Annotated in this window: 45 protein-coding genes (2 of these 45 only partly in view); 22 read left to right on the top strand and 23 right to left on the bottom strand. The window is 72.4% G+C overall.

All coding sequences use genetic code 11. The features are described from left to right. The 6 genes from MTO91_RS16705 to MTO91_RS16680 form a co-directional block, all read right to left on the bottom strand. On the bottom strand, nt 1-347 hold the 5' portion of the coding sequence (locus MTO91_RS16705; RefSeq protein ID WP_476651807.1) for a hypothetical protein. It extends 2,512 nt beyond the left edge of the window; 347 of the gene's 2,859 nt are visible here — the first part of the coding sequence; it begins with the start codon at nt 345-347; its stop codon lies off the left edge, out of view. A gap of 262 nt (nt 348-609) precedes the next feature. Further along, nucleotides 610-1,371, bottom strand: coding sequence for a hypothetical protein (locus tag MTO91_RS16700; protein ID WP_476651805.1), 762 nt, complete (start codon nt 1,369-1,371; stop codon nt 610-612). Between the two features lie 320 nt (nt 1,372-1,691). Continuing rightward, entirely contained in the window at nt 1,692-3,884 is a 2,193-nt protein-coding gene (locus MTO91_RS16695; RefSeq protein ID WP_476651804.1) for a UvrD-helicase domain-containing protein, read from the bottom strand. Next, entirely contained in the window at nt 3,885-10,250 is a 6,366-nt protein-coding gene (locus tag MTO91_RS16690; protein WP_476651802.1) for a DEAD/DEAH box helicase, read from the bottom strand. Further along, nucleotides 10,247-15,004 (bottom strand): class I SAM-dependent DNA methyltransferase, encoded by a 4,758-nt coding sequence (locus MTO91_RS16685; protein ID WP_476651800.1) that lies wholly within the window; start codon nt 15,002-15,004, stop codon nt 10,247-10,249. The genes MTO91_RS16690 and MTO91_RS16685 overlap by 4 nt, the downstream gene beginning before the upstream one ends. Continuing rightward, nucleotides 15,001-17,796, bottom strand: a complete 2,796-nt coding sequence (locus tag MTO91_RS16680; RefSeq protein ID WP_476651799.1) for a helicase-related protein — start codon at nt 17,794-17,796, stop codon at nt 15,001-15,003. The genes MTO91_RS16685 and MTO91_RS16680 overlap by 4 nt, the downstream gene beginning before the upstream one ends. 488 nt (nt 17,797-18,284) lie before the next feature. Here MTO91_RS16680 and MTO91_RS16675 point away from each other — a divergent pair, with 488 nt between their 5' ends. The 3 genes from MTO91_RS16675 to MTO91_RS16665 all read left to right on the top strand — a co-directional run bounded on the left by MTO91_RS16675 (nt 18,285) and on the right by MTO91_RS16665 (nt 22,081). Further along, nucleotides 18,285-18,752: a hypothetical protein gene (locus MTO91_RS16675; RefSeq protein WP_476651797.1), complete on the top strand. Its 468-nt coding sequence runs from the start codon at nt 18,285-18,287 to the stop codon at nt 18,750-18,752. Nucleotides 18,753-18,802: 50 nt separating this feature from the next. Continuing rightward, nucleotides 18,803-20,914 carry a DEAD/DEAH box helicase gene (locus MTO91_RS16670; RefSeq protein WP_476651796.1) on the top strand — a complete coding sequence of 704 codons (2,112 nt, stop codon included), beginning with the start codon at nt 18,803-18,805 and terminating at the stop codon, nt 20,912-20,914. Nucleotides 20,915-21,343: 429 nt separating this feature from the next. Continuing rightward, a complete protein-coding gene (locus MTO91_RS16665) occupies nt 21,344-22,081 on the top strand; it encodes a dienelactone hydrolase family protein (protein ID WP_476651795.1) in 738 nt (245 codons plus the stop codon). A gap of 8 nt (nt 22,082-22,089) precedes the next feature. On the opposite strand, the gene MTO91_RS16660 is transcribed toward MTO91_RS16665, so the two are convergent. After that, the gene (locus MTO91_RS16660) at nt 22,090-23,013 is read right to left on the bottom strand and encodes an alpha/beta fold hydrolase (RefSeq protein ID WP_476651794.1); all 924 of its coding nucleotides are present in this window, start codon (nt 23,011-23,013) and stop codon (nt 22,090-22,092) included. Nucleotides 23,014-23,111: 98 nt separating this feature from the next. After that, nucleotides 23,112-24,062, bottom strand: coding sequence for an SDR family oxidoreductase (locus MTO91_RS16655; RefSeq protein ID WP_476651792.1), 951 nt, complete (start codon nt 24,060-24,062; stop codon nt 23,112-23,114). 334 nt (nt 24,063-24,396) lie between these two features. Here MTO91_RS16655 and MTO91_RS16650 point away from each other — a divergent pair, with 334 nt between their 5' ends. The 6 genes from MTO91_RS16650 to MTO91_RS16625 all read left to right on the top strand — a co-directional run bounded on the left by MTO91_RS16650 (nt 24,397) and on the right by MTO91_RS16625 (nt 32,022). Continuing rightward, nucleotides 24,397-25,707: a dienelactone hydrolase family protein gene (locus MTO91_RS16650; RefSeq protein WP_405416586.1), complete on the top strand. Its 1,311-nt coding sequence runs from the start codon at nt 24,397-24,399 to the stop codon at nt 25,705-25,707. A gap of 775 nt (nt 25,708-26,482) precedes the next feature. Beyond that, entirely contained in the window at nt 26,483-28,093 is a 1,611-nt protein-coding gene (locus MTO91_RS16645) for a peptide ABC transporter substrate-binding protein (protein WP_476651791.1), read from the top strand. Nucleotides 28,094-28,192: 99 nt separating this feature from the next. After that, on the top strand, nt 28,193-29,119 hold the full coding sequence (locus MTO91_RS16640) for an ABC transporter permease (RefSeq protein WP_405416588.1): 927 nt from the start codon (nt 28,193-28,195) through the stop codon (nt 29,117-29,119). Then, nucleotides 29,112-30,050, top strand: a complete 939-nt coding sequence (locus MTO91_RS16635) for an ABC transporter permease (RefSeq protein ID WP_476651789.1) — start codon at nt 29,112-29,114, stop codon at nt 30,048-30,050. The genes MTO91_RS16640 and MTO91_RS16635 overlap by 8 nt, the downstream gene beginning before the upstream one ends. Continuing rightward, on the top strand, nt 30,047-31,021 hold the full coding sequence (locus MTO91_RS16630; protein WP_476651788.1) for an ABC transporter ATP-binding protein: 975 nt from the start codon (nt 30,047-30,049) through the stop codon (nt 31,019-31,021). The genes MTO91_RS16635 and MTO91_RS16630 overlap by 4 nt, the downstream gene beginning before the upstream one ends. Then, the gene (locus tag MTO91_RS16625) at nt 31,018-32,022 is read left to right on the top strand and encodes an ABC transporter ATP-binding protein (protein ID WP_476651787.1); all 1,005 of its coding nucleotides are present in this window, start codon (nt 31,018-31,020) and stop codon (nt 32,020-32,022) included. The genes MTO91_RS16630 and MTO91_RS16625 overlap by 4 nt, the downstream gene beginning before the upstream one ends. Before the next feature lie 57 nt (nt 32,023-32,079). On the opposite strand, the gene MTO91_RS16620 is transcribed toward MTO91_RS16625, so the two are convergent. The 3 genes from MTO91_RS16620 to MTO91_RS16610 form a co-directional block, all read right to left on the bottom strand. Further along, nucleotides 32,080-33,348 carry an HNH endonuclease gene (locus tag MTO91_RS16620; RefSeq protein WP_405416592.1) on the bottom strand — a complete coding sequence of 423 codons (1,269 nt, stop codon included), beginning with the start codon at nt 33,346-33,348 and terminating at the stop codon, nt 32,080-32,082. 353 nt (nt 33,349-33,701) lie between these two features. Then, on the bottom strand, nt 33,702-33,938 hold the full coding sequence (locus MTO91_RS16615; RefSeq protein ID WP_178373496.1) for a zinc ribbon domain-containing protein: 237 nt from the start codon (nt 33,936-33,938) through the stop codon (nt 33,702-33,704). A 9-nt stretch (nt 33,939-33,947) separates the two neighbouring features. Then, nucleotides 33,948-34,892, bottom strand: coding sequence for an NAD(P)/FAD-dependent oxidoreductase (locus MTO91_RS16610; RefSeq protein ID WP_476651786.1), 945 nt, complete (start codon nt 34,890-34,892; stop codon nt 33,948-33,950). A 74-nt stretch (nt 34,893-34,966) separates the two neighbouring features. Between MTO91_RS16610 and MTO91_RS16605 the strand changes: the two genes are divergently transcribed. From MTO91_RS16605 to MTO91_RS16590, 4 genes are read left to right on the top strand one after another with little or no spacing between them, the layout of a single operon-like run. Then, a complete protein-coding gene (locus MTO91_RS16605; RefSeq protein WP_405416596.1) occupies nt 34,967-35,728 on the top strand; it encodes an alpha/beta fold hydrolase in 762 nt (253 codons plus the stop codon). Beyond that, nucleotides 35,725-36,168, top strand: coding sequence for a helix-turn-helix transcriptional regulator (locus tag MTO91_RS16600; protein WP_073574476.1), 444 nt, complete (start codon nt 35,725-35,727; stop codon nt 36,166-36,168). The genes MTO91_RS16605 and MTO91_RS16600 overlap by 4 nt, the downstream gene beginning before the upstream one ends. A gap of 5 nt (nt 36,169-36,173) precedes the next feature. Further along, nucleotides 36,174-36,593, top strand: coding sequence for a VOC family protein (locus MTO91_RS16595; protein WP_208820032.1), 420 nt, complete (start codon nt 36,174-36,176; stop codon nt 36,591-36,593). A gap of 24 nt (nt 36,594-36,617) precedes the next feature. After that, entirely contained in the window at nt 36,618-38,969 is a 2,352-nt protein-coding gene (locus MTO91_RS16590) for an ATP-binding cassette domain-containing protein (protein WP_476651783.1), read from the top strand. Nucleotides 38,970-39,116: 147 nt separating this feature from the next. On the opposite strand, the gene MTO91_RS16585 is transcribed toward MTO91_RS16590, so the two are convergent. Further along, nucleotides 39,117-39,386, bottom strand: a complete 270-nt coding sequence (locus MTO91_RS16585) for a hypothetical protein (protein WP_073574478.1) — start codon at nt 39,384-39,386, stop codon at nt 39,117-39,119. A gap of 203 nt (nt 39,387-39,589) precedes the next feature. On the opposite strand from MTO91_RS16585, the gene MTO91_RS16580 reads away from it, so the two are divergent. The 4 genes from MTO91_RS16580 to acs are packed head-to-tail and all read left to right on the top strand — an operon-like array spanning nt 39,590 to nt 44,476. Then, nucleotides 39,590-40,717 carry a sensor histidine kinase gene (locus MTO91_RS16580; protein ID WP_405416598.1) on the top strand — a complete coding sequence of 376 codons (1,128 nt, stop codon included), beginning with the start codon at nt 39,590-39,592 and terminating at the stop codon, nt 40,715-40,717. Continuing rightward, nucleotides 40,714-41,409 carry a response regulator gene (locus tag MTO91_RS16575; protein ID WP_405416600.1) on the top strand — a complete coding sequence of 232 codons (696 nt, stop codon included), beginning with the start codon at nt 40,714-40,716 and terminating at the stop codon, nt 41,407-41,409. Before MTO91_RS16580 ends, MTO91_RS16575 begins: the two co-directional genes overlap by 4 nt. Nucleotides 41,410-41,436: 27 nt before the next feature. Further along, the gene (locus MTO91_RS16570) at nt 41,437-42,525 is read left to right on the top strand and encodes a DUF3500 domain-containing protein (protein WP_405416601.1); all 1,089 of its coding nucleotides are present in this window, start codon (nt 41,437-41,439) and stop codon (nt 42,523-42,525) included. Between the two features lie 52 nt (nt 42,526-42,577). Next, a complete protein-coding gene (acs, locus tag MTO91_RS16565; protein WP_208820044.1) occupies nt 42,578-44,476 on the top strand; it encodes an acetate--CoA ligase in 1,899 nt (632 codons plus the stop codon). A gap of 2 nt (nt 44,477-44,478) precedes the next feature. Here the strand turns inward: acs and MTO91_RS16560 are convergent, their stop codons facing one another. Further along, nucleotides 44,479-44,796 (bottom strand): putative quinol monooxygenase, encoded by a 318-nt coding sequence (locus tag MTO91_RS16560; RefSeq protein ID WP_224402185.1) that lies wholly within the window; start codon nt 44,794-44,796, stop codon nt 44,479-44,481. An 87-nt stretch (nt 44,797-44,883) separates the two neighbouring features. Here MTO91_RS16560 and MTO91_RS16555 point away from each other — a divergent pair, with 87 nt between their 5' ends. Continuing rightward, a complete protein-coding gene (locus MTO91_RS16555; protein ID WP_405416603.1) occupies nt 44,884-46,038 on the top strand; it encodes a DUF3500 domain-containing protein in 1,155 nt (384 codons plus the stop codon). Between the two features lie 44 nt (nt 46,039-46,082). Here the strand turns inward: MTO91_RS16555 and MTO91_RS16550 are convergent, their stop codons facing one another. From MTO91_RS16550 to MTO91_RS16535, 4 genes are all read right to left on the bottom strand, one after another. Further along, nucleotides 46,083-46,583 carry an Lrp/AsnC family transcriptional regulator gene (locus MTO91_RS16550; protein WP_179762481.1) on the bottom strand — a complete coding sequence of 167 codons (501 nt, stop codon included), beginning with the start codon at nt 46,581-46,583 and terminating at the stop codon, nt 46,083-46,085. 20 nt (nt 46,584-46,603) lie between these two features. Beyond that, nucleotides 46,604-47,866, bottom strand: a complete 1,263-nt coding sequence (locus tag MTO91_RS16545; RefSeq protein ID WP_476651780.1) for an FAD-dependent oxidoreductase — start codon at nt 47,864-47,866, stop codon at nt 46,604-46,606. A gap of 148 nt (nt 47,867-48,014) precedes the next feature. After that, entirely contained in the window at nt 48,015-49,142 is a 1,128-nt protein-coding gene (locus MTO91_RS16540) for a serine hydrolase domain-containing protein (protein WP_405416606.1), read from the bottom strand. A gap of 57 nt (nt 49,143-49,199) precedes the next feature. After that, a complete protein-coding gene (locus MTO91_RS16535) occupies nt 49,200-50,024 on the bottom strand; it encodes an SAM-dependent methyltransferase (protein ID WP_405416608.1) in 825 nt (274 codons plus the stop codon). 238 nt (nt 50,025-50,262) lie between these two features. Here MTO91_RS16535 and MTO91_RS16530 point away from each other — a divergent pair, with 238 nt between their 5' ends. From MTO91_RS16530 to MTO91_RS16520, 3 genes are all read left to right on the top strand, one after another. Further along, entirely contained in the window at nt 50,263-51,156 is an 894-nt protein-coding gene (locus MTO91_RS16530; RefSeq protein WP_346109167.1) for a helix-turn-helix domain-containing protein, read from the top strand. 215 nt (nt 51,157-51,371) lie between these two features. Next, nucleotides 51,372-51,602 (top strand): DUF397 domain-containing protein, encoded by a 231-nt coding sequence (locus MTO91_RS16525; protein ID WP_179762484.1) that lies wholly within the window; start codon nt 51,372-51,374, stop codon nt 51,600-51,602. 90 nt (nt 51,603-51,692) lie between these two features. Then, the gene (locus MTO91_RS16520; protein ID WP_476651777.1) at nt 51,693-52,739 is read left to right on the top strand and encodes a class I SAM-dependent methyltransferase; all 1,047 of its coding nucleotides are present in this window, start codon (nt 51,693-51,695) and stop codon (nt 52,737-52,739) included. Nucleotides 52,740-52,755: 16 nt separating this feature from the next. Here MTO91_RS16520 and ppk2 read toward each other — a convergent pair whose 3' ends face one another. From ppk2 to MTO91_RS16500, 4 genes are all read right to left on the bottom strand, one after another. After that, a complete protein-coding gene (ppk2, locus tag MTO91_RS16515; RefSeq protein WP_346109170.1) occupies nt 52,756-53,724 on the bottom strand; it encodes a polyphosphate kinase 2 in 969 nt (322 codons plus the stop codon). Between the two features lie 61 nt (nt 53,725-53,785). Beyond that, complete coding sequence (locus MTO91_RS16510; RefSeq protein ID WP_476651776.1) at nt 53,786-54,619, bottom strand: siderophore-interacting protein; 834 nt, start codon at nt 54,617-54,619, stop codon at nt 53,786-53,788. Further along, the gene (locus MTO91_RS16505) at nt 54,616-54,996 is read right to left on the bottom strand and encodes an ABC transporter substrate-binding protein (RefSeq protein ID WP_476651774.1); all 381 of its coding nucleotides are present in this window, start codon (nt 54,994-54,996) and stop codon (nt 54,616-54,618) included. The genes MTO91_RS16510 and MTO91_RS16505 overlap by 4 nt, the downstream gene beginning before the upstream one ends. 90 nt (nt 54,997-55,086) lie before the next feature. Continuing rightward, a complete protein-coding gene (locus MTO91_RS16500) occupies nt 55,087-55,524 on the bottom strand; it encodes an ABC transporter substrate-binding protein (RefSeq protein WP_476651772.1) in 438 nt (145 codons plus the stop codon). A 118-nt stretch (nt 55,525-55,642) separates the two neighbouring features. Here MTO91_RS16500 and MTO91_RS16495 point away from each other — a divergent pair, with 118 nt between their 5' ends. Next, nucleotides 55,643-56,179, top strand: coding sequence for a 2OG-Fe(II) oxygenase family protein (locus tag MTO91_RS16495; protein WP_405416614.1), 537 nt, complete (start codon nt 55,643-55,645; stop codon nt 56,177-56,179). A gap of 4 nt (nt 56,180-56,183) precedes the next feature. Here MTO91_RS16495 and MTO91_RS16490 read toward each other — a convergent pair whose 3' ends face one another. Both MTO91_RS16490 and MTO91_RS16485 read right to left on the bottom strand, forming a co-directional pair. Further along, nucleotides 56,184-56,921 carry an SDR family NAD(P)-dependent oxidoreductase gene (locus tag MTO91_RS16490; protein WP_301548849.1) on the bottom strand — a complete coding sequence of 246 codons (738 nt, stop codon included), beginning with the start codon at nt 56,919-56,921 and terminating at the stop codon, nt 56,184-56,186. A gap of 40 nt (nt 56,922-56,961) precedes the next feature. Beyond that, nucleotides 56,962-57,671, bottom strand: partial view of an acetamidase/formamidase family protein gene (locus MTO91_RS16485; RefSeq protein WP_062395873.1) — the 3' portion only. 292 nt of this gene lie beyond the right edge of the window; 710 of the gene's 1,002 nt are visible here — the last part of the coding sequence; the start codon falls outside the window, past its right edge — the gene reads right to left on this strand; the stop codon is at nt 56,962-56,964.

Here is a 57,671-nt window from a genome sequence, read left to right as displayed (position 1 = left end):
AGCCAACCGGTCACCGGACCGCCGAGCAGCGTCGCCAGGGAGGCCGCGAGATCCTCAGCGCGCCGGGCTAGCCATGCCGTCGCGACAAGGGTGCAGGCGGGCCACTTGGCGAAGACCGTGCCTGGATCGGAATCGGGCGCCTCGCGGAGGCGGAGCCTCTCGTACGCTGCGAGCGCTCGGAGGAGGAGCTCACGGCGGTGGGCTTCGCCCTGGTCGGGGTCCGCGCCGATCGCGCCGACGAGATCCCCGTTGTACAGGCGCTCGGAGTCGTCGAGCAGGTCACGAGGCCGAACCGACGGGGACGTGGGCGAGGGGGCTTCGTGATCGCGAAGCGTCGGTAGCTCCATGCCCGTCCCCCTTGCCCTTACCCCTACCGCGCCACGCATGATCGACTCAGCGCGGATGCGGCAGAGTGCGATCGTTTCACCCTTGTGGGTTACGGTAGTGCGCAGGGGTCACACGGGAGCGGCGAGCATTCATCGAAGGACCGCGTCCCACTGTTTCGCGCTGAGCCGAACTGGCACCCGTCCGCGGGCATCGAGACGATCCGCGGCCGCCTTCCGCACTGGTAGCCGGGGTCGCGAGCGATCCCGAGCAGGTGGGTGGTCATCAGTCGACCTGCACGATGGTGCCGGGACGGCTGAACGAGGTCGGATCGGCTGCGTCGGCGAAGGACCACGAGGTGATCGTGGCCGACGACGGAACGCGGTAGACGTAGGTCATGTCGGCCTCGAATCCGGGCTGCACGGCGTCGTTGCAGTAGGGGTTGCCCTGGATCTTGTAGAGGCCATCGAGCGCGTCGAACTTCCTTCCACGGTCGTCGATGAGCACGTTCGTGATCGGCGAGCTGCAGGTGAGGTCGATGCTCTTCTGTCCGTCATTGACGACGTGAGTCCGGACGGCGAAGTAGCGGGCGTCGTCACCCGGTCCCTGAGGTGCGTAGGTCGCCGAGGCCGACCCTGCATTGTCGGACACCATGACGTTCGGCACGAACTCCGCGGAGGTCACGGTCAACGTGATGCCCACATCGGTCAGCTGGTCACCCACCTCACCCTGCGCCGCGGGGGCGGACGCGACCGGAGTTCCTCCTCCGCCGGTCGGGGACGAGGCCGACACCGTCGGGTCGGACGCCGTGGGACCTGCTGCTGGTGTGCCGGTTGGCGCCAGAGCCAGCGCGACGATCACCGCCGGCACGGTAGCGATCACCCCGCCGAGCGCCATGCCGCCGAACAGCAGGGGCCATCGACGCGGCCGAACAGGTGCGGCGGGCGCCACCGGCTCGTCGGGCCATGAGTTCTGCGGCGGGATCGTCGGCGCGACGTACCCCGTGACGAACGACTCGGTGGAAGGCGGCTGGGTGGTCTCGGACATCCCGTGCTCCTTGGGTCTGACGGCCGGACGTGTTGCGGCCGAACGGCCGATCCACCCTCGTGTCGCGCGATACCGTTTGCCCGTTTCTGACTTCATCACTTTCGATGACTGTCGCGCTCCTCTTCGGGCGAAGCCACCGCAGCGCCGCGTCCGGTGTGAGGGTGATCCGCTCTGAACATGCGCGTCGCCGGTCGCGATGTAGTCGACCAGGTCGACGACGATCTCCGCACCGGCGGGCGGCAGAGGCTCGCCTCCTGTCAGCGGCATGAACGTCCGCCACGAGACGGCGTGGCGGGGCCGCTCGTGGCAGAGCGGTGCTGCTAGACCCCGCGCTGGATCACCGATAGCTCGTCGCGGGCTCGGGTGGCGGCGACGTAGGTCAGGGAGCGGGTGCGGAGTTCTGCATCGTGGCGGCCGGACTCGTCGAGGACGGCGAGGCGGGCGGTCTCGGCAGTGGAGCGTTGCCCGACGTCCGCGAGGACGACCTTGGTGAATTCCATGCCCTTGGCTCGGTGCATGGTCATCACCAGTGGCTTTCCCGCGGTGGGCTGCTCGCGATCCACGGCGCGGACCGGGACGCCGCGTTCGGTCAGGCCGGTGACCACGCGTTCGCGCTGGAAGCGGTCCTGGACCAGGACCGCGATGGTCTCGGGGGCCTCACCGGCCTCGAGCCAGCCTGTCAACCGGGCGGCGATCGTGTCGAGCTCGCCGGTCAGTGAGTTTACCGGCTCGATCCGCGGGTTCGGGCCGGAGCGGGCCGACCGGTAGCCCGTCGCCTCAGGTTCCTCCTCTAGGTCCACATAGGAACCGCCGTCGAGGATCGAGAGCGCGTAGTACAGGTTCTGGGCGGTCGTGCGGTAGTTGAGTGTGAGCCGCCGGGAGCGGCCGACGATCTTGATGCCGTAGCGGCTCAGTACCGTCCGAGGACCGTAGATGCGCTGGTGGGAGTCCTCGGCGATGAACAGGTCGTCCGCTCCGTCGGCTGCCAGCGCGCGGAGCAGCTGCCAGTGGGCGGGGGAGAGGTCCTGGCCCTCGTCGACCAGGACGTGGTCGGCGAGCGGGCCGGTCTCTCGCAGCCGCGCGGCGGCGACGGCGGCGGCCTCGCCGAAGTCCAGCGTCCCGTCGATGCGGTTCTGGGTCCGGTAGGCAGAGATCAGCGACCAGACTGCGGACCGTTTGGCCCGGTCGAGCGCGACGCCGCGCCCGGGGCGCCGCACGCGGAGGTACTCGGCCTCGGTACCTACGGCGTGGGGCAGGACGATCAGCGAGTACTCGGTGGCCAGGAACGTCTCGTTGGCGATCTCGGGCGGCAGGTCGGTGCCCGCCGTGTCGAGGACGGCCCGCCAGCGGGTGCCGGGGACGCGGCCGTTCGGGCTCGACCGCTCCTCACCCAGCACTGCCTGCACGGCCTTCGCCACGTCGCCGCCGCGGATCACCGCGGCGGCGAGAGCATCGACGCCAGCGATGAACACACCGGGATCGCCGAGCTTCGCGGCCTGTGGCACCCGCGGGTCGAGCTGCGCGAGGCTCTCGCGGAGAGCGTCGGCAAGGTTCGTGGTGAACGTCGTCAGAACGATGCGGGCCTGTGGGTTCTGCCGGGCCAGCCGCCGCGCGCGGTGGACGAGCACGACCGTCTTGCCGGTCCCCGCGCCGCCGGACAGCCGGAACGGCCCGTTGTAGTCCTTCGTGACGTAGGTGCGCTGCTCGGGATGCAGGAACACCCGCCACGCGCCGAAGTCCCCGTACTCGATGACCCGACGCAGCTCGTCCTGGTCGTCGATGAAGGCGAATTGCGCGGCGGCGGCCGGCTTGCGGAGCGAGACGAGGAGCTGGTCGTCCTCGGTGCCGGTCGTCGGCGCCGGGTCGTCCAACTGGAGCTTGTCGTGGATCTCGTCGATCGAGTCCGTGCTGGTCAGGTCGACGAGCAGGAGCCCGATCCAGCCCTCGTGCCGCTGTGCGAGGGCGAGGACGGCGTCCTCGTCCGTCGCGGCGAGGGCGGCGTCGGCGATCTCCTCGGGCAGGCCGAGCCGGTCGACGAGCGCGGTCCGCGTCCGTCCGCGCCGAACCAGCAGAGGCTTGTCGACGACCGGTTCGTCCGCCTGCACGACGGCCTCCGGTTCGGCGACCACAGTGGCGGCCGGTTCCGGCACCGTCGGTTCGGGCACGGCGGGTGCCTCCGTCCCCGCGGGCGTCTCCTCGATCTGCGGTAGCCCGTTGACCGGGTTGACTTTCAGCCGGACGCGTTCGGCGACCTTGTTCGCCTCGTCGTGTGGCCAGACGCCGTGGATGACGTAGTGCCGCTCCCCGTCGCCGTCGAGGCGGAACATGACCGCGCGCCAGAAGTCGTCCACCCGGCCGGTGCGCACCCGCGGGTCCGCGGACCCCTGGATCGGCTCGACGTGCAGCCCCGGGACGGTGTCGTCCGCCGACAGCTTCTGCAGGAAGGCCATCGCCTTCGACCGCACCGAGCCGTCGAGCTTCTTCGGCCACTTGGTCATGATGAGCGTGGGCACTTACGCCTCCCCGGCCTTGCTGAGCTGCGCGATGATCGCCGCCGGATCGGGCGGGACGACGACCCAACCGGCCGCCGCCAGGTCCGTGCGGTCCTCGGCGGGCATGTCCTCGGTCTCGACGACGACGTTCAGGCTCGGCCAGGCGACGTCGATCATGATCCCCTCGGGGCTCTCCCCGCCGATCGCGGGCGCCAGCGGGGCGCCCGCCGCGGCGAGGGCGAGCACGAGCTCACGCTCCGAGCCGGCCCGCGCCTGGTCGGCCGCCCTCGCCCAGTCCTCGGGGAGCTCGGGAAGATCGGCCGAGGCTGCGGGCGCCGTCACCGGGACGGCGGCGGGCGTGGCGCCCAGCGTCGTCGTCGAGACAGCCGTGGGCCAGTCCCGCAGCGCGAGCGCGTTCGAGAGCCGCAGCCACTCCCGCCACGAGTCGCCGTGCGCGGCGTCCAGCACCTCGGCGCGGTCGTCGAGGACGAGCGCGGTGGCGACGAGCGGGCCGTCCAGCTCGATGGCGACCGCGCAGGACCCGGAACGCCAGACCATCGCCTTGCGCGGACCCGAGGACGCCGCGTCCGTGCCGAGCAGCACCCTCCGGGCCGCCTCGGGGAGCTCGGCCTCCGCCGGGAGCAGGACGACCGAGGTCTGGGCCAGCAGGAACATCGGCACCGCCCGCGCCACCGACCGGACGTGCGCGGGCTCGGGGGAGGACACCCAGCCGAGGAGCCAGTCGACCGGGCCCGAGCGCAGCGCCTGGTAGGCGGCGGGCGAGGCCATGAACTGAGCATTCGCCATGAGCTGTCCGACGGTGGCGTCCGAGTACCAGGCCGGTGCGGTCACGGAGCCCTCTTCCGCCGCGACCACGTCCCGCGCCGACACCGAGACCACCACCCGCCCGGTGTCCCGCAGGATCTGCCGCTTGGCGGCGTCGTCGGCGAGCCGGTTGTGCGTCACCGTCGCGTGGAACGTGAGCCCGTCGGTGAAGATTGCGACCGCGGGCACCGAGGCGTCATTGGTCTCCAGCACGAAGTCCGGGCGCGAGTTCTCGACGTTCACCTGCGGCGTCAGCGTCCACTGCCGCGGCTGCCCCGGGATCGTGAACCGTACGGAGTTGCCGAACGGGCCGGGGACTTCTTGGGTCGCTGCGCCGATCTTCTTGAGCCGCTCCACGAACACCTTCCGGAAGCGCTGTTCGAGGTGGGACTCGGGGTCCTCGGTCGGCGGGACCTCCGTGATCGTCCAAGCCGGCACGTCGTCAAGGCTGGAATCGTCAGGCCGGAACCCGAGCAGCGTGCGCAGGTGCCGTTCCGCCGACGCCCGGGATGCCCGTCGGACCGGGCCGGGCGCGACGAACGGGAGCAGGCAGCGGTGGCAGGCCAGACGAGGCTCGGTGCGGCACCCGCAGTCCCGCACCCGCTCCCACGCCGTCGCCAGCAGCGATCGCAGCACGTCAGACTGGACGAGCTCCGCCAGATAACCGGTCCCACCGGGGACTGCGTCGTGCAGCAGGATCGCCTCGTGGTTGTCCGAGCCGTCGCTGAGCGTCGGGTCGACGACGTGCTCCACCCGGATGTGGTCCGGGTGCCCGCCGAGCTGCTCCCGCAGCCCGAGCAGCAGCGCGGCGGCCAGACTGGGGGCGGCGAAGTCGTCTCCGATGGTCACCGCGCTGGGCAGCCGGAGCAGCAGGCCCTGCGTCCGTAGCGTCCGGGACAGCGCGACGGTGGTGGTGTGCTCGTCCGTCGACGTCCGGTACCGACACCACGGCCGGTGTTCGTGCGCCTTGTTCTGGCCCGCGTCCGTGTCCAGCTTCCCACAGCCCTCGCACACCCGGAACAGCGCGCCGGAGATGTCCTCACCGGCGATCGTGCGGGTGGCGCCGTGCCCGGCGGTTCCGAGGTTGACCCACCGGATCGTGAGCGCCTTCAGGTACGTGCAGCCGAGCCCGATGTCCTCAGCGAACCACCGGTCCCCGAAGTCCGCCGGGTCCACGTCCGCCGCCGTGACGACCTGGAAGTAGCGGTTGTCCCGCTGGTCGCGCCGGTCGGTGATCGTCGCCTCGTCGCGGCGGATCTCCGCGGTGACGTGCGACAGCTCGACGACCCCGAGCCGCTGCCCCATGTCGCCGACACCGCTGCTCCCGCACCGCGGGCACGTCGGCACAGACTTGGTCTTGCCCTCCGCGTCGACGTCTACGGCGTAGCCGCAGGCCGGGCAGAACACCCACGGTCGGATCGCCACCCCGTCCACCCCGAGGTCGACGGCGTCGATGGTGATCTCCAGCCCCCGTGCGTAGAAGCGGGCGCCGGGCGCGAACTCCCGGATGGCCTGCGCGGAGCCGCGCTGGATCCGGGCGTGGTCGGTCTGGAACTCCTTCGAGTCCGGGTTCATCCAGCTCAGCCCGACGTCGAGAGTGACGTTGTCGTCGAGCAACGTGTAGTTGGGCAGCAGCCCGTACTCCTCGAGCACCCCGATCCAGTACTCGCCCTGCAGGTGCGCGAGCTGCCCGGAGGTGAGCCTCCGCGCCGTCTCGGCGGAGCGTTGGGCACGGCGGTCGTCCTCGGTGGCGGCGGTGGACTGGGCCTGTGCGATGAGGGCGGGCAGGGCGTCGTCGATCGCCTGCTGCCGGTGCTTCAGCTCCTCGACGGTGCCCTGCCATCGGCCGCTCGCCGCGTGCACCTGGGCGGCGAACGCGCTGGTCCCGGGCCCGTTCGGCGTGGCCAGCCACGTCCGCAGCCCCCCGACGACGTCGTCCGGCAGCGCGCTGAACGCGCCGAGGAAGCGGTCGAGATGGTCCGACGCGTGCGTCTCGGCGTGGGTGATCAGGTCGCCGAGGAACGTGCCGGGCTGGCTGGACCCGATGGCGCTGCGGGCCCGACGCGGATGGGGCCGGGTCTCGTCGCGGGCGAACTCGTCCGCCAGGTGTGCGGTGTACTGGCGGCGCAGGATCTCCTCGGCGCGCAGGTAGGTCGCGGGCGGCCGGACCTCGCCGTTGATCACCGAGAGCGGATCGCCGAGCTTGGGCAGCTGCTCGCCGCGCCCGGTGATGAACGCGAGGTTGAGAGCGTTGCCGGTGAGCCGGCCCGCGCGGCCGACGCGCTGCAGGTAGGAGGCGACGGTGCGGGGGAGCGAGGCCAGGACGACGGCGGAGAGGTCGCCGATGTCGATGCCCATCTCCAGGGTCGGGGTGGCGACGAGGACGTTCGGCGCCGCCGGGCTGTCCTGTGCGCCCTTGAACCCGTTCTCGTAGGCCAGCCGGACCTCGTCCTCCAGCAGGCTCGTGTGTTCCCGCGCGACGACCCGCCGCATGTCCGGGGAGGCGTAGAGCCGCTGGTAGAAGTTCTCCGCGAGCGGGCTCGCCTGCAGCCGTCCGGTGCAGGTCACGAGCATGCACGGGGCGCCGGTGAGCTGCTCCACCGTGGTCGTCAAGCCGGTGACCGGGGCCCGGCAGGTGCCGCAGACCAGCAGGTTCCGGCCCGCCGCGAGGTCGTCGGCGGAGGTCGGGCTGACGACCACGCCGCCCGCCGGGATGGCGAAGACCGCCGCCCCGGAGGTGCTGGTGATCGAATTGAGGACCTGGTCGCGGACGAGCTGTTCGAGCAGCAGCCGGGCCAGCCGGCCGCCGTCGGTGGGGCTCACGTCGAGCACCCGGGAGGTCCATTGCGCGTACCAGGATTTGGGCGGGGTGACCGGCTCCAGGCCCTCGCCCGCGGGGTCCCCGCTCCCCCCGATCCGGGGATAGCCGGGCGCCGGGCGGCCCTTGGGGAAGGCGGGCATCCCGTCGCCGCGCGGGCGGCCGCCGGAGACCCACCAGCGGTTGCCGTCCTCCTGGCGGTAGCGCTCGAACCACGGGTGCTCGATGGCGCCGAGCGACCGCATCCGGTCCAGCAGCCCCCGCACCCACTGCAGCAGCACGCGGTCCGGCTGCTCGCCGTCCGCGGTGTCCGATCGCGTCTGCACCGCGACGCCGGAGAGCACCTTCCGCGCCGCCGCGATCATCTTCGGCGGCTGACCGGCCTCGACGCCGACGGCCGCGGAGCCGGTGAGTTCCAGGGTGCGGCCGGTGCGGGAGTTGAGCCCGAACTCCAGCATCGCGTCCAGCGCGAGCCGCTTCTTCACGCGGCTCTGGACGGCGATCGGGATCTGGCGGTACTTCTCAGCCGTCCAGAATGGAGTGAACGACTCGCGGTCCGCGCAGTCCGGTGCGAGGAGGCGGTAGCGGTCCGAGGCGTCGTCTCCTGCGCTGCGCATCACCTCGTCGACCAGACCGTCGAGCGTGAGCGGCCCGTCCGCGACGGCCTCGCGCAGCACCGCGCGCAGCGTGAGGGTGTGCGAGCGGGCCTGCACGAACCCGGCGCGGTGCGCGGCGTCCTGCACGGAGTCGGTGAAGACCAGCGCCTTCTTCTCGCTCGGCGCCACCTGCGCCGACCCGAACAGGGTGGACAGGGACACCGACAGCAGCGTCGCGATCGCGCTGCCCAGGAACCGGATCCCGTCCTCCTGCCCGCAGGCGGGGCAGGTGTCCTTGCGGGATTCCTCGTCCGCCTCCTGCCCTGCGTGGGTGAGCACGGGCAGCACCCAGCCGTCGCGCAGGTCGGGATCGTCCTCGGCCGGGGTGGCGGTGAGCAGCTCGCGGGTGCGGACCGAGAACCAGGCCAGTCCGGACGCCGGTGACTCACCGGCGAACACCGCGTCCGCCTCGGTGGCCGCGGACATGAGCGGCCGGAAGCGCCCTTCGCGGCTGGCGTGGTCGCGGCGGATGGAGTCGTCGTTCGCGGCGAGGCTGCCACCGACCGGCGCCAGCCCGACGCCCCAGCCGGACCGCCCGCACCGCCGGCAGTACAGCGCGGGGAACGACGGCCGGACGTCCTCGGCGTCGTGCACCCCGGTCGGCGGGCCGTCGTCTCCCCACCGGAACACGGCGGTCGGGTCGGCGGCGCGGTCGATGCGGGTCAGCTCGCGAACCCACAGGTGCGCCTCGACGGACAGCGCGTCCCGCCCGATCGCGGCCCGGACGTGCCCGAGCGCGGCGACGACGCGGGACAGCAGGCCCTCCCACGCCGGGTCGCGCCCGGTCGCGGCGAGGCTCGGCGTGGCCGTCGGCCCCACGACCCGCTCGACGAGTGCGCTCAGGCTGAGTGCGTCCCCGGACTCGCGCGCCATGGCCGCGACGAGCGGGTGGGCCTGGCTCAGCCGCAGCAGCAGGTCCGCGCCCGCGGTGGCGAAGTCGCCGGGCTCCTTGCCGTAGAGCAGCGCGAACACGGCCCGCGCGAGCTCGGCGCCGTCGGGATCCTCGCCAAGCACGTCGAGCGCGGTGTTGAGCTCGGCGACGCGTAGATCGGAGATCGCGGTGGGTTCGAGGCCCATCGCGGTGAGCACGGCGGCTGAGCCCGCGGCCCACTCGTCGTGGGTGAGCCGCGACTCCGTGACCACCGCGTCCGGCCCGAACGGCTCCCCGAACACGGTCTCGGCGAAGCCGAGCATGACGCCGGGATCGCCCTTGTCGCCGAGGGTGGCGGACGTGGCGACGGGGGTGATCCGGCCGAGCGGCCGCGCCCGGTCCTCATCGGACAGTCGGGGGTCGGTGTCGCTCCAGTAGCTCTTGAGCGTCATCCCGAGCCGCCGCAGCAGCATCGCGACGTCCGTGCCCTGCGCGCCGTCGTAGGTGTGGAACTCGTCGAGCACCAGGTACCGCAGGCTCGTCGCTGACGCACGCCAGATGTTGCGGTCCGAGTGTCGCAGCAGAAGCTGGTCGAGCATCTTGTAGTTGGTGAGCAGGATGTCCGGCGGCTCGTCCTGGATGATGCCGCGGTCGGTGATCAGCCCGTCCTCGGTGACCATCGTGCGCGGCGCGTCGTTCTGCCCGGTGTAGAGCGCGGCAGTGACCGAGCGCAGCGCGGCGTTCTGGGTGATGAAGCTGGTGAGGCGAGCGGCCTGGTCGTTGGCCAGGGCGTTCATCGGGTAGAGGATCAGCGCCTTCGTCCCGGTCACGCCCTCGCGCTTGGCCCGCAGCACGTGGTCGAGGAGCGGATAGAGGAACGCCTCGGTCTTGCCGGATCCGGTGCCGGTGGTGACGAGCGTGGGCAGCGGCCTGTCGTTGGTGAGTGAGGAGAGCCGCGCGAACGCCGCCGCCTGATGCCCGTAGGGCGTGTGCCCCTCGTACCACTCCAAGCTCTGCCGCCAGCCCTCGTCGGCCGGCCGGAACGGCAACCGCAGGCGCACGTACGGCCCCTTGAACATCCCGGACTCGGGATCGCCGAGGAAGCGATCGAGGGCGTCGCGTGCGCCGGGATCGGTGAGGCCGAACGTCGTGGTCAGGTAGTCGACCAGGCTGTGCCGGATGCTCCCGGCCTGGATCGTGGGGAGGAGCTCACTCATGAACGCTCCGCAAGCCGCCGCTCGAACTCCGCATACGCGACCCGCATGTCGTGCTCACGGTCGAGAGTCTGGAACGGAAGCTCATAGGTGTAGGTGTTGCCCGCCTGGTTCGTGGCGGTGCGCTCCTCCTCAGAGATCCGCTCGCCCTTCTTGCGCCAGACGGTGAGCACCGAGTTCGGCACAAGGCGGCCGTTTGCGTCGTAGAAGTAGGTGTTGCGGTCATAGCCGTAGAGGACCGCGAATTGCGTGCGATAGATGGTGCATAGCTCGTCGAGTGTGAGGCCGAGTGCAAGGGCGACGATCGCGTCGATCTCGACCAGCGCCTGCCGGCGGTCGGCGGCGATGCGGAGGGGTGTGTCGCGAGTCCACGCCGGTTCAAGTGTCCCTAGCGGCCGTCGTTTCTGGTGATCCAATCCGCCCGTCCACGATGCATTCCGCATATCTTCGGTAAAGGCCGCACGCCATAGCTCTTCGTATGCTGACGTGACGCAATTCAGGCGGAGGATGCGGACAAGAATTTCCGGTTCTAGGGCATGCCCTTTGGGGATAACAGGCAGTTTCTTGACAATTCCTTGATTTACAGTTGACGGGCTTGAGGTGCGAACTAGTGCATCAGAGATCAGTGAGCTCATAGAGGCTGCCGCTCTGAGCATGTTAGTCACGTCCGTCACTGATGTGGCACTAATTACTGCATTAACATGCGCCGAGCCCGGAGGGATCACGCAGGGAGTGAGTGTTCGTTCACCGGTGTTTGCGGCCATATTTCGCCAGGCCACTCGGTAGTAGTCGCGTGCTGGCACCGGCTCCGCTGCATTGCCCCAATCCGTGTAGGCGCAGTCGTATTCGTAACTGTCGCCAGCAGGCTTGTAGGCTGTAGCGGGTAGTGCTGTAGGCGCGAGTGTCTCGAAATCGGTGACGGACCAGTCCTTGTTGCTCAGTAGTGTCTCATTGGGCACCTTGTACATTGGGGTTCCAACGAACAAGTGAGGTCCTTGAAGGATCGCTTCATCCCAGCTGGACGGGACTCCCCATTGTGATTCGAAGTACCCTGCCTGCCGGTCGATGGTCTCATTCCAGCCCTGGGAGAACTTGAGATCTAATGCTCCAAGCCGGCTGGATTTAGAGAGCTTCTCCAGCATTGCGGCTGTCGCTTGGTTCACGGCGTAGACCATCCGGGTGTGTTGCACCGGAACCTCGGGTGTCTCGAGAAGAGCGTGCCAGGTCCTCAGCGTCTGGTCATCTACCTCGGTGATTCGAGATTGGTGCGGCCGCAGGTCCCACTTCCCGGACGCATCCTTGAGCCCAGGCTCTGCGCCTGAACCATCGTGGAGGATTGATCGCGCGGCTGTTTCGGGATGGTACATAGACGTTGCCATCCGAAACTTCGGCTTCAGAACTGAGTGACCGTATAGGTGGACGCCGTAGGTGACAAGGTTGTGGACTTCGAAGAGCTGAAGTTCGTTGACAAACTGCCAATGTCTACGGAGTCGACTGTACGTCGCTGCACGCAATTGACCTGCCTTCTCGTCCGTGAAATGGGATTCTGGATGGATGAGTCCGACGAGGCCGGTGTTGGACATGTGGAGCCATGTCTGTTGCATAAAGCAGCGATATAGATCCGGCCGAAGGCCGCGTGAGTGAGGATACTGGGCGGACGAACTGACAAATCGAGATACGCCAGTGGAGTCGGTTGTGCCGTTTACGACGAACTCCTGTGCCCCCGACCTAGAGAGGGTCTCAAGGCGCTTACTCGCGATCTGAGCCTGGCTAGGCTTGAGCGCTAGCTTCCACCAGGGGTCGCTCTCCGCAAGGAGGGCGTCGAGGTCAAGGTCCGGCCGTACCCATGGTGGATTCCCTAGCTGTAGATCGAAGCCGCCACCAGCGGCGAACACGGTCGCGAAGTCGAGGTTCCAGTGGAAGAAGCCTTGTTGCTTCGCCACTCGCTCGCACACCACCAGCCACGGATGCTCGACCAGCAGAGCCTTGATCGGGCGGGCACCGGCGAAGTCCAGTGCCAGTTCCTCGGCCTCGCCCAGTTCCTCCCAGCTGGTCGCCTCGCCGAGCGAGATCTGGCCGGCCGTTCGCTCAGCCTTGCGAGTGTGCTCCTTGCCGAACTCCGGGTTACGGCCGAGCAGGGCCTGCAGCCCCGCGATCCACTGGTCCACAGTGGGCGGTTCGACTCGCATTCCATCGACCGTGACTACAGCGTCGGTGAGTGGCCAGAACCAGAGCGCGGTCCAGGCGTCCATGACCCGTCGCAACCGCCGGTAGGCGCCGGATTCGTCCTTGAGCGAGTCCTCGATCTCCTCGCGCGTCACCTCACCGCCCGCGGGGAGCGAGCCCGCGCCCCACACCGGGATGGACCGGCGGATCTGCTGCTCGGCGATGTGTAGGCGTCGATAGCTGATCTGCCACAACGCTTCGACGCGGTTCGCCAGCTCCGCCAGCGCCGCGACCTGCGCCTTCGACGGCTTGGTCTTCGTGGCCCCGCGCCAGGTCTTGAGCTTCTTCACCGCGTCCGGGACCAGGCTCGCGGCCTCCTTGGCATCCGCGGCCGCGCCCCAGCCGTCGGCAGGCAACAAGAAGTGGTGGATGCCGTCGCCGAGGTCGGAGGCGATCCGGCCGGCCTCGATGTCCGCGGGCAGCGAGGTGAGCGGCAGATCCTTCGGCACCGCGGAAAGCCAGCTCTTGTCCGCGACCTGGCTGCGGCGGTACACCGCGCGGCGGGCGCCGATCAGGGAGTTGCCGCGCTTGAGGTGCAGGCCGAACCACGGGGCGGAGAGCCCGGAGACCATGGTGTCCAGCCACAGCGAGATCTCGGCGAGCTCGACCGCGGTGGCGTTGAGGTCTACGCCGTAGACGTTGTGCAGCGCCAGGTAGGCCTTGACCTCCTGCAGCCGGCGCGGGTATTCGTCCGGGTCGATGCGCTCGCCGAGCTCCTCCTGCCGGCGCTTGAGATACTGCTCCGCGAGCTGCCGCACCGCCTCGATGGCGAACGCGCCCGAGCCCAGCGCGGGCTCGCACACCGTGAGGCCGAGGATCTCCTCAGCGCTGGTGCGCGATCCGTCCTGGTCGAGCAGCTCTTCGAGGGCCTGTCCAACGGTGAAGCGGGTCAGCACCTCGGGGGTGTAGTAGGAGGCGGACTGCTGGCGCTCCCGGCCCGCGAGCCGGAACACGAACGACCCGGCCTGGTGCAGGACCGGCTTCTTCTCGCCCGTCCGCGGGTCCTCGGCCTTCACGAAGTCCGCGGCAGCGATGCCCTCGGACCGGCTCACCGGCACGACCCACGAGCCCTTGCTGCTGTCCCCGCCCTTCGCGACCTCGTAGAGATCGGTCTCGGCGAAGAACCCGGTGTAGGACATCAGGCCCTCGTACACCGCGCCGAGCTGGTTGATGCCGAGCTCGGCGTAGGAAATGAAGCCGCGATCCTTCCCGCTGCGCTCCTTGCTCAGCAGCAGATGCGCGAGCACCTTCTGCAGCGCCGCGTTCCCCAGCCCGACGGCGTCGATGAACCGCGTGGCCTTGGGCAGGAACAGGTCCGCGCGCAGGGCGTTGAAGTGCAGTCCGTCGGAGGGGCCGGCGCCGTCCTCGTCGTCCGACTCGACCTCGACCACCGCGGGTGCGTGCCCGGTGTCGACCAGCCCGAACAGCACGGAGAGGGACTCGTAGAGGTGCGTGCCCGCCTGCGCCCGCGGGGTGGCGAGCTCGACCTGCACCAGCTCGCGGAGGCGGTCGAGGCTGTAGCCGGCGTCGTACTCCGCGGCACCGGCGGGCAGCACCCCCAGCTCGGGGGAGGCCTCGGCGTAGAGCAGGAACAGCACGCGGTAGAGGAATCGCAGGGACTGCTTGGCCAGCTCGTTGGCGTCGGCACCCGGCAGCGGTTCGAGGCCCTGCGCCTTGCGCCGGGCCACCACCTCGTTCGCGATGATCTCGATGGAGAGCCGCACGCCCTCGCGGAGGTCCTTGGACACCCCGACGGTGTGCTTGACCGACTTCTCGAGGGTCTCCAGCCACCAGAGCTTCCCGGCGGCGTCCGGCGCGACGGACTCGGCGGACAGGCAGGTCAGCGCGCGGTCGATCTCCCCGCCGCGCTTGGTCTCGTTGCGCTCGCAGATGAGCTGCAGGTCCACGGCGAGGTAGCGGCCCTCGGCCCAGCGCTCCTGCTCGGCGAGGATGATCCACCGCCCGGCCAGGATCAGGGCGAGGTCCGGGGCGGCGGACTCGTCGACGAACAGCGCCGACACCAGCCGCGCGGCCGAGGTGAACTCCGGCCCGTCCTCCTCTAGCGCGAGCGGCTCCAGCAGCGTGGGCTGGTCCTTCGCCAGGGCGTCCTCGTGCGTGACGGCGGGGCGGGCGAGCACCACGGCCAGCGGCGCCCGCTCGGTGATGCCCGCCGCGGAGATCCGCCACAGCGGCCCGGTCTCGGCGACCTGCAGGCCGTGCTGGCGCAGCTCCAGGACCTGCACGATCTCGGTGTAGACCTCGCGGGCGGCCTTGGCGACGGTCTCGGAGTCGTGCACCACGGCGGACTCGTGGTCGGCGAGCTCGGCCAGCGCGGCGAGGTCGACCTCCAGCTTCTGCCGGACCCTCGTGAACCGGGAGCGCGGGGTGGGGCGCTCGGCCTTCTCCTCCGCGTCCCACGTCTTGCGCCGGGCCAGGACCTCGGCGTGGAACGACTGGGCGGTGGCCTCGGAGCCGAAGTAGTGCTCGGAGATCCAGCTCTCGCCGACGAGGATCGCGTCCGAGCTGCTCACGCTTGTGCTCCGTTCTCGGGGACGACGACGAGCAGCGGCCGCACCAGCTGCCGGTCCGGTCGCATCGCCTCCACCAGTTCCTTCTCCTGCGCCACCGTGATCCGGCGCTGCTTCATCCCCGCGTTCTGGGTGGCCTTCTCCGCCTCGGCGTCCCAACGGTCGAGGCGCTGGGACCAGGAGTCCACCCGGCGGGCGACGTCCGCCTCGTTGGCGGCGACCAGTGACCCCATCTGTGCCTGCGCCTTCTCGACTGCGGGAGGCACGAGCCGCTGCAGGTCCCCGACGTCCGGGACGCCCCCGGGGTTGTCGCGCCTGCGGTCCCATCCGACCGAGGCGAGCATCGCCGCCGCGGACTCGTGCGGGGTGAGCAGCGCGAAGTCCGGCACCGGGAACGCCACGCTCAACCAGGTCGCGGCCACGATCTCGCCGCCGCGGTTGGTGAGTGTGCCGAGCAGCAGCACCGTCGGATCGTCGACCTCCCCGCGGACGGCGAAGATCTCGTTGCGCCCCAACGACGACAGCGCCCGGTCCGCGGCCCAGCTGAGGACGGGGTGCAGCGGGCTGAGGTAGTGGGCGTCCGGCCAGTTCGAGCCGGTCTCGTCCTTCAACGCGGCGGCCAGCCGGTCCTTCCCGCGGGAGGTCGTCGTCGCCAACATGAGCTGCGAGGTGACCTTGCGGTCGGTGAGGTAGGTCTGGGGGAGGACCTCCAGACGTTGGGCGAGGTCGTCCGGCGGGACGAGGGAGGCCGTGCCGAAGGTCGTGTCCTGCCGCCACGCCACGCCGTCGTTCGAGACGGGGTTGGTGGGATCGGTGAACGCGGCGGCGAGGGCGGTGTCGAGGTAGGCGAAGTCGTCCTCGAAGAGGCCGGTGCCTGCAGTGGGCACGGCGGCCGGGGCCGGCTCGGGCGCGGGGGCGGCGTTGCTGAGCTGGGCGAACAGGCTGGAGAGGTCGGTGCCGGCCTGGACCTGCGCGGGGGTGCGCACGACGTCGTCGAGAGACTTCTCCTGCGCCAGGACGCTGCGGATCTGCTCCTCCTCGGCCTTCACGTCGTAGGAGCCCATGAGGGAGGCCGCGTCGCCGAGGGCGGTGTGCGCCTCGCTCTCCTTCTCCATGAGGCTGCGCAGGATGCGGACGTCGCCCGCGAACCGCTCGCTCGCTGGATCGAGGAGCAGGGCGGTGATCCGCGGCGGGTGTTTCTGGCCGTAGCGGTCGATGCGGCCGTTGCGCTGCTCGATGCGGATCAGGCTCCACGGGATGTCGTAGTGCACCAGCTCGTGGCACTGGGCGTGCAGGTTCACGCCCTCCGAGGCGACGTCCCCGGTCACCAGGATCCGGACCTTCGCGCTCTCCTGCTTGAACTCCCGGACCACGCGCTGCTGCTCATCGTCCGCCAGGCCGCCGTGCATGATCTCGACGGCTGCCGGGTCGAGCCCGAGGTCCTTCGGCAGCTTCTCGGCGAGCCAGCGCAGGGTCTTGACGCGCTCGGCGAACACCACGGCCCGCATCGGGGAGTTCTTGCCGACGCCGGTGCTCTTCAGGTGCTCGACGAGTGCCGTGTACTTGGCCGACGGCTGGGCCAACGCGGCGTCGGTGAGGTCCTGAAGCCGTTGCAGCGCTTCCCGTTCGCGGTCTGCTGCGGCGTCCGGCCCGAGTCGGTTGGTGCGCTCCTTGATCGACTCCTGGAGGGCGGCCGGGGAGGAGAGGAACGCCTTCGCCAGGGTCCAGGGGAACAGCGCGGAGTTCTTGCCGGAGTAGGGGCTCGCGCCCTGCGGCCACAGCCAGACGTCCTCGAGCTCGCGGGCGATCGCGTTCTCCGCGGGGTTCGCGGGCACCAGGACGTTGTGCGGGGGCTGCCGCTCGGCCCAGTCCGCGCCGACGACGGACTCCACCTCGGGGCTGTGCCGGTGGCGTCGGATGACGAGGTGCTCGATCTCCTTGGCGTTCAGCTCGCCGGACGGCGGCACCGCGGACGGGTCCAGCAGGCGGATGAGCTCGGCGAACGACTCGGCCTTGCCGTTGTGCGGGGTGGCGGAGGCGAGGATCAGCGCCTCGGCGTTGCGGGCCAGGATGCGGGCGAGCCGGTTGTTCTGCGTGGCGTTGTTGGCGAGGTTGTGGGACTCGTCGATCACGACGGCGTCCCAGCGCTGCTTCTTGAGGCTCGCGAGGTAGCGGTCCGACTTGAGCGTGTCGATGGAGATGATCACGCGCTTGAAGTAGGTGAACGGATTGCGTGTGGCGGGCAGCTTCTGGCGCACCCGCTGGATGCCCGCGGAGTCGAGACGGACGAAGGGCAGCGCGAACCGCGTCCACATCTCGTGCTGCATCTGCTCCAGCACGTGCCGCGGGGTGACGATCAGGATCCGCTCGCCCCGCCCGCGTCGGACCAGCTCGGAGAGGATCATGCCGATCTCGAGGGTCTTGCCCAGCCCGACCGCGTCCGCCAGCAGGATGCGGGGCCGGAGGTTCTCCGGGTCCAAGGCTCGTCGGACGGCGGATTGCTGATAGCTGAGCGCGTCCGCCAGGCCCTGCGTCGCGACGGTCAGGGAGCGGTCGCCGAGCGGGATCGGGGTCTTGCGGAAGGTGGACTCCACCCACAGCCGCGCGGTGCGGTAGTGCGGGCTCGCGTCCGCGACGACCCGTGCCTGCGCGGGGTCGAGGGGCTCGATCGCGTCGAGGCTCGCGTAGAAGCTGGCGGTGGTGTCCCGCACCAGCTCGGTGAGCCCGCGGACGTGGACCAGGAGCCCGTCCGCCGTCTGCTCGGTGGACTGGACGAACCAGTCCTCGTCCCGCACGACCACCACGGAACCGGGCGCGAGCGCCTGCCGGGCCTGGGACTCACTGGTCGCTGTGATGGCGGCTCCCCCTTCGTGCGGAGAGACTTCTGGCTGGATGCACCACCGAGCTCCCCTAGATCGTGCGTGTCCAACTTAGTGGGGCCGTCACGTGATGCTCACGGGGGCTCACGATCGGGTGAACTCCACTCGTCGAGCGGAATGACTTCTCCAGCTACGGCCCGAATTCTGGATGGATGGGGGGAAGCGGACATCATTGTGGGGCGAAGAACAGAACTACCCGGGGGTACTGCAAGAGGCCGGTGGTGGAGTCCTGGGATCGGTGCTACCAGCACCAGAACGCATGGTCGTGGGGAGTCGGCCGGTACCGGACGTGGCAGGCCGATCGGCGGCGTCAGCGGGCGGCCGTCGCTCGCATTCCTCGACCGCGGGAGCCCGCGCCGACCGGTCGGCTGACGGAGCGGCAGAAGGCCGAGATCGCGCGGTCCGTGCTCACTGTCGGCTGGCGGCGGACGGTCGCGGATCAGCTCGCAACGGCGCTGAACGACGACGTGTGGCGGTCCGCCCCGCGGTGGCGGGTCGGCCGAGTCGACTGCTCGGTCCTGGCCGAGCTGGCGGACGAGGTGGACGAGGCGAAGAAGGCCGTCCACGACGCCGTCGGCAAGGTCGCGGCCCGAGTGGCGCAACGCCTGGGCCGCGGCTCGCTCGAACAGGAGATCCTGGCCGCTTTCGCTCGCCGCATTCCGCTCCTCGGGGACGAACAGGCGGACGCGGTCGTCCACGGGCTGAGGGTGACGGGGGTTTTCGTGTGCTTGGTGGGGAACGGTGAAGTCCTCTCCTGCCCGTGCTTTCAGGCGTTGGCGAAGGACCGTACGAAAGAGGAGCTCACCGAGCTGCTGGAGCGGCGGCTCGACGAGATCGTGGCCGAGTACCGAACCCGGTGGCAGCAGCCATGACCCGACCTCTGCGAAGATCGAAGGATCGGTGATCGTCTGAGGGGGAGCTGATGGCGGACGCTCAGGCCACGGTGGCGGCCGCTCGCGACCTGGTCTCGCGCGGCACTGCCCTGCTCGGCCGGGCCGAAGAACTTCGCGCTCGCGCCTCACACCAGTTGGACGCCCTGAAGGCGGACGAGGTGCAGCGGCGGCTGCACGCCATGCCGGTGTCCGCGCTCAAGGAGGCGGCCGGCCGGGGCGTCCGATGGGCCGCGATCGAGCAGGCCGGCCTGCGCAGCGTCGCCGACGTGCAGAACACGCGCCGGCTCGTCGGGGTGCCCGGTGTGGGGGAGCGGTCCGCGGAGCAGGTGACGCGTGCGGCGCGGGCCGCGGCGGTCGCGGTCCGGGGTGAGACCCGGTTCCGATTCGATCCCGACCGGGCCACGCGGGCGCAGGCTGAGCTCCTGGCCACGCTCGCCGCGTTGAAGGCCGCCGAGGAGGCGCAGACGCTCCGGCCGCACCTGGGTCGGCTGCTGGACCGCACCGAGCCGCTCGCCGACCAGGCCGCGTTGCTCGGCAGCTGGTGGAAGCGGAACCTGGCCGGGCGGCGGCGGCGCGCCGAGGCCCAGCGTGCACTCGACGACCTGGCGGGCCTCCTCGCCGAACCCTCGACGAGCGCGGTGGTTGCGGGCATCGCGGACCACGAGCAGCGTGTGGATCCGGGCGCCTACCGGCAGCAGCAGCTGTGGGCGGACTACGGGCGGGACGCCGCGGCCGTCAACGCGCTGCTGTCCACGATGGACGACCGCGTGGACGAGGAGTCGGCGCAGGGGTTCGTGCCGGACGAGCTGCGGCAGCGGATCGTCGCGGTGCCGCTGGACACCTCGCTCCTGCGTGCGACTCTGCGCGGCTACCAGCAGTTCGGCGCCCAGTACGCCCTGCATCAGCAGCGGTCGATGCTCGGTGACGAGATGGGCCTCGGCAAGACGCTGCAGGCCCTTGCGACGATGTGTCACCTCGCCGCGAACGGGCAGCGCCGGTTCCTGGTCGTCTGCCCGGCCAGCGTGCTGGTCAACTGGCTCAAGGAGACCGAGCGGTTCACGATGCTGTCCGCGCGCGTGCTGCACGGGCCCGAGCGGGAGGACGCGGGCGCCCGCTGGCTGCGAGACGGCGGGATCGGAGTGACGACGTTCGGCACCCTGGCCCGGCTGCCCGAGGCGGTGCGGGACGCCGAGACCGCCCTCCTCGTGGTCGACGAGGCGCACTACGCGAAGAACCCGGCCGCGGCACGTACCCAGTCGATCGCGGCCGCCGCAGGCCGCGCACAGCGCGCCCTGTTCCTCACCGGCACCCCGATGGAGAACCGGGTCGAGGAGTTCCGGGCGCTCGTCGGGCACCTGCAGCCGCGGCTCGCCGCACGGATCGACGCCCGGGACGCGCTCGCCGGCGCCACGGCCTTCCGTCGCGCAGTCGCGGACGTCTACCTCCGACGCAACCAGGACGACGTCCTCGACGAGCTTCCGGAGCGCATCGAGACCGAGGCGTGGGTGCAGCTGACCGGAGAGGACGCCGCGCGCTACCGGGCAGCGGTCGCCGCGGGCAACGTGATGGCGATGCGGCGGGCGGCGCTGGAGTCGGCCGACTCGGCGAAGCTGGAGCGGATCAAGGAGATCGTGTCCGAGGCAGCCGGGGACGGGATGAAGGTCCTCGTGTTCAGCACGTTCCTCTCAGTTCTGGACCTGCTGGCCCGGGAGCTGCCCGCGGTGTCCGGGCGCATCGACGGCTCGGTGGCGCCTGCAGCGCGCCAGGAGCTCGTCCAGGACTTCGCCGACCGCGCGGACCACGCCGTCCTGCTCAGCCAGATCGAGGCCGGCGGGGTGGGCCTGAACATCCAGGCCGCCTCCGTCGTCATCCTGGCGGAGCCGCACTGGAAGCCGAGCGTGGAGGAACAGGCGATCGCGCGCGCCCACCGCATGGGCCAGGTTCGGCCTGTCCAAGTGCACCGCATCCTGGCCAAGGACTCCATCGACGAGCGGATCGTCGAGATCCAGGAGGGCAAGACCCAGCTGTTCGACGCCTTCGCACGCCGCAGCGAGGCCAAGGAGCGCGACGCTCGCGCGATCGATCCCAGCTCAGTGGAACGGCAGGTCGTAGCCGCTGAGCGGGAGCGTCTGAGGCTTTAGGCGGTGACCGGCAGTCGTCCAGTCGACCAGGTCCGCCAAGCGAGCCTCCGCTTCATCGAGCGGGCGAGGCTGCTCAGTGTGGCCATCTCCGCAAGCGGACCTCCTTCAGGGGCGGGCGGCCGCCGAATGGGCATGCAGTACGCCCCGGAGTCCCCGTTCGACGCCGGTACCCCGGACACGGCGCCCCCGGAGGTGCTGGCGCGGGCCCGTCCCGGCGGCCGGGGGCCCGTCCGGCACCGGGGGCTGAACCGCGCCCGGTCGCGGAAACCCGCTGGCCGACCACCCGCGGCCCGCACTACCGTGCCCGCAGCCGTGCACCGAACCGAGGAGGTGGGACCCGTGACCGCAGCAGACAGCCGGGTGCTCCCCTCCGGGGACACAGCCGGGCGGTAGGTCGCCCGGGAGCGCCCTCTCCCGAAGGGCACGACCATGCGAATCCGCACCGAACAGCGCCACGACGACCTGGTCGAGACGGCGTTCTCCCTCGACGACGTCCCCGGCATCCTCTGGACGCCGACCACCCCGGCCGCCGCGACCACCCCGTCCCCGCTGGTCCTCCTCGGTCACCCCGGCGACCTGATCCGTATGTACCCCCGGCTGCTCGCCCGGGCCCGGTCCTGCGTGGCGGCCGGGTTCGCCGCGGCCACCCTCGAACTCCCGGGCGCCGGCGAGCGGCCCCGACGCGCCGAGGCCGACCGGGCCCGCGCCGACCTGCAACGCGCGGTACGGGCCGGTGAGCCGGTGCCCGACGACGTCGTCGACCGGCTCGTCCTCCCGCTGGTCGAGCAGGCGGCCCCGGAGTGGCGGGCCGCGCTGGACGCGCTGCTCGCCCGCCCGGACCTGTGCGGCCCGGTCGCCTGGTCGGGCGGGATCATCTCGCTCGGCGTCCGGATGGCCGTGATCGAGCCGCGCATCGCGGCCGCGGTCCTGTTCGCCGGCAGCTACGTGCCTCGCGCGATCGTCGAGGAGGCCCGGGCGGTCACCGTCCCGCTGCTGGTCCTGCTGCAGTGGGACGACGAGGGCAACGACCGGCAGCACGCCCTGGCCCTGTTCGACGCCCTCGGTAGTCGTGAGAAGACGCTGCACGCCAACACCGGCGGGCACACCGGCGTCCCCGCCTTCGAGGGCGACGACGCTGCCCGGTTCCTCGTCCGGCACCTGAGGTGAGCGAACAGTCAGCCGGCCCGGGGGAGACCCAGGATCCGGCGGCGCAGCGCGTCGCGGTCGCCCTCGGCCGGCGCCGTCCCGTCGACGAAGTCGTGCAGCAGCGACACGAACCGGTCCGGCTGCTCGGCGTGCGGGAAGTGCCCCGCACCGTCGAAGACCTCCAGCCGGCTGTCGGGCAGCCGGTCGTGTGCGGCGAGGGTGTGGGCGAGCGGGATGACCCGGTCGCGGTTCCCCCCGACCAGGAGCACGGGCACCTCCTCGAGCAGGTGCAGGCGCTGGGCCCCGTCGAGCCGCTGACCGGACGGCTCCAGCGCACCCCGCGCGGTCTGGACGAACGCGCCGCGGGTGCCGCGGTCGGCGAAGGTCTCCAGCGCGGTGTGCACACCGTCGATGTCCGAGCGCGGTGCGGCGCCGACCCGGTGGGCCAGCCGGTGCGCGGCGCGGCGCATCCACGGCGGGGTCAGCGACGCCGCCGAGCGGAGCACCAGCTCGGTGCCCGGCAGGCTCGCCGCGCGCAGCGCGAGGGTCAGGTCGTGGCCGAGGCCGCCGGAGGACACGAGCACGACCCGCTCGGTGAACTCGGGGAACTGGTGCGCGAACTGCATCGCGACGCCGCCGCCGAACGAGTGCCCGACGATCGTCGCCCGCTCGACGTCGAGCGCGGCCAACAGGTCCCGCAGCCCGGTCGCGTACCCGCCGAGGGAGTAGTCGCCGCTGCGCGGGGCCTCGCTGGCGCCGTGGCCGAGCAGATCCGGCGCGATCACGTGCAGCCCGCCGCCCAGCGCGTCGAACACCGGGGCCCAGGTGCGTGAGCTCGCGGCGAGACCGTGCACGAGCAGGACCGTCGGGCCCTCGCCGCGGCCGGTCTCGCGGTAGCTCACACGCTGTCCGTGCAGCAGGATCTCACGCTCCTGGGGGGACTGGTCCGCCACTGGGCACCTCCGTACGTCGACGTCTCCATGATCCCCTCAGGACGGGCCCCCGGCGGTGGGGCCCGCCGGTGTCCTGGAGGCGTCGGCGAGGGGGGCTGTCAGGGGGTGGCGGCGCCGTCGAACGACACCCCGGCCCGCTGCTGCGACAGGTCCCACACCCGGCGGGCGGCGTCGGCGTCGCGCAGCGGGCGGTAGAGCTCCTGCTCGGCGGGGGGCCCGCCCACCCGGCCCGGACCCTTCGGCCCGTAGAACACGGCGTGCCCGGCGTCCGGGGCGGTCGCGGCGAGCAGCGCGGGCAGCCCCGCCGAGTCGGCGGTCCCGACCAGCAGACCGGCCCGGGACAGCGCCCCGATCACCCGTCGCCCGGCGGACCGCCGTTCCCGGCCGAGATCGGGCCGGGCGTTCAGGAGGTTGGTCGGCGCGACGCCCGGGTGCGACAGGTTCGCGGTGATGCCCCAGCCCGCGGCGCGGCTGCGCCGGTCCAGCTCCAGGCCGAACAGCCCGAACGCGATCTTCGAGTGCCGGTAGGCGGCCATGCCGTCGTAGGACCGCTCGGAGTCCGGGTCGTCCCACAGGACCGTGCCGCGGGCCGCGGCGACGCTGATCTGGCAGACCACCCGGGCGCGGCCCTCGCGCAGCAGCGGCAGCAGGTGCGCGACGAGCGCGACGTGACCGAGGTGGTTGGTGCCGAACTGCAGCTCGAACCCGTCGGCGGTGCTGCGCCGCTCCGGCGGGGTCATCACACCGGCGTTGTTGATCAGCAGGTGGACGGGGCGTCCCTCCGCGCGCAGGGTCTCCCCGAGCGCGGCGACCGAGGACAGCGAGGACAGGTCGAGCTCGCGCAGCGAGACGGCGGCACCGGGGTGCCGGTCGCGGATCCGGTCGGCGGCGGCGGCGCCCTTCGCGGCGTTGCGGACGGGCAGCACGACCTCGGCACCGGCGGCGGCGAGCCGGTCGGCGATGCCGAGCCCGACGCCGTCGCTGCCGCCGGTGACGACGGCGCGGCGCCCGGTCAGGTCGGGGAGGGTGAGGTCAGGGGTGCGTGGCATGGGTCCAGCCTGGCCGGGTCGCGGCGCGGTAGCCACGGATCGTCGATCCGTGGTTGCGGGCGCGGCGCGCACGGTAGGACCGTCGGGGAGCCGCGGTCGCCGTCGGTGGCCGGGGACCCGCGCGACAGCACGCGGCGCCCCCCGACCGTTCGCAGCCGCGAACGTCGGCAGATCCCTCCCGGGGCGCCGCGCGGACCCGCGGTACCCCGTCGTCACCTGCGGCAACACCTGTGGCGACAGGAGTCACACGTTAGGTGTGTGATCATGTCCCCCGATCGACGTGATACCGGCAACGGCGGTTGCAGAGGGTCCCCGCCTCGGTAGCGTTCGGACCGTGTCCACTCCGATCAGCCCGCGCAGCCGTCGTCGCGTCCTGCACCCCGTCGCGAGGACGGCGACGTCGCTGTTCGTCGTCGGCGCGGTCGCCGCGGCCGGGTGCGTGGGTGCGGTGGGGGCCACGGCCACGCCGGTCGCACCCGCCGCCTACACGTCGGTCCCGGCGGCGGGCCTGTCCGTCGCGGCGACGGTGACCATCGACGGTACGCAGTACCCGAACCCGCTGCGCATGCTCGACGGCACCGGCGTCACCGACGTCGCCCAGTGGGAGGGGACCCGGCGCGCGGAGCTGCTGGCGGCGTTCCGCGAGAACGTCTACGGCCAGCCGCTGCCCAAGCCGACCAAGCAGACCTTCGACGTGCGGACCAGCGACGACGGCGACGTCACCCTCAAGAAGGTCACGATCGGCATCACCGGGCCGGAGGGCACCGGGAAGTTCACGCTGCGGCTGTTCGTCCCGAAGGGCCAGACCCCGCGCGGCACCTTCCTGATGATCGACCACCGGGGCTCGGTCTCCGACGACCCGGGGCAGTCCTCGGACTACGCACCGGTCTCGACGATCACGAAGGCCGGGTACGCCTTCGCCCAGATCGACGCCAACGACATCGCCCCGGACGACAGCGGCAGCTACCGCAGCAAGATGATCAACCTGTTCCACCCGTCCGGGAGCGACCTGCCCGACGACGCCGGCCGGGCCGTCGCCGCCTGGGCCTGGGGCGCGAGCCGGGCGATGGACTATCTCCAGACCGACAAGGACATCGACCCCTCGAAGGTCGCGGTCATCGGGCACTCCCGCAGCGGCAAGGCCGCGCTCTGGGCGGGCGCCCAGGACCCGCGCTTCGCCGCGGTCATCTCCAACAACTCGGGGTCGACCGGCGCGAAGCTCGCCCGCCGCGGCGACGGGGGAGTGGGTGCCGAGACGGTGTCGCGGGTCAACAGCTCCTTCCCGTACTGGTTCCCGAAGACCTACCAGGCCTACGGCAACAAGGTCGACGAGCTGCCCGTCGACCAGCACGAGCTGATGGGGCTGGTCGCGCCGCGCAAGCTGGTGATCGCCAGCGCCAGCGACGACTCCAACGCCGATCCCGAGGGCGAGTTCCTCGCCTACGAGGCGGCGAGCAAGATCTACGACCTCTACGGTCTCGGCGACAACGGACTGGGCACGACGGGCTGGAAGCCCGCCACCGACACGGCCTTCTCCGGGCCGGCGATGAGCTACCACCTGCGTTCCGGTGGGCACGGCCTCAAGGCGGCCGACTGGAACATCTATCTGAAGGGCGATCTGTTCACGCAGGCGTCGCCGCGCTGACCGCCCACGATTGGTACGGCCGTACTCGAATGACCGTTTCAGGCGATCTTCCTGAAATGCACACGTCGAGCGTTTGACGTCCCGGGGAAGTGTGCCGTCGTCCCCGGAGGCGGGGACGGTCGGGCCGCGATCCCGCGGTCCCGCAGGTGGAGCGCACGCCGGCGGCGTCCGTGCCCCAATTCCGATGCGGTTCCGGTCCCTTGTCCGGAATTGCCGGACAATGGGTCGGCGCGGTGCCGGAGTGGGTGTGCCGGGACTTGGGCGGTTACCGTCGTGATCGCGACGGCAATTCTGCGGAAAAGCCTTCGGGAATGGTGTGCGGAGGGCGGTTTCTCGCCCGGCGAGTGCTCCCGCGACGTGGGGAGCGGGTTCCACCTCGTGGGACGGCGCGCGTCTCGTCGTCCGGTGTCAGTGCCCCTGTGGCAGGTGCCGTCGCTGCTCACGGGCTCAGACTGACTGCCGGATGTGGCACTGGTCACACGACTGACCAGGTAATTGCGATGCGCAATGCAATGTTGCATAGCGGAAGAATGCACCGGAATGCGTCCGACCTGCGCCGATGTGTTTTCCGTGAGGATCGGGCCGGACGGGACGTCGCGATCCGATCACCGACCGTCGCGCGCAATTCCGTGTTGCTCGGTGCAATGGCGGCGGACGCAATGGATTCGTAACCGGAGAACCGCGATGCTGTGGTTACCGTGCGACCCACCACCGAACCGCACCGGCCGCCTGCACACCACGCGGGGAGCGGCCGTCCCGGACAGACAGGACTCTGATGCGATCACCTCGAGTCGCGGCGCTGCTCGCGCTCTCCCTGACCTCCGCGCTGGTGCTCAGCGCCTGTGGCGGCGGGGGAGGCGGCACCACGGGCGACGCCCAGGGCGCCCCCACGATCTCGGTCTACGGCACCGAGCCGGAGAACGCACTGCTGCCGGGCAACACCCGTGAGGTCGGCGGCAGCAAGATCCTCGACGCGCTGTGGTCCGGCCTGGTCGACTACAACCAGCAGGGCGAGCCGGAGAACAAGGTCGCCGAGTCCATCGAGTCGACCGACTCGCAGAACTGGACGATCCGCCTGAAGGAGGGCTGGACCTTCCACGACGGCACGCCCGTCACGGCGAAGAGCTTCGTCGACGCGTGGAACTACGTGGCCCTGAAGACCAACGCACAGTCCAGCTCGGAGTTCTTCTCCAACATCGCCGGGTTCGACCAGGTCAACCCGGACGAGGGTGAGCCCACGGCGCAGGCGATGTCGGGTCTGCAGGTCGTCGACGACCGTACCTTCACCGTCGCGCTGACCGCGCCGTCGCCGATCTTCGTGAACACCCTCGGCGACGTGGCGTTCTACCCGATGCCCGAGTCGTTCTTCGCCGACCCGGCCGCGTTCGAGGCGAACCCCGTCGGCAACGGCCCGTTCCGCTACGAGGCCCGCGTCCCCGACCAGAACGTCACCGTCACTCGCTACGAGCAGTGGGGCGGCGAGCAGCCGGTCTCCGTCGGCGGCGTCGAGTTCCGCTTCTACGCCGACAGCGAGGCCGCCTACCAGGACGTCGTCAGCGGCAACCTGGACTTCCTCGAGTCGATCCCGGGCTCGTTCCTGATCGACAACCTGTACCAGCAGGACCTGGCCGACCGGAACGGCAACCAGCCCTACGCCGGCATCAACACGATGACCTTCCCGATCTACGACCAGCGCTACGCCGACCCGCAGCTGCGGCAGGCGATCTCCATGGCCGTCGACCGGCAGGCGATCATCGACAACGTCTACAACGGACTCGTCCAGCCGGCCACCGGGTTCATCCCGGAGGGCGTGCCCGGCAAGGTCGACGACCAGTGCGGCGAGCTGTGCACCTTCTCCCCGGAGCGGGCCAAGCAGCAGTTCGACGCCTCCGGCTTCACCGGCCCGATCGAGCTGATCTCGAACGTCGACTCGGCGATCAACCGCGAGTGGATGCAGGCCGCCTGCGTCAGCATCAGCAACACCCTCGGCGTGCCCTGCAACTTCGTCCCGGTCCCGACCTTCTCGGAGTTCCTGGACCAGCGCCGGGCCGAGAACCTGACCGGGATCTTCCGCTCCGGCTGGGTCGCCTCGACCCCGACCATGGACTACGTCCTGCGCCCGCAGTACACGACGGGTGCGGCGAACAACAACAGCGGCTACACCAACCCGCGCTTCGACGCCCTGGTGAACCAGGGTTCGACCGCGGCCACCGCCGAGGAGGCCTACGCGCTGTGGGCCGAGGCCGAGCGCGTCCTCATCCAGGACATGCCGGCCGTCGCGATCAACGACCAGTCCGCGCAGTTCGGCTGGTCGCCGCGTCTGCAGAACGTCGAAATGACCTACGGCCGTGAGCTGGACCTGGAGACCGTGACCGTCCAGGAGTGACGCCGCCCCACCACCACACGCCGGCGGCCGGGTGACCACCCGGCCGCCGGTGCACGTGCCCGGCGCGAACCGCCGGGCACCCGAACCCGGAGGTGACCCGTGGGGCGCTATGTCCTGCGACGACTCCTGCAACTGGTGCCGGTGTTCCTCGGCACCACGTTCCTCATCTACTTCATGGTCTGGGCGCTGCCCGGCGACCCGCTCGCCGGCAAGTGCGGTGACCAGGCCTGCCCGCCCGCGTTCATCGAGCGCATGCGCGAGGAGTACGGGCTCGACCGGTCGATCTTCGTCCAGTACTTCACGTACCTGGGCAACCTGCTGCGGGGCGACTTCGGGGAGAACTTCCGCGGCCAGGAGGTCGCGACGCTGATCGCGAACGCCTACCCGGTCACGATCAAGCTCGCGGTCGTCGCGCTGGTCATCCAGGCGATCATCGGCCTGACCGCGGGCGTGCTCACCGGGCTGCGGCCCGGCGGGTTCCTCGACAACGTCGTGCTCACCGCGACCCTGTTCCTGGTCGCCGTGCCGGTCTTCGTGACCGGCTACGTGCTGCAGTCGGTCCTCGGGCTGCGGCTGGGCCTGATCCCGCCGACCGTCCCGGCGAACCCCGGGTTCCTGGACCTGGTCGTGCCCGGCTACGTGCTCGGCAGCCTGTCGCTGGCCTACGTGGCCCGGCTGACCCGGACGTCGATCGCGGAGAACCTGCGCGCCGACTACGTCCGCACCGCGACCGCGAAGGGCCTGACCCGGCGTCGTGTCGTCGGGGTCCACCTGACCCGCAACTCGGCGATCCCGGTGATCACCTTCCTCGGCGCGGACTTCGGCACGCTCATGGGCGGGGCGATCGTCACCGAGGGCATCTTCAACATCCGCGGGATCGGTGGGCTCATCTTCGGCTCCATCCAACGGCTCGACGGGGTGGTCGTCACCGGCGTCGTCGTCCTGCTGGTGATCGTCTACCTGCTCGCGAACCTCGTCGTGGACGTCACCTACGCGCTGCTCGACCCGAGGATCCGCCTTGACTGACCCCACCACCGCCACCGCCGACACACCCGTCGCCGCCGCCGGCCGCGCCGAGGCGACGGCACGCACCCGCAGCCTCAGTGGCGACGCCTGGCACGACCTGCGTCGTCGCCCGCTGTTCCTCGTCGCGGCGGGCCTCATCACGTTCCTGCTGGTCATGGCCGCGTTCCCGCAGCTGTTCACCTCGGTCGACCCCACCCTCGGCGACCTGTCCCGGGCCCGCGAGGACCCGTCGGCCCAGGCCTGGTTCGGCTACGACCACCTCGGCCGCGACGTCTACGCGCGCACCGTCTACGGCACCCGCGTCTCGATCGTCGTCGGGGTGCTGGCGACGACGGCGGTCGTAGTAGTCGGCGCCGTCATGGGCCTGATCGCCGGGTTCGCCGGCGGCTGGGTCGACTCGCTGCTCGCCCGCGTCGCCGACGTCTTCTTCGGCGTGCCGTTCATCCTCGGCGCGATCGTCGTGCTCTCCACCTTCCGGGCGTCGGTCGGGCAGAGCGTGATCGGCATCAGCGGCCTGGTGATCGGCACGATCGGGCTGCTGTCCTGGCCGATCGTCATGCGGATCATGCGGTCCGCCGCGATCGCCGCCCGCAACCAGGACTACGTCAAGGCCGCCCGCGCGCTCGGTGCGAGCCCGTGGCGGATCATCCGGCGGCACATGCTGCCCAACACCATCGCCCCGGTGATGGTGTACGCGACGATCGCGCTCGGTGCCTTCATCGGGGCCGAGGCCACGCTGTCGTTCCTCGGCGTCGGCCTGCGCGACCCCGTCGTCTCGTGGGGCGTGATGATCAGCGAGGCGCAGAGCTACCTGCGGACCTCGCCGCACCTGCTCCTGTTCCCCGGCGCGTTCCTCGTCGTCACCGTGCTGGCCTTCGTGCTGCTCGGCGACGCCGTGCGCGACGCGTTCGACCCGAAGGGCCGGTCATGACCCCGCTGCTCGAGGTGGAGGACCTGCACGTCGAGTTCCGCACCCGCGACGGCGTCGCCCGGGTGCTGAACGGCGTCGGCTATCAGGTGCACGCGGGGGAGACCCTCGCCGTCCTGGGGGAGTCGGGGTCGGGGAAGTCGGTCACCGCGAACACGGTGATGGGCATCCTGCCGACCCCGCCCGCGACCGTCAGCGCGGGCTCGGTCCGCTACCGCGGCGAGGAGCTGCTCACCGCGACCGAGGAACGGCGCCGTGAGCTGCGCGGCGAGAACGTCGCGATGATCTTCCAGGACGCGCTGTCGGCGTTGAACCCGGTGTTCACCGTCGGGTTCCAGATCGGGGAGCAGCTGCGGACGCGGCGTGGGATGAGCAAGCGCGACGCGCGGGCCCGCGCCGTCGAGCTGCTCGACCTCGTCGGGATCCCCGGGGCGGCGCAGCGGGTCACGAACTTCCCGCACGAGTTCTCCGGCGGGATGCGCCAGCGCGTCATGATCGCGATGTCGCTGGCGCTGGACCCGGACGTGCTCATCGCCGACGAGCCCACGACCGCGCTCGACGTCACCGTGCAGGCCCAGATCATGGACCTGCTCGCCGAGATCCAGCGCGAACGGGAGATGGGGCTGGTCCTCATCACCCACGACCTCGGCGTCGTCGCGGAGGTCGCCGACCGGATCGCGGTGATGTACGCGGGCCGCATCGTCGAGCAGGGCGACGTGCACCAGCTCTTCGCGAACCCGGCCCACCCGTACACCGAGGCGCTGCTCGCGTCGATCCCGCGGCTCGACAGCAAGGGCACCGAGCTGCGCGCGATCACCGGGCTCCCGCCGACGCTCACCGCCATCCCCGACGGCTGCCCGTTCCACCCGCGTTGCCCGCGCGCGGTGGAGCGCTGCCTCGGGACCGACCCGCCGCTGATCCCGCTGCCCGGAGCGCGGGCGTCGGCGTGCCTGTTCGCGGAGGACCTCGTATGAGCGAGCCCGTTCTCGAGGTCGACGACCTCGTCAAGCACTTCCCGGTGAAGGTCGGCGCGGTCGTCAAGCGCACCCTCGGCCACGTGCGCGCCGTCGACGGCGTCTCGTTCGCGCTGAACAAGGGCGAGACGCTGGGCATCGTCGGCGAGTCCGGCTGCGGGAAGTCGACCCTGGCCCAGGTGCTGATGCGGCTGGAGCCGCCGACGTCGGGCTCGGTGCGCTTCCACGGCGAGGACATCTTCGCCCGCCGCGGAGCGGAGCTGCGGGCGCTGCGCCGGCAGATGCAGATCGTGCTGCAGGACCCGTACACGTCGCTGAACCCGCGGATGACGGTCGCCGACATCGTCGGGGAGCCGTTCGAGATCCACCCCGAGGTCGCGCCGAAGGGGGAGCGACGGGCGAAGGTGCAGGAGCTGCTCGACGTCGTCGGGCTCAACCCCGACTTCGTCAACCGCTACCCGCACCAGTTCTCCGGCGGGCAGCGGCAGCGCATCGGGATCGCCCGCGCGCTCGCGCTGCGCCCGGAGATCATCGTGTGCGACGAGCCGGTGTCCGCGCTCGACGTGTCCATCCAGGCGCAGGTGATGAACCTGCTCGGGAACCTGCAGCGCGAGTTCGGGCTGTCCTACATCTTCATCGCCCACGACCTGTCCGTCGTGCGGCACCTGTCGGACCGGGTCGGCGTGATGTACCTGGGCAAGATGGTGGAGCTCGGGACCGAGCAGGAGATCTACACCCGGGCGTCGCACCCGTACACCCAGGCGCTGCTCTCCGCGGTGCCGGTGCCCGACCCGTCGGTCCGGGAGGGACGCAAGCGGATCCGGCTCACCGGTGACGTCCCGAGCCCGGTGGACCCGCCGAGCGGCTGCCGGTTCCGGACGCGCTGCTGGAAGGCCACCGACATCTGCGCGACCGAGGAGCCGCCCCTGGTGACGCGGCCGGGTGGGCACCATCCGAGCGCGTGCCACCACGCCAGCGAGGAGTACCTGCTGCCGACCTGAGGCGCCTCGTGTCCGCCCGGTGCCGCGGACACCGGGCCGGCACCGGGTACGCCGCGATCAGTCCGGACCGCGGTAGGTGTGCCCGGTCGGAGTGGTGGTGACGACGGCCCCGTCGGGGGCCCGAGCCACGTGCCAGCCGGGTTGTTCGCGGACGTGGTTGTGGAACTCGCACACCCCGCGCCCGTTGTCCAGTTCGGTGCGCCCGCCGTCGGCATCTCGCTGGATGTGGTCGAGGTGGCGGACGGGAGCGTCACAGTAGGGCTCGGTGCACCGGTTCCCGGCGCGTGCCTTGACCAGGGTGGCGAGCAGGCCGGTGAAGGTGCGCTGTCGGGAGTCGCCGCCGATGACGATGCCCTGGTCGGTGAGCAGTCTGCGCAGGGACTTGGTGCCCTCGGAGGTGGCGAGCAGGTCGGCCGGGACCGGTCCGAGGCCGGGGATCTCGGCGGGGAGCGGGGAGGTGGGGTTGAGCAGTGCCTGCACGGGCACGGTGACCTGGACTTCGAGGTTCACCGCGGTCGCGGTGGCCTGGCCGGTGACCCGCTCGACGAGGGTGTCGGCCATGACCTGTCCGCGGGTGCGGGGCAGGGGTTCGGGGTCGATCTGGATCTCGACGAAGGTCTTCTGCAGCGCGGCCAGGCACGCGGCGCCCTGTTCGACCGGCACGTAGGCGGTCAGATAGCTCATCGCATCCGGCGCCGGGCGCAGGGTGACCCGGCGTTCGGCCTTGGCGGCGTGGACGCGGACGCGGAATCGGTCGGGGGCGATCTCGGCGACCAGACGCCGCGTCATCGCCCGCAGGCGCCCGATCCCGTACCGGGTCAGGTCGCGGACGGCGGCGAGCCGGGAGTCGACCCGCGCCCGCTGAGCTGTGTTGAGGTCGCGGCACTCGACAGCGATCGCGGAGACCTTCGCTGCGCTGAGTTCACCGGCGATGTGCAGGCCGCGGATCCGGTCGAGCCCGGAGTGCAGGTCGCGGGCGTCGGCCACCCGGGTGCGGGCCTCGGTGGTGGAGACCCGGCAGGCGAGCTGGATCTGGGCGACGACGCTGCGGTGGATCTTGTCGAAGTCGGTCCGGTCGTCGACGCGGTGGCTGTCGACATGCGCCTGGGCAAAGCCACGGATCCGCGTTGACTGCAGTGCGGAGAGGGAGGCCTGGAGCGACTCGACCTCCTGGATCTGGTCGATCAACTCCGACTCGGACAACGCGCAGGTGTCGGCGCTGAGGGCTTGTTCGACGTGGAACCGGAGCAGGGTGAGGTCACCGGAGGGGAACCCGTCGCCGGGCACGCCGGTGGCATGGGCGGGTGGCTCCTGAATCGCGGTCACGCCACCCATGGTACTCGAACTGATGTTCGATCACCAAGTTTCCGTTCGCAATTGCGAACTCCCGAGCTGCGACGACGGTCCTGCCTCGGGTTGCGGCCTCGGTGTGGACGGCTGACGACCGGGCCGGCCCGCGGATCTCGCAACGGGACCGCTGCCGGGTCCAGGTGGGCGAGTGGTGCTGCGTCTCGCCTACCGGTGGACGGGCCCCTCGCTGTCGCCTCGGACGTGGACCGCCGGCGTGAGGCGCGTGTGACCGGCGGACAGCGTGTCGACCGGTGCGTCCACCCGTGCGGCCGGATGCGGAGCGGCATGGCGGTAGAGGAGTGCCGCACTGCCGCGGGGGAGGGCGCTCCTCAGACCCGCGCGCCGTGCCGACGGGCGTCGTCGCGGGACAGGGTCCGTCCCGCCCCGCACACGGGACACCGCATCTCGTAGCGGCTGCGCAGCGGCAGCACCGGCACGAAGAACAGCGTGAACCGGGTCCTCCGGTGCACCGCGGGCTGCGGACCCGCGTGACCGCAGGTCCCGCAGCCCAGCGCGACCAGGCCCAGCGGGCGCTCCTTGCGGGACAGCCCGAAGATGACCAGCACGCCCCCAGGTTAGAGGCGTGCCACCTCCCGCAGCGCGGCGAGCGCCCCGGCCTCGACGAGGTCGGCGTTGATCGCGGCCCCCGCGAACGCCCCCGCGGCCGCCGCGGCCCCCACCTGCGCGCTCAGGTCGGTGATGTTGCCCGCGACCCACACGCCCTCGACCGTGCTGCGGCCCGTCGCGTCGGCGACGAGGTGCTGCCCCATCCCGCTCGGGTGCTCGGCCGGGACCAGGCCCAGCTCGGCGAGGAAGCCGGCGCGGGCCTCCATCCGGGGCGCCACCGCGACGACCTCGCGCGCCAGCACGCCGGTCGGCGTGACCAGCCCGGTGATCGCGCCGTCGGACCGCACGACCTCGCTCACCGGCCCGTCGACGACAGCGATGCCGAGCGCGTCGAAGCGTTCCCGCTGCTCCGTGGTCGGTCCCGTCGAGTGCGACACGTAGACCACGTCCGCGCTGAGCTGCCGGAACAGCAGCGCCTGGTGCGCGGAGCCGGGGGAGGTCCCGAGCACCGCGATCGGGCGGTCGCGCACCTCGTAGCCGTGGCAGTAGGGGCAGTGGACGACGTCGGCGCCCCACCCCTGCGCGAGTCCCGGCACGTCGGGCAGCACGTCGATGAGTCCGGTCGTGACGAGCAGTCGCCGGGCGTCGAGGGTGGTGCCGTCGGCGAGGGTCACGGTGAAGCCGTCGCCGGTGCGGCGGGCGCCGACGACCTCGCCGTCGACGAGCGTGCCGCCGTAGCGGCGGACCTCCCCGCGGCCGGTCGCGAGCAGCTCGGCCGGGGCGACGCCGTCGCGGGCGAACAGGCCGTGCGCGGCGGCGGCCGGGGCGTTGCGGGGCGACCCGGAGTCGACGACGACCACCGACCGCAGGGAGCGGGCGAGCATCATGGCCCCGTTGAGTCCGGCCGGGCCGCCGCCGATCACGACGACGTCGTGGCGCTGTGCTGTGTCCATGTCCCCAGCCTGACGAGCGACCGCACTTAACGGCAAGTTCCCTTGCCGAACCGGCAAACGTGCAGAATGGGTGCATGTCCCTGTACGTGCACCACGCCGGCGACCCCGCCGGGCCGCCGGTCCTCGCGGTCCACGGCGTGACCGGCCACGGTCTGCGCTGGCGGCCGCTGTTCGCGGCGCTGCCCCGGCTGCGCTGGATCGCCGTCGACGTCCGCGGGCACGGGCGGTCGCCGTGGGCGCCGCCGTGGAACCTGGAACGCCACGTCGCCGACCTGGTGGAGGTGCTGGACGCCGAGGGCGTCGGGCGCGCCGCCGTCGTCGGGCACTCCTTCGGCGGCGCCGTCGCCACGCACCTCGCGCGCACCGCTCCCGACCGCGTCGACCGGCTCGCGCTGCTCGACCCCGCACTCGGGCTGGACCCGCAGGACATGCTCGACGCGGCCGAGTACACCCGCGCCGACGTCACGTTCCCGACCCGCGACGCCGCACGCGCGGCCAAGGCCGGGAGCTGGGCCGACGTCCCCGGCGCGCTCGTCGACGCCGAGGTGGACGAGCATCTCGAACGGCGCGACGGCGCCTGGCGCTGGCGCCTGAGCCAGGCGTCCCTGGTGGCCGCGTGGGCGGAGATGGCGCGCCCGGCGGTCGTCCCACCGGCGGGTCTGCCGACGCTGGTCGTCCCCGCCGGCCGGGCCGACTACGTCTCCGACGACTGGCTCGCCGCCTGCCGCGCCGCGCTCGGCGCGGACCTGACCGTCGCCCCCGTCGACGCGGGCCACATGGTCTACCTGGAACGCCCGGCCGAGGTGGCGGCGCTGCTGCGGGAGTTCCTCGGGTGAGCGACCGCGACGACGGGCACCTGCGCGAGCTCGTCCGGCTCCGCCGGGTCCGGGACCGGATCGACCGCGAGTACGCGCGTCCGCTCGACGTCGCCGAGCTCGCCCGCGCCGAGCACGTGTCGGCCGGGCACCTGTCGCGGGCGTTCCGCAGGGCCTACGGCGAGTCGCCCTACAGCTACCTCATGACCCGGCGGATCGAACGTGCGATGGCGCTTCTGCGACGCGGCGACCTCACCGTCACCGAGGTCTGCTTCGCCGTCGGCTGCTCCTCGCTCGGCACGTTCAGCACCCGCTTCACCGAGCTCGTCGGGATGCCGCCGTCGGCGTACAAGCGCGCCGCCCGGGACGGCACACCGGGGCTCCCGGCGTGCGTCGCCAAACAGGTCACCCGACCGGTCAGGAATCGAGAAGCACCGGGACCCGCGACCTCCCTAGCGTGAGCGTCATGACCGAACCCGCCATCACCATCCACGCCGGATTCCTCCCGCACACCGACCCCGAGGCCTCCCTCGCCTTCTACCGCGACGGCCTGGGCTTCGAGGTCCGCCTCGACGTCGGCCAGGGCACCATGCGCTGGCTCACCGTCGGTCCGCCCGGGCAGCCCGACGTCTCGATCGTCCTCGCCCCGCCCGCGGTGGACCCCGGCGTCACCGACGACGAGCGTCGCACCATCACCGAGATGATGGCCAAGGGCACCTACACCGCCGTGCTGCTCGCCAGTAACGACCTCGACGCCGCGTTCGACAGGCTCCAGGCGAGCGGGGCCGAGGTCGTCCAGGAACCGGTCGACCAGCCGTACGGGGTGCGCGACTGTGCCTTCCGCGACCCTGCGGGCACGATGGTCCGCATCCAGCAGCGGCCCTGAGACGGGCCGGACGGGGGATCCACCATGCACGCAGCCGACAGCCACGATCTCATCCGCGTGCACGGTGCGCGCGAGAACAACCTGCGCGACATCTCCGTCGAGCTGCCCAAGCGGCGGCTCACGGTGTTCACCGGGGTGTCCGGCTCGGGCAAGAGCTCCCTGGTGTTCTCGACGATCGCCGCCGAGTCCCAGCGGATGATCAACGAGACCTACAGCGCGTTCGTCCAGGGCTTCATGCCGAACCTCGGCCGCCCCGACGTCGACGTCCTCGACGGCCTCACCACCGCGATCATCGTCGACCAGGAGCGCATGGGCGGGGACGTGCGCTCCACCGTCGGCACCGCCACCGACGTCGGGGCGCTGCTGCGGATCCTGTTCAGCCGGCTCGGGAAGCCCTACGCCGGCCCGGCGAAGGCGTTCTCGTTCAACGTCGCGACGATCAGTGGCTCCGGCGCGGTGACCGTCCGCAAGAACGGCCGGCAGGTCAAGGAGCGGCGCGAGTTCGAGATCGTCGGCGGTGCCTGCCCGCGGTGCGAGGGCCGCGGCTCGGTGTCCGACTTCGACCTCACGGCCCTGTACGACGAGTCGAAGTCGATCGTCGAGGGCGCCCTGACGATCCCGAACTACTCCGTCGACGGCTGGTACGGCCGGATCTTCGCCAACTCCGGCTTCTTCCCCGGCGACAAGCCGATCAGCAGCTTCACGAAGCCCCAGCTGAACGCACTGCTCCACAAGGAGCCCACCCGGATCAAGGTCGACGGCATCAACGTCACCTTCGAGGGGCTGATCCCGCGGATCCAGAAGTCGTTCCTGGCCAAGGAGCGCGAGGCGATGCAGCCGCACATCCGGGCGTTCGTCGACCGGGCCATCGTGTTCCGGCGCTGCCCGGACTGCGACGGGACGCGGCTGTCCGAGCTCGCCCGCTCCTCGAAGGTCCGGGGCATCTCCATCGCCGACGCCTGCGCGATGCAGATCTCCGACCTCGCCGACTGGGTCCGGCAGCTCGACGAGCCCTCGGTCGCGCCCTTGCTCGGCTCGCTGCGCCACACACTCGACTCGTTCGTCGAGATCGGGCTCGGCTACCTGTCGCTGGACCGGCCGTCCGGGTCGCTGTCCGGCGGCGAGGCCCAGCGCACCAAGATGATCAAGCATCTGGGGTCGTCGCTGACCGACGTCACCTACGTCTTCGACGAGCCGACCATCGGCCTGCACCCGCACGACATCGCCCGCATGAACGACCTGCTGCTGCGCCTGCGCGACAAGGGCAACACCGTGCTCGTGGTCGAGCACAAGCCGGAGACGATCGCGATCGCCGACCACGTCGTCGACCTGGGGCCGCGGGCGGGCGCCGACGGCGGGCACGTCGTCTACACCGGCGACCTCGACGGGCTGCGGGCCTCGGGCACGCTGACCGGCCGGCACCTGGAGTACCGGGCGTCGCTCAAGCCGTCGGTGCGGACCCCGAGCGGGTACCTGGAGATCCGCGGGGCGGACCGGCACAACCTGCGCGGAGTCGACGTCGACGTCCCGCTCGGGGTGCTCACCGTCGTCACCGGGGTCGCCGGGTCGGGCAAGAGCTCACTGATCCACGGCTCGATCGCCGGGCGCGACGGCGTGGTCGTCGTCGACCAGGGGGCGATCAAGGGGTCGCGGCGCAGCAACCCCGCCACCTACACCGGGCTGCTCGAACCGATCCGCAAGGCCTTCGCCAAGGCCAACGGCGTCAAGCCGGCCCTGTTCAGCGCCAACAGCGAGGGCGCCTGCCCGAACTGCAACGGCGCCGGCGTCGTCTACACCGACCTGGCGATGATGGCCGGCGTCGCCACCACCTGCGACGTCTGCGACGGCCGCCGCTTCGACGCCTCGGTGCTCGGCTACACCTTCGGCGGGCGCGACATCAGCGAGGTCCTCGCCATGCCGGTGGCCGAGGCGGAGAAGTTCTTCGGTGCGGGCGAGGCCCGCACCCCGGCGGCGCGCAGGATCCTGGAGCGCCTCGCCGACGTCGGGCTGGGCTACCTCACCCTGGGCCAGCCGCTGACCACCCTGTCCGGCGGCGAGCGCCAGCGGCTCAAGCTGGCGGTGCACCTGGGGGAGTCCGGCGGGACGTTCGTCCTCGACGAGCCGACGACCGGGCTGCACCTGGCCGACGTCGAGCAGCTCCTCGCGCTGCTCGACCGGATCGTCGACGGCGGCCGCTCGGTGATCGTCATCGAGCACCACCAGGCCGTGATGGCCCACGCCGACCGGATCATCGACCTGGGCCCCGGTGCCGGGCACGACGGCGGCGCGGTCGTCTTCGAGGGGACGCCCGCCGAGCTCGTCGCGGACCGGTCGACGCTGACGGGCGAGCACCTGGCGGCCTATGTCGGCGCCTGAGGACACCCCGCGGCACGAGGTCGCGGTGCTGGTCCGCCCGGGGGCGTGGCCGATGGAGCTCGGCCTGGTGCACCAGTCCTCGGCCGCACCCGGCCGGACCGGGAGTGGCCCGCGGGCCAGCTCGCGAACGGATCGGGCCGTCCGGGATCAGCCCCCGGTGCGTGCCCCGTTCCCCAACGCGTCCCGGATCTCGCGCAGCACCGCGGTCTGTTCCTGCACCGCGGAGATCAGCACCGCGAGCTGGTCGTCGCCGTGGCGCATCTCCTGGTAGAGCGCGCTCACCGCGTAGGCGGTGGCGGCGGTGTGGCCGTCGGTCGCCTGGGGGTAGTCCTGCGCCTTGTCGGCCGCCTCGAGGAGGTCGAGCGCGTGCTCGATGACGTGCTGCCCGCTCTCGCGGTGGCTGTGCGGTTCCGGCATGTCCGAATCGTAATCGTTCCGGGTGACGCGGCCCGGCGACTTCGGTCGCGGTGCGCACGACCTTCGACGGGTGCGCCACCGTCGCGCCGCCCGGCAGGCTGACGGTCGATCCCGGGGGGTCGGGAGACGGGAGGGGACCGGTGGCCGTCCCGTTCGAGCGGAAACCTGCTGGACGGGACCGGTCCGCCCCCTATGGTCGACGTGTGCCGGTCCGCCCCGCCGTGATCTCCGCCGTGCTGGTGGTCGCGGTGCTCGCCGCCGGGCTCACCGTCGCCGAGACCCACGCCACCGCCGGGGTGCTGCAGTGGACGCTGCTCGTCGTCGGGCTCGCGATGATCGGTTCGATCGCGGTGCGCTACCGGGCGCCGCGGGTGTTCGCGGTGCTGGCCGTACTCGGCCCGCTCGTCTCGCCCGTCGCCACCTACCTGCCGCTGGTCGGGGTGTTCGTGATCGCGACCCGGCGCCGCGCGGTCGAGACGCTGCCGGTGCTGGCCCTGGCGGTCGGGACCGCCGCGGTCACGCTGTACCGCAACGTCCCCGACGGGCCGACGGTGCTCGTGCTGCTCGGCGGGGCCGTCGCGTTCCAGGCCATCTCGGTGACGGCGGGCCTGCTGACCGGGATCCGCCGCGCGATGGTCGACGACCTGCGCGAGCGGCTCGCCCGCGCCGAGGCCGAGCGCGTGGTGCGCGAGGAGCAGGCCCGCGCCGACGAGCGGCGCCGGATCGCCGGGGAGATGCACGACCGGCTCGGGCACCGGCTGTCGTTGCTGTCGGTGCACGCCGGGGCGCTGGCGCTGCGCGGGGACCTGCCCGCCCGCACCGTCCGCGAGACCGCGCGGGTGCTGCGCGACACCACCCACCGTGCGATGGAGGACCTGCGCACGATCGTCCAGGTGCTGCACGAGCCCACCGGCGACGTACCCGACGAGGTCGACGACCTCGGTGCGGTCGAGGAGCTCGTCGCCGAGGCCCGCGCGGTCGGCGCGGACGTCCGCCTCCGGTCGACGGCGCTGCTGACGGTGTCCCCGCCGGGGCGCCCGCTGGCCGGCGTCGTGCACCGGGTGGTGCGCGAGGGTCTGACCAACGCCGCCCGGCACGCACCCGGGGCCCGGGTCGAGGTCGCCCTCGACGGGCGGCCCGGCCGGGACCTCACCGTCACCGTCACCTCCGGGCCGTCCGCGGCCGGTCCGACGCCCGAGGGTGCCGGGACCGGCCTGGTCGGGCTGCGCGAGCGGGTCGAGACCCTCGCCGGCGGGACGCTGACCCACGGCCCGACGCCGTCGGGGCACCTGCTGCGCGCGGTGCTGCCGTGGCGGGAGGAGACGGGATGACCGCGGCCGCGATCCGGGTGCTGCTCGTCGACGACGACCCGCTCGTCCGCTCCGGGCTGCGGGTGATGCTCGACGGGCACGCGCTGCCCGGCGACGGCACCGGACCGGTACGGCGCATCCAGGTGGTCGGCGACGCCGGTGACGGTGACGAGGTGCCCGCCGCCGTCGCCGCGGGGCGGCCGCACGTGGTGCTGATGGACCTGCGGATGCGCCGCGTCGACGGCGTCGCCGCGACCCGGGAGGTGACCTCGCGGCCCGACGCCCCGACCGTCGTCGTGCTGACCACGTTCGACGCCGACGAGCACGTCGTGCGGGCGCTGCGCGCCGGGGCGAGCGGGTTCCTGCTCAAGGACGCCGCGCCCGAGGGGATCGTCGAGGCCGTCCGCGCCGCCGCCGACGGCGACGCCGTGCTGTCCCCGGCGATCACCCGGCGGCTGATCGGCATCGTCCGCGGCGACGGCGCCGGGCCGGTCGACCGCCGGCGCGCCGCCCGGGCCCGGCTCGACCGGCTCGCCGACCGCGAGCGCGACGTCGCCGAGGCCGTCGCCCGCGGCGGCTCCAACGCCGACATCGCCGCCGAGCTGCACATGTCGGTGGCGACGGTGAAGTCCTACGTGTCCCGGCTGCTGCGGGAGCTGGGCCTGGACAACCGGGTGCAGATCGCGCTGCTGGTCCGCGACGCGGCGGACTGACCCGCCCGGCGGACTAGCGTGGCCGGTGTGACGACGAGCGAGACGGTCGCCGCGGCGATGGCGGACGCGGCCGCGGCCTGGCTGGACACCCTGGACGACGACCGGCTCGCGACCGCCCGCGGCGACGGCCCGTCCGGCGACGCCGGGTCCGACGCCGACCGTCGTCGCTGGTTCTACACCCCCACCGACCACGGCGGGCTGACGCTGCACGCGCAGACCCCGGTCCAGCAGCAGCGCGCGATGCGGCTGGTCGCCTCGGGGCTGTCCGAGGCCGGCTACGCCACCGTGGCGACGGTCATGGGGCTGGAGAACGTCCTGGACCGGGCGCAGGACTGGCCCACCCGGCCGCACCGGGAGCGGTTCCGGGACCCGGCGCTCTACCACCTGCGGGTCTTCGGTGACCCGGGCGCGCCCACCTGGGGCTGGCGCTTCGGCGGGCACCACGTGTCGGTGAACGCACTCGTCGTCGACGGGCGGGTGGCCGCGGCCACGCCGTGCTTCCTCGGCGCGAACCCGGCGACGACGCCACTGCTCGGCGGGGGTGTCGCGCGCCCGCTCGGGCCGACCGAGGACCTGGCCCGGGAGATCGTCCGCGGGCTCCCGCCCGAGCTCGCCGGGGTCGCGGTCCTGTCCGCCGGGGCGCCGCCGGACCTGGTGACGGCGAACCGGCCGCTGGTCGCGCCGGGCGACCGGCCGCTGCCGACCTCGGCGATCCGGCGGGAGAGCCCGCCCGGGCCGGTGGACCCGGTCGAGGGCACCGAGGCCGTCGCGCTCACCGGCGCGCCGCGCGGTCTCCCGGCGAGCGCGCTCGACGACCGTGGCCGCGACCTGCTGCGCCGCCTGCTCTCGGCCTACCTGGACCGGGCACCGGCCGGGGTCTCACCCGCCGCCCGGTACGACGACGACGCCGCCCTCGACGAGGTGCACCTGGCCTGGGCGGGGTCGCCGGAGGTGGGGGAGCCGCACTACCACCGTCTGCAGGGGCCGCGGCTGCTGCTGGAGTGGGACAACACCCAGGACGGCGCGGACCACGCCCACTCGGTGTGGCGCGACCCGGAGAACGACTTCGGCGTGGACCTGCTCGACGACCACCACCGGGCCTTCGCCCACCGGTGAGTCCCCTCACGACGACCTGCGCCGCGGGGGATCCGGCGGCGAGGATCGGGGCATGTACCCGCCCCCGCCCGAGCTCGCCGCGCACGCCAACGTCACCGCGGCGGCCTACGACGAGGCCGCCGCCGACCCGGAGGCGTTCTGGTGCGCGCAGGCCCGGCGCCTGGAGTGGGACCGCGCCCCCGCGCAGGGCTACGACGGCAGCCGCTGGCCCGAGGTCACCTGGTTCGCCGACGGCACGCTGAACGTCGCGCGCAACTGCGTCGACCGGCACGTCGAGGCCGGTGCCGGGGAGAAGGTCGCCCTGCACTGGGAGGGCGAGCCGGGGGACCGGCGCACCGTCACCTACGCCGACCTGCAGCGCGAGGTCGCCCGCTGCGCGCATGCGCTCACCGCGCTCGGGGTGGGGCGCGGCGACGTCGTCGTCGTGTACCTGCCGGTGCTGGTCGAGACCGTCGTCGTGATGCTGGCCTGCGCCCGGATCGGGGCGGTCCACTCGCTGGTCTTCGGCGGGTTCTCCGCCTCGGCACTGCGGTTCCGGCTCACCGACGGGTCGGCGAAGCTGCTCGTCACCACCGACGGCCAGTACCGGCGCGGGAAGGCCGTCCCGGTCAAGGTCAACGCCGACGAGGCCGCGTCCGGTGTGGACTCGCTGGAGCACGTTCTGGTCATCCGGCGGACCGGCTCGGAGGTCGACTGGACCCCCGGCCGCGACGTGTGGTGGCACGACGTCGTCGACACCGCGCCCGAGGTCCACGAGGCGCAGGCGCACCCCGCCGAGAGCCCGCTCATGCTCGTCTACACCTCCGGCACCACCGGGACGCCCAAGGGCCTGCTGCACACCATGGGCGGCTACCTCACCCAGGCGTCGTGGACGGCGTGGGCCTGCTTCGACCACAAGCCCGACGACGTCTACTGGTGCACCGCCGACCTCGCCTGGGTGACCGCGCACACCTACGAGGTCTACGGGCCGCTGTCCAACGGCGTCACGCAGGTGATCTACGAGGGCACCCCGGACACCCCCGAGCCGGGCCGGCACTTCGAGATCATCGCCCGGTACGGCGTCACCGTGTACTACACCGCGCCCACCCTGGTCCGGACGTACATGAAGTGGGGCCCGCAGGTGCCCGCGGCACACGACCTGTCGTCGCTGCGGCTGCTCGGCACGGTCGGTGAGGCGATCAACCCCGAGGCGTGGCGCTGGTTCCACACCGAGATCGGCGGCGGCCGCTGCCCGATCGTCGACACCTGGTGGCAGTCCGAGACCGGCGCGGCGATCTGCGCGCCGCTGCCCGGGGTGACGCCGCTGGTCCCGGGCTCGGCGACCCGGCCGCTACCGGGCCTGTCGGTGCGGGTCGTCGACCGCGACGGGCGGACCTGCGACCCCGGCGAGGGCGGCATCCTCGTGATCGACCGGCCGTGGCCGTCGATGGCACGGACCGTGTGGGGCGACCCGGAGCGGTTCCGCGCGTCGTACTTCGCCGACTACGCCGAGCAGGGCTGGTACAAGGCGGGCGACGGCGCCGTCGTCGACGAGCACGGGTACGTGACGCTGCAGGGCCGGATCGACGACGTCATGAACGTGTCCGGGCACCGGCTCGGCTCGATCGAGCTGGAGTCGGCGCTGGTGTCGCACCCGCGGGTCGCCGAGGCGGGCGTGGTCGGGGCACCGGACGCGACGACCGGGCAGGCCGTCGTCGCGTTCGTGACGGTCACCGACGGCCCGACCGAGGGCCTCGCCGACCAGCTGCGGGCACACGTGGCGCGCGAGATGGGGCCGGTCGCCCGGCCCCGTGAGGTCGTGCTCGTCGCGGAGCTGCCGAAGACCCGCTCGGGCAAGATCATGCGACGGCTGCTGCTCGACGTGACCGCCGGGCGGGAGCCCGGCGACACGACCTCGCTGGTGGACCCGGCCGCCTTCGCGGAGCTGGCGGCCGGGTACCGGCAGGGCTGAGCTCAGGCGATGCGGCGCAGCTTCTGGATCACGAGCTCGCCGTCGAGCAGGTCGCCCATGATCCCGACGAAGTGCACCAGGTGCGGGGTCTGCAGGTGCGCGTCGAGCTTCGCCTCGGACTCCCAGTTCTCGTAGAAGAAGAACACCGCGGGGTCGTCCCAGCCCTGGTGGAGGTCGTAGTTGACGTAGCCGTCCTCCTGCGACGTCGGCTCGATCAGCTTCTCGAGCTCCGCCTTCAGCTCCTCCTCCTTGCCCGGCTTCGCCCGCATCCGGGCGATCACGGTGAGCAGGTCGCGGTTGTCGTCGGTGGGAGTGGGCATCGTTGCCTCCGGCTCGATTGATTGTGCACAACGAGTATGGCGCATCTCGCCCGGTGGAGTCTGCCCGCAGTCGCTACCGTCGGCAGGATGATCGGTGCGGCGGACACCCGGGAGACGGCGGACGCGATGGCCGGGGCCGCGTCGGCCTGGCTGGACACCCTCGACCCGGCGCAGCGGGAGGTCGCCGTCGGGCACGCCCCGACCGGTGACGGCGACGCCGACGCCGAGCGACGCCGCTGGTTCTACACCCCCACCGACCACGGCGGGCTCACCTTCCACGACCAGCTCCCGCCGCAGCAGCGCGCCGCGATGAAGCTGGTCGCGTCCGGGCTGTCGCGGGCCGCCTACGTCACCGTCGCGACCGTGATGGGGCTGGAGAACGTCCTCGACCACACCGAGGGCTTCGTGACCCTGTTCGACCGGACCCGCGGCCGGGACCCGCAGATGTACCACCTGCGCGTCTTCGGCGAGCCGGGGGACACCGGCACCTGGGGCTGGCGCTTCGGCGGGCACCACGTGTCGGTCAACTTCCTCGTCGTCGACGGTGTCGTGGTCGCCTCGACCCCGTGCTTCCTGGGCGCCGACCCCGCGACCTCCGAGCTGCTCGGCGACGCCGTGCTCCGCCCGCTCGGACGGGTCGAGGACCTCGCCCGTGACCTCGTCCGCTCGCTGCCCGCCGAGCTGCGCGGGCGTGCGGTGCTGCTGGACAAGGCCCCGCCGGACCTCGTCGCCGCGAACCGCACCGAGCCGCAGGAGGGCGACAACTGGATCCCGCTGGCGGGGATCTGGCGCACCGAGTCCTTCGCCGACCCCGAGCAGCAGCGCAAGCTCGACGACATGAGCGAGGCCATCGAGGAGCGGGCCGCGTTCACCGACGCGCAGAAGGAGACCGTCGCGCTGTCGCGCACCCCGGTCGGCGTGCCGGCGTCCGACCTGGACGCCGGGGGTCGCGAGATGCTGCGCGCGTTGCTTGGCACCTACCTGAAGCGGGTCGCCGAGCCGCTGCAGCCGATCTCCCGCTACGACGACGACGCCGAGCTCGACGCCGTGCACCTCGCCTGGGCGGGGCCGCTGGAGGACGGCGCCCCGAACTACTACCGGGTGCAGGGTCCGCGCCTGCTCATCGAGTGGGACAACACCCAGCGCGACGCCAACCACGCGCACTCGGTGTGGCGCGACCCGTCGACGGACTTCGGCCTGGACGTGCTCGGCGCGCACCGGGCGGCGCACCACCTCGGCTGACCCGGCCGTCGCGGGGCGCCGGCACCGTCGAGCCACGGGTCCGGTCAGTCCCGGTAGGCGGGCGCCCGGCTCGGGCCCTCGCGGTGGTCGCGCTCCAGCAGCGGCCGCCAGCGCGGCGCGACCAGGGTGGACAGCACCACCACGCTGGTGGAGCGGGCCACCAGCGGTGAGCGGCCGAGCGCGAGCAGGGTGTCCTGCAGGTCCTCGTGCGACGACGCCGCCAGCCGGCACATCACGTCCGACGAGCCGGTCGTCGCGTACGCCTCGGTGACCGCGGGCAGCGCGGCGAGCTCGGCGGCGACGTCGCCCAGCTCGCCCTGCGCGATCTCCAGCGTCACGAACGCCTGCACGCCGTACCCGGCCGCCGGGAGGTCGACGTCCGGGCCGTACCCGGTGACGACCCCGGCACGCTCCAGCCGGTCCAGTCGCGCCTGCACCGTCCCGCGGGCGACCCGCAGGGTGCGCGAGAGCTCCAGCACCCCGGCCCGCGGCCGGTCGCGCAGCGCGGCGAGCAGGTCGACGTCGAGGGCGTCCAGGGGCAGCACCCGGCGAGCCTAGCCGCGGCTCAGCCGGCCGGGACGGGCTCGCGACGGGCGAAGTCCGGGGCCCGCTCCGGCCGGAAGCCCACGCCCACCAGGTAGGCGGGCACGATCTGGGCAGCCGGGACCGCGCGCATCAGCCGCAGCAGCGGAGCGGGGGGCCCGTCGAGCCGTCCCGCCAGCGCCGGGCCGGCGATGGTGCGGTGCATGATCCGCTGCAGGCCCTGGACCAGCACCGTCGGGAGCAGCCTGCGGTTGCGGACCCGGCCGAGGTCCCGCTCGGTGAGGGTGCCCCGCTGCAGCGGGGCGGCGAGCAGGGTCGCGGCGGCGACCGCGTCCTGGATCGCGAGGTTGATCCCGACGCCGCCGATGGGGGACATCGCGTGCGCGGCGTCGCCGATGCAGAGCAGGCCGTCGACGTGCCAGCGGCGCAGCCGGTTGAGCTTCACGTCGAGGTGCTTCACCTCGTCCATCGACGCGATCTCGTCGACCCGGTCGGCGTACTCCGGCATCAGGTCGGCGATGTCGGCCCGGAACGCCTCGACGCCCGCGGCGCGCAGCCGCGCGTCGGCGCCCTTGGGGGCGAGGTAGCCGATCTGGTAGTAGCCCTCGCGCGGGATCACCACCGCGAAGCGCCCCTTCCCGATCCGCGGGCGCAGGGTGGCCCGCTGCTCCTCGGGGTGCCGCGGCAGCCGGAACCACCAGGTGTCGAACGGGACGTCGTACTCGGTCACGGGCAGGCCGGACCCGGCACGCAGGACCGAGTGCCTGCCGTCGCAGGCGACGGTGAGGTCGGCCCGGATCTCGCCGGTGGTCTCCTCGCCGGGCGCGGTCGTCGTCGCGTACCGGACGCCGACGACCCGACCGTTCTCCCGGACCAGCGACGTGGCCCGGGTGTCGAGCCGCAGGTGGAAGGTGGGCTCGTCGGCGGCGACCTCGGCGAGCAGGTTCAGCAGGTCCCACTGCGGCACGAGCGCGACATAGGGGTGACGCACCCTGACCCGGCGCAGCAGGGACATGTTCCCGATCCGCTGCGCACCGCCCCGCTCGTCCGGGATCACGACCTCGTCGACCCGGCTCTGCGGCAGCGCGGCGAACCGCTCGCCCAGCCCCAGGTCGTCGAGCAGGTCCAGGGTGGTGGGGTGCACTGTGTCCCCGCGGAAGTCCCGCAGGAAGTCGCCGTGCTTCTCCAGCACGGTCACCTCGACCCCGGCCCGGGCCAGCAGCAGCCCCAGCATCATCCCGGCCGGGCCGCCCCCGACCACGCAGCACGTCGTCCGCTCCGACATCGCACCCACCTCATTTCAACTGATGTTGAATTACGATGAGTATGCGCTCCCCGGGCACCGTCACGCAATTGGTGTGACCGGGTGTGCTCGGCCGCCGAAGCGGACCCGTGCACGACGACCTCGAGCGTCCGGCCCACGGTGGGTCCGCTCAGGAGTGCGCCGCGGCGCGGAAGGAGCGCAGGAGTGCGGGGCCCCCGGGGTCGTCCCACGCGACCTGGGTCAGCAGCAGCGAGATCACCCCGGTCGACGGGTCGGAGCGCCACCCGGTGCCCAGGCCGCCGTCCCAGCCGTGGCGGCCGCCGTCCTCGACGGCCAGGCCCAGGCCCCAGCCGCAGCCGTCGTCGAGGAACGGTGCGGCGCCGGCCCGCTGTGCGGCGCTCAGCCGGTCGGTGGTCAGCTCGGCGACGGCGCCGGGGGACAGGACCGGGCTGCCGCCCCCGCGCAGTGCCCGGGTGAACGCGAGCAGGTCGTCCAGGGTGGAGACCAGGCCGCCGCCCCCGGACGGGAACACCGGCGGGGCCGCCCACGCGCCGTCGACCGGGTCGGTCACGGTGAAGCCCCCGCCGGGTGCGGCGGTCAGCAGCGGGACGAACCGGTCCCGGTCGGCGACGGGTACCGAGAAGCCGGTGTCGCGCATGCCGAGCGGGGTGAACACCCGCTCGGCCAGCACGGTCTGCAGGTCGGTGCCGCAGCGGCGGGCGAGCAGGACGCCGAGCAGGTCGCCGCTGGTCTGGTAGAGCCAGCGCGATCCCGGCTGCGCGACGAGCGGCACCGCGGCGAGCCGTGCGGTCCAGGTGTCGGGGTCGGGCAGCGGGTAGCTGCCCGGCGGCCCGTCGCTGCCGAGCCCGGCGGTGGCGCGCTGCACGGGCAGATCGGCGCCGGGCCGGGGGAGCATCCCGGTCCCGCAGCGGTAGGTCAACAGGTCGTAGAGGGTGATCGGCCGGCGCGCGGGGACGGTGTCGTCGAGCTCGGCCGCCTCGTGGCGCAGCACTCGCGGCGCGGCCAGCTCCGGGAGCCACGCCGCGACCGGCCCGTCGAGGTCCAGCATCCCGTCCTCGACGAGTGCGAGCGCGGCGACCGCGACGACGGGCTTGGTGATCGAGGCGATCCGCACGACCGTGTCGCGGCGCAGCGGGTGTCCGGCGCCGTCGTCGCCGAGGACGTGCACCACGGTGCCGTGCCGGGGGTCGTCGACGGCGGCGACCAGCCCCGGGACGCGCCCGGTGTCGACGGCGCCGCGCAGGAGCGCGGCGGTGCGGTCCAGGGTGACGGACACGGGGGCCTCCCGGGGTCGGTGGGTCTCACCCGTTCCGACCGCGGCGGCCCCGCGAACTCATCGCTTGATGCCGACCCCGCCGACGATGCAGCGCTGCACCGGGTCCTCGGTGCGCAGCTGCGGGCCGTCGGGCCACCACCGGTAGCAGGGGACGATGCCCGGGTCGACCAGCTCGAGCCCGGGGAACAGGCCGCTGATCTCGGCGTGCGTGCGGAACCGGCCGCTGCCCATCGGGCTGTGGACGAAGACCTGCTCCATCCGGCGGGCCAGCTCGCTGTCGGCGTTCTCCGGGTCGAAGAAGTGCGCGATCGCGACGACGCTGCCGGGGGCGAGCCGCTCGATGTAGCGCGCCATGATCGCCTGCGGGTCCACGGCGTCGTCGAAGTGGTGGATGGTGCCGATCTGGAACAGCGCGAGCGGCTGGTCCAGGTCGAGGAAGCCCTGGACCGACGGGTCGGCCAGCACCGTCTCCGGCTCGCGGATGTCCGCGGCGGAGAAGCGGGTGAACTCGTTGTCCTCCAGCAGCGCCTGGCCGTGCGCGATGACGGTCGGGTCGTTGTCGACGTAGGCGACCCGGGCCTCGGGCTGCAGCCGCTGCACCACCTGGTGGGTGTTCTCCGCGGTCGGCAGGCCGGAGCCGCAGTCCAGGTACTGGGTGATGGAGGTCTGGGTGGCGATGAAGCGCGCCGCCCGGATGAGGAACGCCCGGTTGTCGATCGCGAGCATGTTGACCTCGGGGGCCACCTGCCGGACCCGTTCGATGGTCTCCCGGTCGACCTCGTAGTTGTCCTTCCCACCGAGCGCGTAGTCGTAGACCCGGGCGATGCTGGCCTTGGTCGTGTCGATGTACGCGGGAGCGCGACCCTCGGTCGGCTGGGCCATCGGCGGAGTCCTCACTGCGTCGTCGGCGCCGTCGCGCCGGGTCCTCGGTCGGTGCCCGGGCGGCGCCCGTCGTGGCGCCGATCACCGGTGCGGGCCACCGTAGCGGACCGGCCCGACGGGCACGCACCGTCACCGTCCGGACGTGCCCGGTGATCGAGACCGCTGACGACCTGCGGAACCGCTGTGTAGGCTGGGTCACCCGATCGGCAGTCCCCGCAACCCGCAGGAGCCCGTCCCGGTGGTCCCCAGCCCGAACAGCCCCACCCCGCCCGGTGCCGACCGCGGCCCGACCGCGCGGCGCATCGTCCTCGGTTCCCACCTGCGCCGGTTGCGGGAGCGCGCCGGCATCTCCCGGGCCGACGCGGCGTACGCGATCCGCGGCTCGGACTCGAAGATGAGCAGGCTGGAGTCCGGCAAGGTCGGGTTCAAGCAGCGCGACGTGGCCGACCTGCTGACGATGTACGGCGTCGCCGAGGGCCCCGAGCGCGACCAGGTGCTGTCGATGGCCGAGGAGAGCAACTCCAGCGGCTGGTGGGCGCGGTACAACGACGTCGTCCCCGGCTGGTTCGAGGACTTCGTGGGTCTGGAGGCCTCGGCGTCGCGGATCTCGTCCTACGAGCTGCTGTTCGTCCCCGGCCTGCTGCAGACCGAGGACTACGCCCGCGCGGTCGTCAGCGGCGGCCACACCGATCTGCCGCCCGCCGAGCGGGCCGACGTCGAGAAGCGCCTGGAGGTGCGGCTGCGGCGCCAGCGCGTGCTGCACCGCAAGGACGCCCCGACCTTCTGGACCGTGCTCGACGAGGCCGTGCTGCACCGGCCGGTCGGCGGGGAGGCGGTCTTCCGCGCCCAGCTCGACCACCTGGTCGAGCTGTCGTCGCTGCCGAACGTCATCGTCCAGCTGCTGCCCTGGGACCTGTCCGGCTACGGCGCCGAGCACGCCTTCACCATGCTGCGCTTCGCCGAGCCCGAGCTGCCCGACCTGGTCTACCTCGAGGAGATGACCGGGTCCTCCTATCTGGACAAGCGGGCCGACGTCGAGCGCTACGGCCGGTCGATGGACCGGCTCACCGTCGACGCGCTCAGCCCGGAGCAGACCAAGCAGGCCCTGAGCAAGCTGCGCGCCGAGCGCTGACCTGCACCGACGTCGCTCCCGGGCGACGAACGGCACAGGTGCCCCCACGGCGGGGGACACCGTCCGATGCCGACCGCCCACGGCCGGTGCGGCGCACTCGGGCGCGGCCGGACGACCGCCGGGCGCGTCCGTCCTGTTTTGCACGACCGAACTGCTTGCCCCCTGCTAGCTTCTCCGCAACGGAGAATGCACGTGCAGATGAGGTGAGCATTCGCATGGAACAGATGCACCTGAGCGGCCCCGCGGCGATCGATTCGCTGGCGTGGCGCAAGAGCGTGCGCAGCGGCTACCAGGGCAACTGCGTCGAGCTCGCCGTCGTGACCGGGGGGACCGTGGCCGTCCGCAACTCGCGGGACCCGCACGGCACCGTGCTCGCCTTCCCGGCGACCGAGATGGCCGCCTTCCTGGCCTCGATCAGGAACGGCGAGCTGGACGACCTCGCCTGAGCCGTCCCCGCTGACCTCCCGCGGGCGGCCGGCCCGACCCCGGCCGCCCGCGGTGAGCCGAGAATGATCTTCTCGGTGTAGGAAGGAACGGTGAGCCGTTCCGAGCAGGCCCCGTCCTACCGCGGCGCGAGCGCCCACTACCTGTCCCCGTCGCGACGGGACCCCGTCAAGGTCGGCTCCGAGGAGCCGGTCACCCGGCGGGTCATCGCGGGTGCGCTGGCCGCGCTGCACCTGCGGCCCGGGTCCCCGGTCGCCGTGCTCGACGTCGGGTCCGGCACCGCCGACGGGTTCGCCCTCCTCACCCGCCCGGCACCGGACGCCGCGCCGATCGTCGCGGAGGACCGGCTGCGCTACGTCGGTCTCGACGTCGATCCGGAGATGGTCGCCACCGCGCGGGACACCGTCGGTTCGCCGTCGGCGTCGTTCGTGCTCGGCGACGTGCGCGACGCGCTGCCCGACGGCGCGTTCGACCTCTACCTGTCCTGCGGGGTGCCGTACTCCCACCTCACCCGCGACGAGCTCGTCGCCGCACTGGGATCGGTGCTGACGGCCGTCGCGGCCCGGGGGCGGCGCGCCGCGGTCGTCGTCGACGTCCTCGGCCGGTACTCGGTGGAGTGGCAGCCCCGCTGGAGCACCGAGCGCTGGGACTACGCGATGAGCTTCTTCGCCGGCGGCGGCGGGGCGATCTCCGAGCCGATGACCTTCTACGGCCGCGCCGAACTCGACGCCACCGTCGACGCCGCGCTGGCCGGCAGCGGTGCGCGGCTGGTGTCGCGCACCGCCGTCGACCGGTCGGTCCTGGTGGGACGGCACACCGCCACCGGCACCTTCCACCCGGCGGTGCCGCGCTTCCGGACCCTGGTGAACGACCTGGTCCGCGACCCGTCCCGGGTCGACCCCGACGACCTCCGGTTCACCCCCGCGACCGGAGGCGCCCCGGAGGAGGTGCTGTCCTGGCTGCGCGGGTTCGCCGACCGCTGGAACGGCGCCCTGGAGCCGTACCGGGGGGCGGGACCGCTCGCCGACGCCGACGCCGACCGGCTCGCCGGGACCCTGCTCGGACTCGAACGGGCCGCGGGACCCGGCCTGGGCCTCGGCCACTCGCTGACCATGACGCTGGTGGCCGAGCCCGCCTGAGCGTCGCCCCCGCGGGTCAGTGGTGCTTGTCGGTCAGCGGCGGGAAGCGGTTCGGGCCCTCGTCCTGCTCGAACATCTCCGCGGCGGGCCCGACGATGAGCCGGTCCGGCGGGGACGCCACCCCGGTGTCCTTGCCGGGGTAGTCGAACAGGCCCAGGACGTGGCGCATCGCCTCGAGCCGTGCGCGCTTCTTGTCGTTGCTCTTGATCACCGTCCAGGGAGCGTCCTTGGTGTCGGTGTAGAAGAACATCGCCTCCTTGGCCTCGGTGTAGGCCTCCCACTTGTCCAGTGAGGCGAGGTCCATCGGGGACAGCTTCCACTGGCGCACCGGGTCGACCTGACGGATCAGGAAGCGGGTGCGCTGCTCGTCGCGTGACACCGAGAACCACAGCTTCACCAGGTGGACCCCGGACCGCACGAGCATCCGCTCCAGCTCCGGGGTGGCCCGCAGGAACTCCATGTAGGAGCGGGGGTCGGTGAAGCCCATGACCCGCTCGACGCCGGCCCGGTTGTACCAGGACCGGTCGAACAGCACGATCTCCCCGGCCGAGGGCAGATGCTGCACGTAGCGCTGGAAGTACCACTGGCCGGCCTCGCGCTCGGTCGGCTTCTCCAGCGCCACCACCCGGCAGCCGCGGGGGTTGAGGTGCTCGGTGAACCGCTTGATCGTCCCGCCCTTGCCCGCGGCGTCGCGGCCCTCGAACAGCACGACGATCCGGTTGCCGGTGTCCTTGACCCAGTTCTGCAGCTTCAGCAGCTCGATCTGCAGCAGCCGCTTCTGGCGCTCGTACTCCAGGCGGGACAGACGGTCGTCGTAGGGGTAGCCCTGGCGCCAGGTGTCGACCGGGCTGCCCTCGGGACCGACGAGAGTCGGGTCGTCGTCGTCGGAGTCGTCGACCCGGAAGTGCCCGGGGTCGGCCGCGGCGGGGTGCGGGATCAGGGTGTCGGGGGCGTCGGCCTGAGGCTCGACCGGGGTCTCGTCCACGTGTGGCAACGCTGCGCGCCGGTCATGGCCGCAGGGCCACACCCGGATGACGGCCGGGTGATCAGCGGGCAGCGGGACGGGGCCGGTCGTGCCAGTAGCCCTGCGCGTGGACCCGGTCCGGGGCGACGCCCGCCTCGTGCAGCAGCGCCCGCACCCGCGCCACCCGCGTGCTCTCGGTGGCGTTCCAGGCGTAGAAGTGCTCGCCGAGGCGGGCGGCCGCGGCACCGTGGGCGTCGGCCCAGTCGGCGACGGCGTCGAGCAGCGGGCGCCCGGGCCGCCGGCAGACCTCCACCGTCACCCCCGGATGGACGTCGGTGAGCCCGACGGCGTCGGCCGGGTCGCCGACCTCGACGAGCACCCGGCCCCGGTGGTGCGGCGGGAGCGCGGCGAGGATGCCGCGCACGGCGGGCAGCGCGGTCTCGTCGCCGGTGATCAGTACCTCGGTGGCGGGGCCCGGGTCCCACTGCACGCCGTGACCGGGGTTGCCGCGCCGCACGTCCGGCCCGGAGAGCAGGACGAGGTCGCCGGGCCGGGCGACCGCGGCCCACGCGCTCGCCGGGCCCGGCCGGGAGTGGCGGAACACGTCGAGGTCGACCTCACCGCGCCCCGGCCGGACCGCGGCCGGGGTGTGGCTGCGCAGCACCGGCCGCGTGCCGGCGGGCAGCTTCCGCAGCCGGGCCCGCCACTCGCGTTCCGGCAGGCCGGAGGTGAGCGAGGCGGGATAGCCGTCGTCCGGCGGGACCAGCAGCTTGACCCGCTGGTCCCGGCCGTGCGGGGCGAACCGCGACAGCTCCGGACCGCCCAGGACGATCCGCCAGAACCCGGGGGAGGGCACGCCGACGGCGAGCACCCGGGCGGCGAACAGGACGTTCGGCGACCCCGACAGGGGGCTCACCGGCCCAGCGTCCGCTCGATGTCGTCGAGCACCCTCTGCCCGCCGAGCGGCCCGACGCCGGTGATCCAGACCGACTGGTCGACCGGGTGCAGCCGCGGGAAGACCTGCGCGCGCACCGCCTGGACGGCCGGCGGCACCGCCGACGGCGACGCCGGGTCGGTCGCGGTCAGGAACACCTCGTCGGCGCGGGCCTGCTGGACCAGCTCGGGGGAGAGGTCCACCGAGATCGAGTTCTCCCAGTCCCGGGGCGGGATGGTGAACCCGGCGCACTCCAGGGTGCTGCCCGCGAACGACGTCGGCCCGTACAGGGTGAGCAGACCGTCGCGGGGGCGGATCATCTGCGCGGTCCGCCCGGCCGTGTCGTGGGTGCGCGCCACCTCGGCGCAGCGGTCCCGGTAGCGGGTGAGCAGCTGCTCGGTGTCGGCCTCGCGGCCGAGCGCCCGGCCGACGAAGCGGACGTTGTCCTGCTACGGGTCGGCCTGCGAGGCCATGAACGCCGTCGGCGCGATCGCGGTCAGCCGGTCGTACAGCGCGGCGTGCCGGGACTCGGTGCCCAGGATCAGGTCGGGTCGCTGGGCCGCGATCCGTTCCAGGTCGGGCTCGGCGACGGTCCCGACGACCGCCACCTGCGCACCGGCGTCGCCGAGGTAGGCGGGCACCCCGGTGCCCTCGGACAGGACCCCGGCCCCGACCGGCGGTGCGTCGAGGGCGACGGTGGTGTCGAGCTGCACCGGCTCCAGCACGACGACCCGCCGCGGCGCGGCCGGGACCGCGACCTCGCCGCGTGCGGTGGCGACCGTGCGGGTCTCCCCGCCGTCGGTGGGGCCCGAGCCGGGCGCGGAGCACGCGGCGAGGAACAGGGTGAGCAGGGCGGCGAGGGCCACCGCGGCCCGGGGCGGCGTCACGGACGGTCTCCTTCGGTCAGGTGAGGCGACCCTAACCCGGGGCCGGTTCGGGATGGAGTGTCCGGTTCGACGGGAAACCGGTCGCCGCGAGCGCGTCACCGGGGCACCCTGTGGCGCGATGATCGAGCAGTTCGTCCGTGAGGGCTGGGTGCACGTCCCGGGCGCGTTCACGACGGCGGCGGCCGCCCGCTGTCGTGCACCCGGCGACGACGGATGGCACGTCGAGTCCTCCTTCACCGGGCCCGACGGCGGACCGCGGCTGTCGGTGGACTCGCGGGGCCGGTCCCTGCTGATGCTGTTCCTCTACCCCGACGTCGGCCCGGACGACGCCCCGACGCTGCTGCGCTCCGGATCCCACCGCGACGTCGCGCCACTGCTCGCGCCCCACGGTGCGGCCGGTGCGGACTGGCTGCCGTTCTGCGGCGAGGCCGTTCCCGCGACGGCGCGACGCCCGGAGGTCGCGGCCTGCGGCCGGGCCGGCGACGTCTACCTGGTGCACCCGTTCGTCGTGCACCGCGCCCAGGCGATGTCCCCGGCGGCCCGGCGGCCCCGGGTGATCGCCCAGCCACCGCTGGGGCCCGCGAGCCAGCCGGCGTTCGACCTGCCGGCCGGGACCGCGCCCGCCGAGCGCGTGGTGCGCGAGGCGCTGGGGTGAGGGGTCAGAGCTGCACCCCGCGGGTCAGCGCCCCGTCGACCACCAGGTTGGTGCCGCTGATCCGGCTCGCCCGCGGGCTGACCAGCGAGACCACCGCGTAGGCGGTCTCCTCCGGGGTGCCCATCCGGCCGGTCGGGTTGAGCCCCATCGCGTGCGCGTACAGCGCGGGGTCGTGCTGCTCGACGTTCGCCCACACCCCGCCGGGGAAGTAGACGTTGCCGGGGGAGACCGCGTTGGCCCGGATGCCCTTCGGCGCGAGGTCGAACGCCAGGCCGGAGACGTAGTGCACGAGCGCGGCCTTCATGACGCCGTAGGAGCCGTCGGCGAAGTCGATCTCGCGGCCGGACACGCTGGACACCGCGGTGACCGAGGCGGCGTCGCTGCGCTCCAGGTGCGGCAGCGCGGCCTCCACCAGGCGCACGGTGTGCAGCAGGTCGACCTCGAAGCTCGAGCGCCAGTTCTGCTCGCCCGGGCCGATCGCCAGCGCGCTCACGTTCGCGACGACCGCGTCCACCGCCCCGAACCGCTCGGCGCTGTCGGCGACCCAGCGGCCGAGGGCCTCGCCGTCGGCGACGTCGACGGCGGTCCCGGCCACCTCGCCGGCACCCGCGGCGCGCAGCTCCTGCTCGGCGGCGGCGACCCCGTCGGCGTCGCGGGCGCAGAACGCGACCCGCGCGCCCTCCGCCGCCAGCCCGGCGACGACCGCACGCCCGATCCCGCGGGACCCTCCGGTCACGAGCACGACACGACCGTTCAGCAACATGTCCATGGGAAGGCCTCTCTTACAGGGAGCGGGCCTGCTCGCGCAGGTGACGGTGGACGCCGCCGTAGGCCGCGGCGGCCGGGAGCAGCGCCTTCGCGATCTTGGTGACGGCGCTGTAGTTGGTGTCGACGACGTTGGCCAGCGGCGACTCCGCGGCCTGGGTGAGCAGCTGGTAGGCGTCCAGCCGGTCCAGCCCGTACAGCTCGCCCAGCCAGGCGATCATCCCGACCTGGCTGGCCCGCCACGCGTCCTCCAGCGGACGGGAGGACCCGACGACGACGTAGTGGGTGTCGGTCTCGATCCGCGGCCACGCCGGGACCGGGGCGTTCTTGATCAGCTCGACGATCAGCACGACGTCCATCGCGCCCTCGACGGCCGTGCCGCAGCTCTCGCCCTCGCCCTGTCGGTAGTGGCCGTCGCCGACCGAGAACAGCGCACCGGGCACGTTGACCTGCAGGTAGCAGGTCGCCCCGGCGCGCATCTCCGGCGTGTCCATGTTCCCGCCGAACACGTCGGGCACCAGCGAGCTGCGCACCTCCCGCCCGGGCGGGGCGACGCCGACGGTGCCGAGCATCGGGTTGCACGGCAGCTCCAGGCGCAGGTCCGCGCTCGTCGCCTCGAACAGCACCGTCCCCGCGGCCCGGTCGAGCTGGTAGATCCAGGTCCGCTCGGGGAGCGGCTCGTGCAGCAGCGCCGTGCGGTCGGTCGTCGACAGCGCCCCGAACAGCG

The organism is Pseudonocardia sp. 2-7 (assembly GCF_056341085.1).
This window is presented reverse-complemented; position numbering and strand designations above follow the sequence as displayed.

Excerpts from the sequence above, each read along its gene's own strand:
- MTO91_RS16700 (WP_476651805.1), bottom strand. The coding sequence starts at position 1,371 with ATGTCCGAGACCACCCAGCCGCCTTCCACCGAGTCGTTCGTCACGGGG.
- MTO91_RS16690 (WP_476651802.1), bottom strand. The coding sequence starts at position 10,250 with ATGAGTGAGCTCCTCCCCACGATCCAGGCCGGGAGCATCCGGCACAGC.
- MTO91_RS16670 (WP_476651796.1), top strand. The coding sequence starts at position 18,803 with ATGGCGGACGCTCAGGCCACGGTGGCGGCCGCTCGCGACCTGGTCTCG.
- MTO91_RS16665 (WP_476651795.1), top strand. The coding sequence starts at position 21,344 with ATGCGAATCCGCACCGAACAGCGCCACGACGACCTGGTCGAGACGGCG.
- MTO91_RS16655 (WP_476651792.1), bottom strand. The coding sequence starts at position 24,062 with ATGCCACGCACCCCTGACCTCACCCTCCCCGACCTGACCGGGCGCCGC.
- MTO91_RS16645 (WP_476651791.1), top strand. The coding sequence starts at position 26,483 with ATGCGATCACCTCGAGTCGCGGCGCTGCTCGCGCTCTCCCTGACCTCC.
- MTO91_RS16630 (WP_476651788.1), top strand. The coding sequence starts at position 30,047 with ATGACCCCGCTGCTCGAGGTGGAGGACCTGCACGTCGAGTTCCGCACC.
- MTO91_RS16625 (WP_476651787.1), top strand. The coding sequence starts at position 31,018 with ATGAGCGAGCCCGTTCTCGAGGTCGACGACCTCGTCAAGCACTTCCCG.
- MTO91_RS16610 (WP_476651786.1), bottom strand. The coding sequence starts at position 34,892 with ATGGACACAGCACAGCGCCACGACGTCGTCGTGATCGGCGGCGGCCCG.
- MTO91_RS16605 (WP_405416596.1), top strand. The coding sequence starts at position 34,967 with ATGTCCCTGTACGTGCACCACGCCGGCGACCCCGCCGGGCCGCCGGTC.
- MTO91_RS16595 (WP_208820032.1), top strand. The coding sequence starts at position 36,174 with ATGACCGAACCCGCCATCACCATCCACGCCGGATTCCTCCCGCACACC.
- MTO91_RS16590 (WP_476651783.1), top strand. The coding sequence starts at position 36,618 with ATGCACGCAGCCGACAGCCACGATCTCATCCGCGTGCACGGTGCGCGC.
- MTO91_RS16585 (WP_073574478.1), bottom strand. The coding sequence starts at position 39,386 with ATGCCGGAACCGCACAGCCACCGCGAGAGCGGGCAGCACGTCATCGAG.
- MTO91_RS16575 (WP_405416600.1), top strand. The coding sequence starts at position 40,714 with ATGACCGCGGCCGCGATCCGGGTGCTGCTCGTCGACGACGACCCGCTC.
- acs (WP_208820044.1), top strand. The coding sequence starts at position 42,578 with ATGTACCCGCCCCCGCCCGAGCTCGCCGCGCACGCCAACGTCACCGCG.
- MTO91_RS16560 (WP_224402185.1), bottom strand. The coding sequence starts at position 44,796 with ATGCCCACTCCCACCGACGACAACCGCGACCTGCTCACCGTGATCGCC.
- MTO91_RS16555 (WP_405416603.1), top strand. The coding sequence starts at position 44,884 with ATGATCGGTGCGGCGGACACCCGGGAGACGGCGGACGCGATGGCCGGG.
- MTO91_RS16545 (WP_476651780.1), bottom strand. The coding sequence starts at position 47,866 with ATGTCGGAGCGGACGACGTGCTGCGTGGTCGGGGGCGGCCCGGCCGGG.
- MTO91_RS16535 (WP_405416608.1), bottom strand. The coding sequence starts at position 50,024 with ATGGCCCAGCCGACCGAGGGTCGCGCTCCCGCGTACATCGACACGACC.
- MTO91_RS16525 (WP_179762484.1), top strand. The coding sequence starts at position 51,372 with ATGGAACAGATGCACCTGAGCGGCCCCGCGGCGATCGATTCGCTGGCG.
- MTO91_RS16495 (WP_405416614.1), top strand. The coding sequence starts at position 55,643 with ATGATCGAGCAGTTCGTCCGTGAGGGCTGGGTGCACGTCCCGGGCGCG.